At 43.8% G+C, this 57,671-nt stretch carries 56 protein-coding genes and 1 other annotated feature (1 of these 57 running past the window's edge); of the genes, 26 read left to right on the top strand and 30 right to left on the bottom strand.

Annotated features, from left to right (window positions below; genetic code table 11):
* From KYS23_RS08780 to KYS23_RS08770, 3 genes are all read left to right on the top strand, one after another.
* Positions 1-1,081: the 3' portion of a retropepsin-like aspartic protease family protein gene (locus tag KYS23_RS08780; protein WP_218418414.1), read on the top strand. The gene continues 119 nt to the left of window position 1, outside the view; the window shows 1,081 of its 1,200 coding nt (coding positions 120-1,200); its start codon lies beyond the left edge, outside the window; its stop codon occupies positions 1,079-1,081.
* A gap of 484 nt (positions 1,082-1,565) precedes the next feature.
* Positions 1,566-2,624 (top strand): flavin reductase family protein, encoded by a 1,059-nt coding sequence (locus tag KYS23_RS08775; protein ID WP_246604337.1) that lies wholly within the window; start codon positions 1,566-1,568, stop codon positions 2,622-2,624.
* A gap of 113 nt (positions 2,625-2,737) precedes the next feature.
* A complete protein-coding gene (locus tag KYS23_RS08770; RefSeq protein ID WP_420838753.1) occupies positions 2,738-3,769 on the top strand; it encodes a fatty acid desaturase family protein in 1,032 nt (343 codons plus the stop codon).
* 128 nt (positions 3,770-3,897) lie between these two features.
* Here the strand turns inward: KYS23_RS08770 and KYS23_RS08765 are convergent, their stop codons facing one another.
* The 4 genes from KYS23_RS08765 to KYS23_RS08750 all read right to left on the bottom strand — a co-directional run bounded on the left by KYS23_RS08765 (position 3,898) and on the right by KYS23_RS08750 (position 9,169).
* Complete coding sequence (locus tag KYS23_RS08765) at positions 3,898-4,767, bottom strand: DMT family transporter (protein ID WP_218418412.1); 870 nt, start codon at positions 4,765-4,767, stop codon at positions 3,898-3,900.
* A gap of 518 nt (positions 4,768-5,285) precedes the next feature.
* Positions 5,286-5,771, bottom strand: coding sequence for a hypothetical protein (locus KYS23_RS08760; protein WP_218418411.1), 486 nt, complete (start codon positions 5,769-5,771; stop codon positions 5,286-5,288).
* A gap of 399 nt (positions 5,772-6,170) precedes the next feature.
* Positions 6,171-8,213, bottom strand: a complete 2,043-nt coding sequence (locus KYS23_RS08755) for an NADPH-dependent 2,4-dienoyl-CoA reductase (protein ID WP_218418410.1) — start codon at positions 8,211-8,213, stop codon at positions 6,171-6,173.
* Positions 8,214-8,302: 89 nt separating this feature from the next.
* Positions 8,303-9,169 carry a crotonase/enoyl-CoA hydratase family protein gene (locus tag KYS23_RS08750; RefSeq protein WP_218418409.1) on the bottom strand — a complete coding sequence of 289 codons (867 nt, stop codon included), beginning with the start codon at positions 9,167-9,169 and terminating at the stop codon, positions 8,303-8,305.
* Positions 9,170-9,293: 124 nt separating this feature from the next.
* On the opposite strand from KYS23_RS08750, the gene KYS23_RS08745 reads away from it, so the two are divergent.
* Positions 9,294-9,902, top strand: a complete 609-nt coding sequence (locus tag KYS23_RS08745; protein WP_159531886.1) for a TetR/AcrR family transcriptional regulator — start codon at positions 9,294-9,296, stop codon at positions 9,900-9,902.
* A gap of 8 nt (positions 9,903-9,910) precedes the next feature.
* Here the strand turns inward: KYS23_RS08745 and KYS23_RS08740 are convergent, their stop codons facing one another.
* A complete protein-coding gene (locus KYS23_RS08740) occupies positions 9,911-11,557 on the bottom strand; it encodes a GMC family oxidoreductase (protein WP_159531888.1) in 1,647 nt (548 codons plus the stop codon).
* 293 nt (positions 11,558-11,850) lie between these two features.
* Between KYS23_RS08740 and KYS23_RS08735 the strand changes: the two genes are divergently transcribed.
* Entirely contained in the window at positions 11,851-12,564 is a 714-nt protein-coding gene (locus KYS23_RS08735) for a DUF1439 domain-containing protein (protein WP_159531890.1), read from the top strand.
* Here the strand turns inward: KYS23_RS08735 and KYS23_RS08730 are convergent.
* Genes KYS23_RS08730 through KYS23_RS08720 form a run of 3 tightly spaced genes read right to left on the bottom strand, consistent with a single transcriptional unit; the run spans position 12,561 to position 15,887 of the window.
* On the bottom strand, positions 12,561-14,000 hold the full coding sequence (locus tag KYS23_RS08730) for a wax ester/triacylglycerol synthase domain-containing protein (protein ID WP_159531892.1): 1,440 nt from the start codon (positions 13,998-14,000) through the stop codon (positions 12,561-12,563). The genes KYS23_RS08735 and KYS23_RS08730 overlap by 4 nt on opposite strands.
* A 3-nt stretch (positions 14,001-14,003) precedes the next feature.
* The gene (locus tag KYS23_RS08725) at positions 14,004-14,678 is read right to left on the bottom strand and encodes a TetR/AcrR family transcriptional regulator (RefSeq protein WP_159531894.1); all 675 of its coding nucleotides are present in this window, start codon (positions 14,676-14,678) and stop codon (positions 14,004-14,006) included.
* Positions 14,679-15,887 (bottom strand): DUF445 domain-containing protein, encoded by a 1,209-nt coding sequence (locus KYS23_RS08720; RefSeq protein ID WP_218418408.1) that lies wholly within the window; start codon positions 15,885-15,887, stop codon positions 14,679-14,681.
* Between the two features lie 214 nt (positions 15,888-16,101).
* Between KYS23_RS08720 and KYS23_RS08715 the strand changes: the two genes are divergently transcribed.
* Both KYS23_RS08715 and KYS23_RS08710 read left to right on the top strand, forming a co-directional pair.
* Positions 16,102-17,559 carry a DUF3336 domain-containing protein gene (locus KYS23_RS08715; RefSeq protein ID WP_159531898.1) on the top strand — a complete coding sequence of 486 codons (1,458 nt, stop codon included), beginning with the start codon at positions 16,102-16,104 and terminating at the stop codon, positions 17,557-17,559.
* Between the two features lie 60 nt (positions 17,560-17,619).
* Positions 17,620-19,053 carry a hypothetical protein gene (locus KYS23_RS08710; RefSeq protein ID WP_218418407.1) on the top strand — a complete coding sequence of 478 codons (1,434 nt, stop codon included), beginning with the start codon at positions 17,620-17,622 and terminating at the stop codon, positions 19,051-19,053.
* Between the two features lie 226 nt (positions 19,054-19,279).
* Here KYS23_RS08710 and KYS23_RS08705 read toward each other — a convergent pair whose 3' ends face one another.
* From KYS23_RS08705 to fadR, 5 genes are all read right to left on the bottom strand, one after another.
* A complete protein-coding gene (locus KYS23_RS08705) occupies positions 19,280-19,972 on the bottom strand; it encodes a hypothetical protein (RefSeq protein WP_159531902.1) in 693 nt (230 codons plus the stop codon).
* 139 nt (positions 19,973-20,111) lie between these two features.
* Positions 20,112-20,471, bottom strand: a complete 360-nt coding sequence (locus KYS23_RS08700) for a phasin-related domain-containing protein (RefSeq protein ID WP_057790879.1) — start codon at positions 20,469-20,471, stop codon at positions 20,112-20,114.
* A 91-nt stretch (positions 20,472-20,562) separates the two neighbouring features.
* Positions 20,563-20,955, bottom strand: a complete 393-nt coding sequence (locus KYS23_RS08695; protein ID WP_159531904.1) for a VOC family protein — start codon at positions 20,953-20,955, stop codon at positions 20,563-20,565.
* Positions 20,956-21,070: 115 nt separating this feature from the next.
* The gene (locus KYS23_RS08690; protein WP_246604336.1) at positions 21,071-23,263 is read right to left on the bottom strand and encodes a S9 family peptidase; all 2,193 of its coding nucleotides are present in this window, start codon (positions 23,261-23,263) and stop codon (positions 21,071-21,073) included.
* A 231-nt stretch (positions 23,264-23,494) separates the two neighbouring features.
* On the bottom strand, positions 23,495-24,205 hold the full coding sequence (gene fadR / locus KYS23_RS08685) for a fatty acid metabolism transcriptional regulator FadR (RefSeq protein WP_159531906.1): 711 nt from the start codon (positions 24,203-24,205) through the stop codon (positions 23,495-23,497).
* 440 nt (positions 24,206-24,645) lie between these two features.
* Here fadR and nhaB point away from each other — a divergent pair, with 440 nt between their 5' ends.
* The 3 genes from nhaB to KYS23_RS08670 are packed head-to-tail and all read left to right on the top strand — an operon-like array spanning position 24,646 to position 27,311.
* Positions 24,646-26,229: a sodium/proton antiporter NhaB gene (gene nhaB / locus KYS23_RS08680; RefSeq protein ID WP_218418406.1), complete on the top strand. Its 1,584-nt coding sequence runs from the start codon at positions 24,646-24,648 to the stop codon at positions 26,227-26,229.
* A 9-nt stretch (positions 26,230-26,238) separates the two neighbouring features.
* Positions 26,239-26,766 (top strand): disulfide bond formation protein DsbB, encoded by a 528-nt coding sequence (gene dsbB, locus KYS23_RS08675; RefSeq protein WP_159531910.1) that lies wholly within the window; start codon positions 26,239-26,241, stop codon positions 26,764-26,766.
* Positions 26,763-27,311 carry a GNAT family N-acetyltransferase gene (locus KYS23_RS08670; RefSeq protein WP_159531912.1) on the top strand — a complete coding sequence of 183 codons (549 nt, stop codon included), beginning with the start codon at positions 26,763-26,765 and terminating at the stop codon, positions 27,309-27,311. The genes dsbB and KYS23_RS08670 overlap by 4 nt, the downstream gene beginning before the upstream one ends.
* On the opposite strand, the gene KYS23_RS08665 is transcribed toward KYS23_RS08670, so the two are convergent.
* From KYS23_RS08665 to KYS23_RS08605, 13 genes are all read right to left on the bottom strand, one after another.
* The gene (locus tag KYS23_RS08665) at positions 27,308-27,802 is read right to left on the bottom strand and encodes a YcgN family cysteine cluster protein (RefSeq protein WP_159531914.1); all 495 of its coding nucleotides are present in this window, start codon (positions 27,800-27,802) and stop codon (positions 27,308-27,310) included. The genes KYS23_RS08670 and KYS23_RS08665 overlap by 4 nt on opposite strands.
* A complete protein-coding gene (locus KYS23_RS08660) occupies positions 27,802-28,464 on the bottom strand; it encodes a fumarylacetoacetate hydrolase family protein (RefSeq protein ID WP_218418405.1) in 663 nt (220 codons plus the stop codon). The genes KYS23_RS08665 and KYS23_RS08660 overlap by 1 nt, the downstream gene beginning before the upstream one ends.
* Position 28,465: 1 nt before the next feature.
* On the bottom strand, positions 28,466-29,455 hold the full coding sequence (locus tag KYS23_RS08655; RefSeq protein WP_159531917.1) for a lytic murein transglycosylase: 990 nt from the start codon (positions 29,453-29,455) through the stop codon (positions 28,466-28,468).
* 2 nt (positions 29,456-29,457) lie between these two features.
* Entirely contained in the window at positions 29,458-29,754 is a 297-nt protein-coding gene (locus KYS23_RS08650) for a YcgL domain-containing protein (protein WP_159534603.1), read from the bottom strand.
* Between the two features lie 21 nt (positions 29,755-29,775).
* Positions 29,776-30,933, bottom strand: coding sequence for a ribonuclease D (gene rnd, locus KYS23_RS08645; RefSeq protein ID WP_218418404.1), 1,158 nt, complete (start codon positions 30,931-30,933; stop codon positions 29,776-29,778).
* 56 nt (positions 30,934-30,989) lie between these two features.
* Positions 30,990-32,642, bottom strand: coding sequence for a long-chain-fatty-acid--CoA ligase FadD (gene fadD, locus KYS23_RS08640; protein ID WP_159531921.1), 1,653 nt, complete (start codon positions 32,640-32,642; stop codon positions 30,990-30,992).
* 119 nt (positions 32,643-32,761) lie between these two features.
* Positions 32,762-33,601: an alpha/beta fold hydrolase gene (locus KYS23_RS08635; RefSeq protein WP_218418403.1), complete on the bottom strand. Its 840-nt coding sequence runs from the start codon at positions 33,599-33,601 to the stop codon at positions 32,762-32,764.
* 157 nt (positions 33,602-33,758) lie between these two features.
* Positions 33,759-34,409, bottom strand: coding sequence for a Slp family lipoprotein (locus KYS23_RS08630; RefSeq protein WP_232370645.1), 651 nt, complete (start codon positions 34,407-34,409; stop codon positions 33,759-33,761).
* 360 nt (positions 34,410-34,769) lie between these two features.
* Positions 34,770-35,072: a hypothetical protein gene (locus tag KYS23_RS08625; RefSeq protein WP_159531925.1), complete on the bottom strand. Its 303-nt coding sequence runs from the start codon at positions 35,070-35,072 to the stop codon at positions 34,770-34,772.
* A gap of 284 nt (positions 35,073-35,356) precedes the next feature.
* Positions 35,357-36,070, bottom strand: a complete 714-nt coding sequence (gene tsaB, locus KYS23_RS08620) for a tRNA (adenosine(37)-N6)-threonylcarbamoyltransferase complex dimerization subunit type 1 TsaB (RefSeq protein ID WP_218418402.1) — start codon at positions 36,068-36,070, stop codon at positions 35,357-35,359.
* 3 nt (positions 36,071-36,073) lie between these two features.
* Positions 36,074-37,993 (bottom strand): DNA repair helicase YoaA, encoded by a 1,920-nt coding sequence (locus tag KYS23_RS08615; RefSeq protein ID WP_159531929.1) that lies wholly within the window; start codon positions 37,991-37,993, stop codon positions 36,074-36,076.
* Between the two features lie 196 nt (positions 37,994-38,189).
* On the bottom strand, positions 38,190-39,530 hold the full coding sequence (locus KYS23_RS08610) for an alpha-amylase family glycosyl hydrolase (protein WP_218418401.1): 1,341 nt from the start codon (positions 39,528-39,530) through the stop codon (positions 38,190-38,192).
* Positions 39,531-39,575: 45 nt separating this feature from the next.
* On the bottom strand, positions 39,576-40,484 hold the full coding sequence (locus KYS23_RS08605) for a sulfite exporter TauE/SafE family protein (protein WP_218418400.1): 909 nt from the start codon (positions 40,482-40,484) through the stop codon (positions 39,576-39,578).
* Between the two features lie 135 nt (positions 40,485-40,619).
* On the opposite strand from KYS23_RS08605, the gene KYS23_RS08600 reads away from it, so the two are divergent.
* The 4 genes from KYS23_RS08600 to KYS23_RS08585 all read left to right on the top strand — a co-directional run bounded on the left by KYS23_RS08600 (position 40,620) and on the right by KYS23_RS08585 (position 43,195).
* Positions 40,620-41,105, top strand: a complete 486-nt coding sequence (locus tag KYS23_RS08600) for a DUF2244 domain-containing protein (protein ID WP_159531935.1) — start codon at positions 40,620-40,622, stop codon at positions 41,103-41,105.
* Positions 41,106-41,229: 124 nt separating this feature from the next.
* Positions 41,230-41,481, top strand: coding sequence for a DUF6482 family protein (locus KYS23_RS08595; protein WP_159531937.1), 252 nt, complete (start codon positions 41,230-41,232; stop codon positions 41,479-41,481).
* A gap of 96 nt (positions 41,482-41,577) precedes the next feature.
* Complete coding sequence (locus KYS23_RS08590; protein WP_232370646.1) at positions 41,578-42,462, top strand: TraB/GumN family protein; 885 nt, start codon at positions 41,578-41,580, stop codon at positions 42,460-42,462.
* A 160-nt stretch (positions 42,463-42,622) separates the two neighbouring features.
* Positions 42,623-43,195, top strand: a complete 573-nt coding sequence (locus tag KYS23_RS08585; RefSeq protein ID WP_159531939.1) for a lipid-binding SYLF domain-containing protein — start codon at positions 42,623-42,625, stop codon at positions 43,193-43,195.
* 116 nt (positions 43,196-43,311) lie between these two features.
* Here the strand turns inward: KYS23_RS08585 and KYS23_RS08580 are convergent, their stop codons facing one another.
* Both KYS23_RS08580 and KYS23_RS08575 read right to left on the bottom strand, forming a co-directional pair.
* Positions 43,312-44,556: an MBL fold metallo-hydrolase gene (locus KYS23_RS08580; protein ID WP_218418399.1), complete on the bottom strand. Its 1,245-nt coding sequence runs from the start codon at positions 44,554-44,556 to the stop codon at positions 43,312-43,314.
* Positions 44,529-46,433, bottom strand: a complete 1,905-nt coding sequence (locus KYS23_RS08575; RefSeq protein ID WP_218418398.1) for a TonB-dependent receptor domain-containing protein — start codon at positions 46,431-46,433, stop codon at positions 44,529-44,531. Before KYS23_RS08575 ends, KYS23_RS08580 begins: the two co-directional genes overlap by 28 nt.
* Positions 46,434-46,791: 358 nt before the next feature.
* On the opposite strand from KYS23_RS08575, the gene KYS23_RS08570 reads away from it, so the two are divergent.
* From KYS23_RS08570 to KYS23_RS20820, 3 genes are all read left to right on the top strand, one after another.
* On the top strand, positions 46,792-47,124 hold the full coding sequence (locus tag KYS23_RS08570; RefSeq protein WP_218396587.1) for a hypothetical protein: 333 nt from the start codon (positions 46,792-46,794) through the stop codon (positions 47,122-47,124).
* Between the two features lie 53 nt (positions 47,125-47,177).
* Positions 47,178-47,387 carry a hypothetical protein gene (locus KYS23_RS08565; RefSeq protein WP_218418397.1) on the top strand — a complete coding sequence of 70 codons (210 nt, stop codon included), beginning with the start codon at positions 47,178-47,180 and terminating at the stop codon, positions 47,385-47,387.
* Positions 47,388-47,515: 128 nt separating this feature from the next.
* Positions 47,516-47,647, top strand: a complete 132-nt coding sequence (locus tag KYS23_RS20820) for a hypothetical protein (protein ID WP_274608541.1) — start codon at positions 47,516-47,518, stop codon at positions 47,645-47,647.
* Positions 47,648-47,740: 93 nt separating this feature from the next.
* Here the strand turns inward: KYS23_RS20820 and KYS23_RS08560 are convergent, their stop codons facing one another.
* Complete coding sequence (locus KYS23_RS08560; RefSeq protein ID WP_218418396.1) at positions 47,741-48,097, bottom strand: hypothetical protein; 357 nt, start codon at positions 48,095-48,097, stop codon at positions 47,741-47,743.
* 231 nt (positions 48,098-48,328) lie between these two features.
* Positions 48,329-48,447, top strand: a sequence feature (His leader region).
* 59 nt (positions 48,448-48,506) lie between these two features.
* Here KYS23_RS08560 and hisG point away from each other — a divergent pair.
* The 9 genes from hisG (at position 48,507) to KYS23_RS08515 (ending at position 56,326) form a co-directional block, all read left to right on the top strand.
* Positions 48,507-49,409 (top strand): ATP phosphoribosyltransferase, encoded by a 903-nt coding sequence (hisG, locus tag KYS23_RS08555; RefSeq protein WP_159531949.1) that lies wholly within the window; start codon positions 48,507-48,509, stop codon positions 49,407-49,409.
* Positions 49,410-49,422: 13 nt separating this feature from the next.
* Positions 49,423-50,733 carry a histidinol dehydrogenase gene (gene hisD / locus KYS23_RS08550; protein ID WP_159531951.1) on the top strand — a complete coding sequence of 437 codons (1,311 nt, stop codon included), beginning with the start codon at positions 49,423-49,425 and terminating at the stop codon, positions 50,731-50,733.
* Positions 50,733-51,821, top strand: a complete 1,089-nt coding sequence (gene hisC, locus KYS23_RS08545) for a histidinol-phosphate transaminase (protein WP_218418395.1) — start codon at positions 50,733-50,735, stop codon at positions 51,819-51,821. Before hisD ends, hisC begins: the two co-directional genes overlap by 1 nt.
* Positions 51,818-52,888 carry a bifunctional histidinol-phosphatase/imidazoleglycerol-phosphate dehydratase HisB gene (hisB, locus tag KYS23_RS08540; RefSeq protein WP_218418394.1) on the top strand — a complete coding sequence of 357 codons (1,071 nt, stop codon included), beginning with the start codon at positions 51,818-51,820 and terminating at the stop codon, positions 52,886-52,888. The genes hisC and hisB overlap by 4 nt, the downstream gene beginning before the upstream one ends.
* Positions 52,888-53,532 carry an imidazole glycerol phosphate synthase subunit HisH gene (gene hisH / locus KYS23_RS08535; protein WP_129739330.1) on the top strand — a complete coding sequence of 215 codons (645 nt, stop codon included), beginning with the start codon at positions 52,888-52,890 and terminating at the stop codon, positions 53,530-53,532. The genes hisB and hisH overlap by 1 nt, the downstream gene beginning before the upstream one ends.
* A complete protein-coding gene (hisA, locus tag KYS23_RS08530) occupies positions 53,532-54,269 on the top strand; it encodes a 1-(5-phosphoribosyl)-5-[(5-phosphoribosylamino)methylideneamino]imidazole-4-carboxamide isomerase (RefSeq protein ID WP_129739332.1) in 738 nt (245 codons plus the stop codon). The genes hisH and hisA overlap by 1 nt, the downstream gene beginning before the upstream one ends.
* On the top strand, positions 54,251-55,060 hold the full coding sequence (gene hisF, locus KYS23_RS08525) for an imidazole glycerol phosphate synthase subunit HisF (RefSeq protein ID WP_013783420.1): 810 nt from the start codon (positions 54,251-54,253) through the stop codon (positions 55,058-55,060). Before hisA ends, hisF begins: the two co-directional genes overlap by 19 nt.
* Entirely contained in the window at positions 55,057-55,674 is a 618-nt protein-coding gene (hisIE, locus tag KYS23_RS08520; protein WP_013783419.1) for a bifunctional phosphoribosyl-AMP cyclohydrolase/phosphoribosyl-ATP diphosphatase HisIE, read from the top strand. Before hisF ends, hisIE begins: the two co-directional genes overlap by 4 nt.
* Before the next feature lie 202 nt (positions 55,675-55,876).
* Positions 55,877-56,326, top strand: coding sequence for a GNAT family N-acetyltransferase (locus KYS23_RS08515; RefSeq protein WP_159531959.1), 450 nt, complete (start codon positions 55,877-55,879; stop codon positions 56,324-56,326).
* 785 nt (positions 56,327-57,111) lie between these two features.
* Here the strand turns inward: KYS23_RS08515 and KYS23_RS08510 are convergent.
* A complete protein-coding gene (locus KYS23_RS08510; protein ID WP_218396578.1) occupies positions 57,112-57,507 on the bottom strand; it encodes a hypothetical protein in 396 nt (131 codons plus the stop codon).
* Between the last annotated feature and the right edge of the window lie 164 nt (positions 57,508-57,671).

The following is a 57,671-nucleotide window of genomic DNA, read 5'->3' as shown; positions in this document are numbered from 1 at the left end:
TGATTATGAAAACGCTGCATACAAAGAAAACGCTGCGAATGAAAAAGGTACTGGGCACTCAACGTCAACTAACGGCCAAGATCCTAGCGAGGGGTTTATCTCGTCAACCAATAATGCGAGAGCATACCGTGAGGCAGGTATATCTGAAACGAACATTGATGCATTGCATCAACTGTTAAGTAGCGGTAACTACGCACTCCTTAATCAACAACTGAACTATGAATTACAGCGCTTCCCTAACAATGAAGATCTTTTACTGTTAGAAGCCGAGTTGGTATTAAGAACTCAGCCATTATCCGAAGCGCTTATTTATTTTCACGATTTAGCTGAACTACCATTATCACCTAACATGCAAGATAACGTTGAAAGCCGGATTACTAGCCTATACGACAACGCGCAAGAAGAGCTTAAAGCAAATAGGCAGTGGGATTTAGTGGCAAGCTTGAACGAACCTTTGTTCCAGCGAGTGCCTGATAACAGACGATATACGCTTCAACTTGCCGAAGCTTATGCTAGACAGCAAAAAATAACCCTCATGGAAGATGTTCTTGCAAGCTTGGCTTACAATGATAACGCCGCCAATACCATACGAAATATCGCGTATAAAGAAAGAGACTATGACAATGAAATTGTTACTGACGGGACGGTGCCAATAAGTGAACTTTTAGGCGAGGACGTTACTCGCGTGGCACTCCTTCGAGAAGGCGATCAGTACCGAGTAAATATTGAAGCACTCAATCAAACCGCCGACATGGTGTTAGATACTGGAGCAAGTACTACTGCTATCACCACGGACTTATTCAACCGATTAGGCGGTTTGGGACGCCTTACTTTTATTGGTAACTTTGACGTAAATACCGCGTCGGGCACCATTAATGCCCCTTTGGTACATATACCTAGTTTCCTTTTTGCTGGCTATCGATTTAACGACGTTTCTGCGTTAGTGCTACCAACAAACGCTTTACCCAACGCAGATGGGTTATTAGGAATGAATATATTAGGAAAATTCGACTTTTCCATTAGCCCCCAAGACAGCGAGCTTACGTTAAAAGTACGAGAAGAAAATAACGCTTTAGACTAGGCCGAGTACATCCTAACTTCTACTCATTCATATCTAGCTCAATACAGCGTCTTAACCAGCTCGACATCTACTTAAGCATTAAAAAGACGGTTTTCTTAGAAGGAAGGCCGGTTTTCTTCGCGAAATTATCTGCCAACACCGCAATTGCTGCGCTTCCCATGTGGCTATGCTCAGGGCTACGGCTCAAAGAGCGCTAGCTTTATGAACTCGTAGCGCTTCAAACAAAACTCGGGTTTAATCGAAATGCCAATTATTTCCTCGAATTCATAACGTTCCTGCAGCACCAGTCAACTACACATTACAAACCTTACAAAAACCTACCTGCCAACAATCAACCTGCGTGAGTACGTATTTTTAACTATTCACTTGACGAGAATAAATTTAAGCTTACACTTGTGCGCTGATTGAGCATACAAGTGTACGCTTAAATTATTTACTCTCTATTAAAGTCTGTTTCAAAAAATTAATAGGTGTGATCTCAACGTTGAAACTATTACTCGATAATCTAGCCCATCGCTTGCTCCATCACAATTCATGGAGAGGATATTGGGAAGTGCTTATACAGCAGTTTAAACCTGCGTGGCGAGATGGCTATTACAGAGCGCAAGTTGAAGCTGTCAGAAATCTTAGTTCTGACATGCTGGAAGTTATTTTAACGCCCGAAAAAGCTTGGCCTAGTCATATTGCAGGGCAACATATCGCGCTAACCATTGAAGTGAATGGAAGGCTTACTACCCGTGTATTTACCGTCGCTTGTGGTGCAAGCTTTCATCGCGAAACGAAAAATATTCGGCTTATCACTAAGGTCAATAACGAAGGTGCACTTACCCCGGCTCTTTCCTCGATAACACCCAATACATGGGTGAATATATCGGCGCCTAAGGGGAATTTCACCTTACCTAATACCGATAAACCCGTACTTATGGTTGCGGGCGGTTCTGGCATAACGCCGTTTATCGCTATGCTTGAAGACGCCATTGAAAATAACCTAATACACCGCGCGCCTGTCCATCTGCTTTACTTTGCAAAACCCAACGAGCACGTGTTGCAAAGCGAATTACTAGCACTTCAAAAACGCGCCAACAACTTTACTTTTGCCGTGTTGACTCGACATAAAGATGGCGATGTAAAGGATTACCTATCACACTTTGCTGATGCCCACTGGTTGATGTGTGGCCCTAATGCAATGTACGAACAGGTTCACGAAGTAGCAAAATTGGCGGGGGCAACGTTAGACAGTGAACATTTTGCCGCATTGCCCACTGTGAACATTGGAAGTTTGAGCGAAAAAGAAACGTTTTCTTTGGTGCACAACGGCCAGCATTTATCGGTGAATAATCAGAAATCTCTGCTTTTGCAGCTTCAAGAAGCGAAGCAGCCTGTAACGTATGGCTGCGGTATGGGTATTTGCCATCAATGCCAATGTGTGAAAAAGCGGGGCGTAGTGCGCGATACCCGCACCGGCGAACTGTCCGATAGCGCCGAGCAACTTATTCAGCTGTGTGTATCGCAAGCCGTAACCGATTTGGAGATTCAACTATGAACACTCGCGTCTTAATTAATACCGAGGAACGACAAGAAGCGCCTAGTCAAACTGACGCGCGATTACAACAAGCAACTACCCCACCGCAGAGCGTAAGCAAACCTGATTACGCTATGTTGGAAGCTCAGTTTGATGCAATAAAGTCGGAAGTAAAAGATAAAATCGGCGCTGAAGATGCAGCCTATATTCGACGTATTATACTTATCCAGCGTATTTGTGAATGGAGTGGCCGCATATTATTAATGCTTGGTTTCTTACAGCCTCTACTTTGGGTAGCTGGCGTACTAAGTTTAGCAGCAGCGAAAATACTGGATAACATGGAAATTGGCCATAACGTGATGCACGGTCAGTATGACTGGATGAACGACAGCCATATAAATTCAAAGCGGTATGAGTGGGATATTGCCTGCGATGGAGCAAGTTGGAACCGGGTGCACAACTACGAACATCACACCTACACCAATATTATTGGCAAGGATAGAGACTTTGGCTATGGCCTACTTCGCTTATCGAACGACTTTAGATGGCGGGTAAAAAACCTCTGGCAGTTCGCTACCTATATTTTGCTTAGCATAATGTTTCAGTGGGGTGTGTCGTATCACGAGATGGCCGCAGAACGCGTATTTTTCGGTAAGAAGAAAGACAACCGCAAAAACCAAGTAACCCATAGCGAGCTTAAAAAACGCTTTTTCAGTAAAGGCGCACGTCAGTTGGTAAAAGATTATGTGCTCTTCCCTTTGCTGGCTGGCCCGCTGTTCTTATGGGTATTGTCAGGCAACCTTATTGCCAATTTGCTACGTAATTTATGGACATCTACCATCATCTTTTGCGGGCACTTTACCGGTGATGTGGAAACCTTTAAAGCAGAGGATTGCAAAAATGAGACGCGCGGCCAGTGGTACTATCGTCAGGGGTTAGGCTCATCAAATATCAAGGGCGGAAATTTATTTCACGTACTTACTGGGCATTTAAGTTTTCAGGTAGAACACCATTTATTTCCTGACATTCCCGCCAGACGCTACCGAGAAATGTCCCCTAAAGTACAAGCTGTATTTAAACAACACGGTATGTACTACAACACTGGCAGTTTTTGGAAGCAGTACGCTAGCGTACTAAAACGCATTGTTCGCTACTCTTTTCCTTAAGCCCTTGAGCGCAAAACCTACCAGCCGGCCATCGCGATTGCGCTGGTATTTTTGCGCGCAAAGGTATTTACAGAAAAAGGTGCTTGCAGGTAAAGGTACTGGCAGAAAAAGCTACTGGCAAAAAAGGTTTAATTCAATCTAAGCACGATAACGCCGACAAAAGCAGCGGTTAAGCCTAGCACTTCTTGACGGCTAAATGTTTCTTTCAAAACAATATGAGAATAAAGGAGAATAAGTAAAATATTCATTCCTGAAATTGCGGAAACTAACCCAGTATTACCAATAGAAAAAGCGGATATTATTGCAACCATTCCACTTACATTTGCGACCCCTACTATCAGTCCGCAAGAGAAGGTTTTTATTTCTGACCAATGAGTTTTCTCTGAATATTGAGACCCTATAAATTTCTTACGCTTTGCTAACCATCTCATGGCAAAAAGGAAACTTCCAAAGCCGAACATAGACGTTAACGTCGCAAAAACATCTGCCTCTAAAAGTGTGGACTGTTTACCCATTAAATCAGTAAACGTAAAGCACAGTGCAGCCAGTAGCCCCCATTGCGCCCCTTTTAAATTATTAATAGAGATATCTGAAGAATATCTAATAATACAAAGACCACAAAAAATAATTACAAATCCAATTAATTGAATGGATGTTAACGTCTCATTCCAAAGTAAAAAGGCAAAGATGAGAACAAACAAAGGCGTCAACCCTGCTAGAACGCTGATGAGTGATGCTTTTCCTACTGAAAACCCTTTGTGTAAAACAGCATTAGCGGCAAAAGAGCCAAAGCCTAGCCCCATACCAACAGCGACATCTGCCCAGCCGTACCATCGTTGATTTAACAACAGAACCCCTACTACGCTGATGATAAAACCTATACAGAAAACACCAAATAGTAGTAGATCTCGATTTAAGTTTTTCTGCGATGTCCATTGATACAAGATCCCTCGCAAACCAAAGAAAAATGTTGCGAGCAACGCATAAACTATCCACATAATAAATGAATCTCATGTTCGTAATGATTTAATAGCTTAAAGTGAAAAACAGCGCTTATTAATAACCTGTTCTATTTCTTAATGTGTCGGGTTTTATTATTTATTCGATTATATGCTTTATTAATGATTATTTTATTTCAAATACATGAAAGCGTTAGCGCAGCTAAGGAACGCATTTACTAGACAGTTTTGTATGAATGGCAGATAGTTAGTAGAAGCCTACTTCATAGCCGCTTCACTACCCTTGTAGGTATTAAGCGACCGCTTCAGACAATGAGCAGACGATCACCCTACTAGGGAGCGAGTAATAGTTGGCTAAAATATGTAGCGAAGCGGTATCGAGTCAAGCGTTAGTAGTCCCGCTTTATTTGCTTATTAGGTGCAGCTTTAAAGGTGATGTTTTTGTTTTTCTTTTATGTCATTAATTAATTTAACTAAATGATCAGCAATCGCATCTTTTGGATTTAAGTAGCTATCAATAACTATGTACCCAAGAACTAGAACTAATGTACTAACTATTAAAATAAAGACCATGATACGACCTCATCCTCTAAAGAATAAATAAGATATATTTGTACCGAAACTACACCAATAATCCACGACCCTAATCTGTAGCTCCAATGAATGTTAACTGAAGAATCATTGTTTCCTGAGTTAATGTACGCCCCTACACAGACTAATAGAAAAATGGCAACTAAGTACGCAATGAAATAGTCAAGTTCTATACCTTTCAGGCTAAGTCCAGATCCTAGAGCAATGAGACTTGTTAGTGCTATTATAGACAACTGGAAACCGTGACTTTTAAAACTAAAATTTGAACCCTTTTCATCTGCTTCTAAACAAATAGGCATTGCCCACAGAGCTGCATTTGTAAACAAGAATAACATTACAGAATTTATATTAGAGAACTGTACTTTCCCTGAATAATGGCCAAACCACCAGACACCACAAAATAAGGCTAGCACTAGAATTGTTGCTAATATAGGCTTAAAACTTTTTGTCATTATAACCTCCGTTGTTTGACTTATTGAGTGCACCTAACAATTTAGTATAGTGAAAGTTTCTCCATTTACTGAATCATGGATAAAATGATTGAGACTGTATATTTAAACATATTATTTTTGCTAGAAAGTAATGAGTTATTAGTCCGATAACACTACTAATTGCTGTCATTATTTTCTAATGATGCCAGTGTCTGCATCACGTACAAAGCTGCCGCATACCCAAAGAGCCCCGAAAGGCTCTTACTGGCGCTTAGCTACCTGTAAAATACCGCAACAAATAAAAAGGCCTATTCCCGCAGGAATAGGCCTTTTAGAAAATTATCAATGCTGGAATCTATATTAGGGTTAGTAAATATTAACGTATCTTCCTAACCCTGCTGCAAAATCTCAAATATCAACTTAAACCGCAGCACACACTCGCGTACCTTGGTCGATAGCACGTTTTGCATCTAGCTCAAGCGCTTCATCAGCACCACCAATTAGGTGATAAGACATATTAAGCCCTTCAACGATGTCGCGCATTGGCTCTTGGCCAGCACAAATAATCACGTTATCGACAGGAAGCAACTGACTTTCACCGCCTACGGTAATGTGTAAGCCTTCATCGTCAATTTTGTCGTAGGTTACGCCTGGAATCATTTTAACCCCTTTCGCTAACAACCCTACGCGGTGAGCCCAGCCCGTGGTTTTACCTAAGCCAGCTCCTACTTTGTTGGTTTTACGTTGTAGCAAGAATATCTCACGACTAGACGGCTCAGGCTGTGGCTTAACCCCTTCAATCCCTGAACGCGCCGTAAAGGTCATATCAATACCCCACTCTTTCATAAACGCAGGAATATCCTGGCTTGGGGTCGATTTACCGTGTGATAAGAACTCGGCCGTATCGAAGCCGATACCACCGGCCCCAATAATGGCTACGCGCTGCCCTACTGGCTTTTTCGCTTTAAGCACGTCTAAGTAGCTCATCACTTTTTCATGCTCAACGCCTTCAATGGCAGGCGTGCGCGGTTTAATACCGGTGGCCACCATCACTTCATCAAAGCCTTCGTCGTTAAGCATGGCTGCATCAACTCTGGTGTTTAGCTTTAACGTAATATTTTTGTGCAGCTCAATTTGACGAGCAAAATAACGCAAGGTTTCATAGAACTCTTCTTTACCCGGAATTTGTTTCGCTACATTGAATTGACCACCAATTTCGTTAGCACTATCGTAAATTACTACGTCGTGACCACGCTGGGCAGACGTTACGGCTGACGCTAAACCTGCTGGCCCTGCCCCAACTACCGCAATGCGTTTTTTGGTGTCGGCCGGCACAATGTTAAGCTCTAACTCGTGACACGCACGAGGGTTAACTAAACAGCTGGTTAACTTGCCATTAAATACATGGTCAAGGCAGGCTTGGTTACAGCCAATACAGGTGTTTATTTCGTCTGCGCGATTTTGCTGCGCTTTACGTACAAAATCCGAATCGGCCAAGAAAGGGCGTGCCATCGACACCATGTCGGCATCGCCGCGCGCCAACACTTCTTCCGCCACTTCCGGTGTATTAATTCTGTTTGACGTTATCACCGGAATGCTCAAGGCTTCACGGAACTTCGCTGTTACCCAGGTAAAAGCGGCTCTGGGCACTTTTGTCGCAATAGTAGGAATTCGGGCTTCATGCCAACCAATACCGGTATTGATGATAGTTGCACCGGCTTTTTCAATCTCTTTACCTAGCTGAACCACTTCTTCGTAGTTTGAGCCACCTTCAACAAGGTCTAGCATTGATAAACGGTAAATAATAATGAAGTGTTTACCCACTGCTTCGCGAACACGACGAACCACTTCAATAGGTAGGCGGATACGGTTTTCATATTCGCCGCCCCAGTCATCATCTCTATGGTTGGTGCGCTTAGCAATAAATTGGTTTAAGAAGTAACCTTCAGAGCCCATAATTTCAACGCCATCGTAACCAGCACGCTGTGCTTGAGTGGCTGAAAATACAAAATCTTTAATTTGCTGTTCTATTTCGTCGTCTTCTAATGCCTTTGGCTTGAACGGATTAATGGGCGCTTGTACTGCAGAAGGCGCCACCAATTTATCGCTATAAGCATAACGGCCGGTATGCAAAATTTGCATACAAATTTTACCACCCGCAATATGCACGGCATCGGTCACTTCTTTATGGTGATTGATAGCTTCGTCTGTATCTAGTCGGCGAGTTGAAGGGTGGGTTGAGCCTTCTTCATTCGGGCCAATTCCACCGGTAACAATAAGGGCGACACCGCCTCTGGCACGCTCTGCATAAAACGCCGCCATATGCTTATGGCCCTTTGGCATTTCTTCTAAGCCAGTATGCATAGAGCCCATTAGCACACGGTTTTTAAGCTGGGTAAAACCTAAATCTAACGGGCGAAATAAACTTGGGTATACAGGATGATCGGTAACGGTCGTATTCATCATAAATCCTTAACTAGTGCCTGTTTCTTAATGCTTTTATATTCTGTTTTTACAGCGTGTTACTCGTAGACTATTCGGTTGCCTGCACGCTAGTCTTTCATCTTATTTACTGCGCCATGAAGTGGCTCAAAATCAGGAAGCGATTGGGTTTTCTGTGCTTCCATGGCTTTCATCACATCTTCCATTTGGAACATACCGGCTTGCCACGTAGCCATGTAAGTCAAACTCTCAGCAATAGTGTGCTCGGTCGCGAAATTAATCATGGTTTTAGTGCCTGCTACCGCAACCGGAGAATTCATCGCGATAGACTGCGCAACTTTAGTCACTTCGCTTAGCATGATGTCTTGGTCATCAAATACCTTGTTCACGAAGCCTAACTGCTGAGCTTCTTTGGCGCCAAAATTACGGCCGGTATACGCCAACTCTTTTACTACACCAATAGGAATAAGCTTAGGTAAACGTTGTAATGTGCCTACATCGGCGGTCATGCCTAATTGCGTTTCTTTTATGGTAAAGAAGGCATCGCTTGTGCAATAACGTATGTCACAGGCGCTAAGTAAGTCTACTGCGCCGCCAATGGCACCTCCCTGTACTGCTCCAATTACCGGCATGCGGGCTTGCTCTATCGCCGTAAAGCTATCTTGTAATAGCATCACCATACGGCGCATGCGTTCAGCGCGACGTGATGGGTCGCCTTTAAAGTCTTTCGCCATATTCAAAAATACCGACAAGTCCATGCCAGCTGAAAAATGCTTTCCGGTAGAAGAAATGATAATAACGCGGGCGGTGCCCTCGTCGTCTATCGCGCGAATGGCAGCGGGGAATTCTGTCCAAAAGGCAGGATTCATGCTGTTCATGGCTTCTGGCCTGTTTAACACGACCTTTGCAATATACCCTTCTTGTATCACTTCAAGGGTAGAATACGGGTTTTCTTGTGACATTGACTCTGCTTCCATTTCACTCTCCTGTTAACATTTTTGCAAACTAGACGGCGTCAAGATAAAATGCAATGTTGACACTGTCAAGATAAAACGTTATCTATTCGTCTCAACCATAAAATAGGGTTTGGTTTACACCAGTATGACAAATGCAGCACAAACTTATCATCATGGCGATTTACGCACGGCGTTATTAGAGGCGGCAACCAAACGGGTGGCAGAATTCGGCATAGACAGCTTGTCACTTAGAAAGCTTGCGGAAGATGCTGGTGTGTCGCGAACCGCACCCTATCATCATTTTAAAGACAAAAGCGCCTTGTTAAGTGCTATTGCGGCAAAAGGTTTTAGCCAGTGGCATACCACCGCCAAGCGAATATTCGATCAGCATGATGTGGCACCCCAGTTGCGATTTCGTCAGTTTATTCATGAATATATAGGGTACGCGGCGGATAACCCGCAAATGTATGAGCTTATGTTCGGTCGTACTATTTGGCACGACAATGGCGCAACACAGGGGCTCAAAGAAGTGGCTTACCCTTGCTTTCAGTTTCAAGTTGATATGACGAAATACTGGCAGCAAACAGGCCTACTACCGGCAGGGCAAGATGCGCTTCGCATGGCGCAAGTGACGTGGGGTACTTTGCATGGCATTGCACGGCTATTGATTGATGGGATTTATGCTGATCGCAGTCACATTGATGAAATGTGTGACTGCGCCGCCGATTTGTTTATGCAAGTGTCGAAAAACTAACGCATTAGCTAAATGGGCGCAACACGCCCTTCATGCTCGGCTTTAATAAAATCGACCGCTCGCTCCGCAATCATGATTGTGGGCGCGTTAGTATTTCCGCCAATAAGGCTTGGCATCACAGATGCATCTACCACACGCAGGCCTTTTACGCCGCGCACTTTAAGCTGATTGTCGACCACGGCCATAGGGTCGCCTTCACTCCCCATTTTACAAGTACCGATAGGATGATAAATGGTTTCAGCCCGCTCCCTTAGAAACTCAAGAAGCGCTTCATCAGACTCAGCATCAGTGCCTGGATGCAGTTCACTGCCTTCAAATTTATCAAACGTAGGTGCAGCTAACAGCTTTCTTGCCATTCGTATGCCTTCAATCATTACTTGTCTATCTTCAGGTTCCGTGAGGTAACCTGGGTCGATAAGCGGGTGATCGGCAGGATGGCTGCTTTGCAGTGTAATACTGCCCCTGCTTTTAGGGTACAAACAACACACATGCACGCCGTATCCATAACCAAAGGCAAACTTTCGCCCGTGATCATCTAATATAGCGGGCAAGAAATGAAATTGAATGTCTGGCCCTCGGGTAGCAAGGCTTGAACTTACAAAACCGCCCGCTTCAGCCACATTAGAAGAATAAATTCCCTTACGGTGAAAAAGATAATCGTACGAGGCCTTTAGGTACGAGGGTAATGCACCAGCAGCAATCGCATAACCTTCTCGTGCTTTACAGGTAAATTGAACAATAGCGTCTAGGTGGTCTTGTAAATTTTGCCCCACCCCTGGCAGGTCATTCATGACATAAATGCCTTGGTCTTCCAATTCGTTTCTTGGCCCGATACCGGAAAGCATAAGTAGTTGGGGAGAGTTGATAGCGCCGCCGCAGAGTATTACTTCGCTATTAGCCGCTTCACGGTTAATAGAATACCGCGCAATTTTGCCTTTTTCTCGTACTTGCACGCCAATGGCTCTGTTGTCGTCAAATAGTACTTTTTCCGCGGCCACACCGGTAAGTACAGTAAGATTATTGCGGTGAAGTGCTTGGCTTAAATAGCCTTTTGCGGTTGAGCAACGCTGTCCGTTGACTTGGGTAACATGATAATAGCCAATGCCTTCACGTATATCGCGGTTGAAATCATCTACAACATTAAAATCTGCGTGGCTTGCGGCTTCAACGAAAGCATCGGAAAGCACACTGGTGTGCTTAAGTTGAGAAACATGCAGCGGCCCACCTTCTCCATGAAATTCGTCTTCACCTTTGAAGAAGTTTTCAGAGCGTTTGAAGTAAGGCAGCACGTCCTCAAAACCCCAGCCAGCTGCGCCCTGCTCTACCCAATAATCGTAGTCTTCTTTTTGACCACGAATGTAACACATAGCATTAACGGAACTGCTGCCGCCTAGTGTTTTTCCTCGAGGCCAAAATAGCTCACGATCGTATAGTTCTTTTTGTGGTGCGGTATGATACCCCCACCCTATGCCTTCAAATCGGCTTAATAGCGATAAACCAAAAGGAATATGAATAAGCGGGTTAGTGTCTTTCGTACCGGCTTCTAGCATAAGAATTTTCAGAGCTGGGTTTTCAGATAATCGTGCCGCTAATACCGCACCTGCAGACCCACCGCCTACGATGATATAGTCATACTTACCCTGAATCTCATTCATGCATTGCTCCAAAACACGTTTACGCGGTGAAATACTCAGTTAATGCCTGTATTACTATGCAATTACGAATTGTAGGCGCATGACTGAGCTGTGCCGACTCTTATTATTAGATGCTTAGTATTAGTCACTTATTATCAAAAATAAAATGATATGCAGCATTGTGGTAAGACCAGACTATCAAAATAAACAGCCCATCTAAAAGTGATATGTTATATATTTTAAAAACTGTTTTATGTATAACGAGTTAAGACCATCATAGCCCGCCCGAGTAATTAAATGCATAGCATGAAAAAATGAAACTAGGTTTGCGCGACAGAGGTATGCTTCTTATTTCCCAGCTTTTAATCAAGCTAGGAAAGCTTCGCTACGACCAATTTTCAGCCGATGAACTCAATATGTTACTGTCTGAAAACCTGCCTCAATCGTTCCCCTTAGCCATACCGGCAGGCCAAGCTCATGTCGTGGTAAACAGTGGCAAATTAACCTTTAATGCCCCAAGCAACCGCCTATGCATTCAATTATTAGCGTCAATCACCATTAACGTTGCTGAAACGACCATTTATCGTGCCCACCTTATCATTACGCTAAGTGCATCACCGGACTACAACAAACATGAATCTACCCTTTATTTTACCGAGAAGCAGGTAGATAACATTACGATGGTGAATGACGACTACGCCTTATTAAAAGACACGCAATTTTTACTTTCTCGCTTTGTGCCCGGAAATTTAGATGCATTATTGGGCCGCTCGCTTAAAAGTATATTATCACTGGTAACCGTGGGTACTTCCGACCAAGCGGCAGAATATTTGAAGCTATTTTTAAGCGGCTCGAAACAAGCCGTACTTGATTTCCATAAGCCTCAAATTGAAAAAGCCATATTGGACAAAATGGCTACACTCCCTCTTCACCATATAATGCGCGAAGATCAATGGCGGGAAGTGCTTTTTGCACGCTATGGAAAAACGGTTAGAGTCGAACAAGCCTCGCTACGGTTCTATTTTTAATGTTCGCTTACAATCGACACAGGCACCGATTCTTCATGTTCCCCTATATCAGTAATACGCAGTCGTGGATTATCTATACAAGCCTCTAACATCTCGAAAGCTTCTTGCACATAACCGGCTAACGGCTGCAATGTACTGATATTTTTGTTGCAGCAAACAATACCTACATTGGCCACCCCTGCATAAGTCATCAACGTGATATTTACCCCGCCGCCTGGGGTCATGGTGGAAATGGGATAACAGGCTAGTAGCTTACTGTCTTTTAAATATCGCGTATCTCGTGGGCCAGGTATGTTCGATACCAAAATATTAGCGATAGGTTTAACCACATTGGAAATATTAAGCCATTCAAATACCAATGCTAAGGATTGGATCACGATGGTGTAACCACTGAAAGAAGCCGGTCGGGCTCGCATAGCGGCATGTTTAACTATTCTATGGTTAATAATAATCTGGCGTAGACGCAGGTAAGGGTCTTGATCGCCATGGGCCAACTGTACCGGCACAATAGCAATTTTATTGCCTGTGGTTTTCTCTCCTGGCTTTCTGAGGTTGATGGGCATATTGGTAAACAATGCTTTTTTAAAAACCTGACCATGATCTTTTAGTAACCGGTGCACGCCAATATCAAAGGCACACAAAAGTATCTCGTTGGCAGAGGCTCGGGTGCGTCGGGCTAGCGCTTTCACCCGTTTAAAATCGATATCTGTTGTAGTGACTACCCTTCCCGCTTCAACCTGCCCAGTTAACACAGTTTTAGTGCCTGAAAAAGGCACGGGCATATAATGGGGATTCACTCTCAACAACTTCAAAAAAATGCGTATTAAGATGACCAGCAAATCGAAACCGGTTTTTATAGCGCTTCCCACACTCAGTAAGCGTTTGTAGAAACTGGGGGAGTCATTGCGTTTATGTCGTAGTCGTTTCACCGCCCAAATAGGCGTGAATTCAGAATTATTAGAAGCAGAAACATAGCAAGACTGAAACCACCTTACTAAGGTCGCGCCATCGCCATACATATGATGTACCTTGGCGTAAATGGCATAGGTACTACTATTAGTATCGAAGATGAAATGGTATTGCCACAGAGGTTTATCGGGATCTAATCGTGCAGCGTGCAGTTGCGCGACAAATTCATCTAGATTCTGTCGGTTACTCACATCGTCAACGTGATGCAATTGAACATGATAATCCATGTTCAAATGTTTCACTGGAGAAAGTCCTACCGGATAGCCTAGCACGGTTTTTACAACGCAATTAAACGGTGAAGTCCCTTTTGCAAAACCTTTAATTTCATTATAAATAGCGGGCACATATTCAGGGCTTTTCGCCCCTTCTGGCATCTCAAGTAATTGAAGACATCCAACATGTTTTGGGTTGTCGTCGGATTCCGTAATCCAAAAGGATTTATCAAGAAAACTAAGTGTTTTACTCATCGACTATTCCTTTGTATTAAACATATCCTGTGGCACATGCTCAGTGACATTCGCTAATGCATGTGAACGCAACGCATCTAAAATACTGTTTTGTTGTGTTTCACTGAGTACTAATCGTGGCAGTAAGCTAACCATCATGAGCGACAGCGCATGATAACGCTGAGATGTTTCATCCATATGGCTGTTAGTTTCATCAAATTGACAAGACTGGGTAATAATGAGACTAAGTAAATCAACCAGCAATGTGAGATCTGAATGCGATGCGACCAATACCTTCTTATTGCTCAACGTAGTCAGTAATTGAGAAAGCTGCTTGCGTAAACTTGAAAGAATATTTTTACGGGGCTTTTCAATTAACGGATATTTTTCAACAATATCCGCTGGGCTTCGATAAAAAAACCGAAATACGTGCAAGCTGTCTACCAACAGATACAAGTAATACATGACATCTTCTGCGGTAAGTGAATCTAAAGCGTTGGGTACCAGCATACGCTGCATCTGCTTTTCATGCATACGCATAAGCGCACTCACCATGCTTTCTTTGCCCTTGAAGTGGTAATACAAATTGCCAGGGCTAATATCCAACTCCATGGCAATATCCACACTGGTAACACCATTCTCCCCGTGCCGATTAAACAAGGTGAGTGCCGTGAGTAAAATTCGCTGTGATGTTTTCATTTATAAAAACACCAAATACAACTGAGCGAAGCCAGCCAGTAGCCCCAATATGGCACCTGTGACAATAAGCTTCCACTCGTCTTGTTGATAAGCGGGGCGTAACACCCCTTCAAACTCTTGTGCGCTTAAGGCTTGCATTCGTTCGCTTAAATCTTGGCCTACGTGCAACGCGTCGTTAGCGTAATCATAGGCATACAACAGATATTTATCTGAATTATCGAATATCTGCTTCACCGCCAAGGCTTTCATTTTATGATAATTTTCTGAGCCCACACCCAGGGCAAAATAAGGCTGAGTGATAGCGACATAGCGCTCAATAGCGTCGTTAACGTGAAGCTCTATAAGCTCCAAAAGTTGAGCTGATCCAGAGCCATGCAATATAACGTGGGTAATATTTTTAGGCGTGATCAACTTCTGCTCAATAATCTCAGCGTACACCTCAGACACTTCTTTTTGCCGTTTAAGAAACATCCCTTGTATGGTGATTGGGCCAAACTTAAAGGGTCGTTTAGGCTCAAATATAATTTTTATCGCAATCCAATTTGTTGCATAGCCCACTAGAAGTCCTCCAAGAGGTAGAATCCACCAGTTTTGAAAGAAATACCATAAAACCATGGTGGGTAGCCCGAAAAGGAAACCAAAATAGAAACCTGAGCGCACGATAAAGGGAAACTCTTTACTACCTGCGGTAAGAAAAATTTCATTAATTAACGAAGGTGAATTTACCAGTTGCTCAACAACAAGTTCTTTTATGTCTAGAATTTCGGCTACATTGTGCTGAAAGTCATCCACCATCTTGTGAACCACATTGGGAATATCATTTTCGATACGCTGATATACAAGGTTTTTTCCTTGCACGGGAAGCGCTGCCCACAATTGAGGGGCAGACTCGGACATAACGTCGTTAACGACTTTACGGGTAACCTGGCCAAGCCGTCGTTCTATTGCTTTGGTAAGATCGCTAGGGTCGATGCGCTTCGCGAGCTCTTCAACACTTAGCAACTTGCCTAAAACAAGCTCAACCTCAATTTCCGCCATTTGTCTGCGTTTAGCTGGAATTAACCCCTGCCAGCCAAATATAGGCTTTATCCCGACAAACTCGACGGGATAAAACATCATCTTTACCGCGAGGTAATTTGTTAACCAGCCAACCAGTGCGCTTATCAGCGGAATTGACAGCAAACTCAGTGTTTCTAAATTCCATTCCATATGGCGAACAACTTGCTCGAATTATATTTATTCTCTTTCAGGCTACTGAGTGCTTACGAATTGGTCAATGTTTTATCTCTAAATGCACGAAGGTTTCCAAAATTTATTAAAATACATCAAATAAACCCTCTTAATTTTGGTTGATTCTTGTTAGGTAGCGCATTCTAAATTTCCTTTGTACACTTTTTGTATGCTCACTCGTGACAATGAAAATATGGCTTTATTTGACTTACGTTTAAAAAAATTAGACCAAGACATTGCCCATGCATCAAGTTATCAAGCGTACCAAGAAGCTTGCTTAGCGCATGACGAAATTTCCGGTGCAGAAGCGTGGAAAGCCGATGATGCATCAGATGATTACGATTACATACTTATCCAAAAACGGGTTCAGCGCTTAAAAATTGCAAGAGGCAATGGCGACATGCATGCGCTTATGTCAATTATTCATGAAGGCTTGCATGGGAATCTGGGCAATATTGCAAACCCAGCTATGCGCCGCAAATGCAAGTTGGGCACTAAGTATCTCATTGTGCAATTCATTGAAGAGGTCAAGCTAGCTCTTGATCAAATTTACCAAGCCAATGAAGACGATGTTGACTTTTATGAGAAGCTGTCATTTTTTGAAGAAACCGCCCATGCATTCGGACGCAGCTGTCTTATGCTATCTGGCGGGGCTGGATTGGGGTTCTTTCATTGCGGGGTGGTAAAGTCGTTAAATGAAAAAGAGCTGTTACCTTCTGTTGTGTCAGGCGCAAGTGCTGGTTCCATTATTGCCGCCTTGGTCGGCACACGCACTCATGATGAACTACTCGAGGCGTTAAGTGCTGAAAATATCTACGAAACTTTCAAAAAATGGCGAAGTTGGGCGGGGTTTGGCAGAAATAGTTTGTTTGATAGCACTGCCTTAGAGAATGCATTAATCAACCTTTTCGATTTAACCACCTTTGAGGAAGCTTATAAAAAGACCCGTCGCCATGTAACCGTAACGGTATCGCCTGCAGATTTACACCAGCATTCTAGGCTACTAAATGCCAAAACGTCGCCTAACGCCATTATCACCCAAGCGGTAAGAGCGTCTTGTGCCGTGCCGGTAGTATTCAGCCCTGTTCAACTTCGCGCTAAAACACCTGCAGGTAATATTGTCCCTTATATTCCTAACCGACGTTTCGCTGACGGCTCGCTAATGGCCGATTTGCCCTTTGACAGGCTTGCAAGATTGTACGGTGTTAATCACAGCATTGTAAGCCAAACCAATCCGCTCGCCGTGCCATTCATTCAATCTACGCGCATCAACCCTCAATCATTGTGGGGGCTATCAACGCGTCACGTGGGGCAACTTTTAAAAAGTAACAGTATTTTTGCCATCGATATAATTGAAAATATGACTGACAATAAGGGCGCTAAACTTGCTATTCATAAAGTGAAGTCTATTATCGATCAGCAATATGTTGGGAACATAAACATTCTTCCCAAGCGACAAATCCGCAATTTGACACAGGTTATCGCGAATCCCAGCTTAGAAAGTATAAACGCGCTTATCGTGAGTGGAGAAAAAGCAACTTGGCCGCAGCTAGATGTTATTGAAAAAAATACCAAAATTAGTGAAAGTTTGCGGTATTATCTTGGTAAATTGAAACAAAGAGAAGCGGTTGAATTAGGTCACAGTGCCTAAATACCCACCCCACGCAAGAATTTGGCTAGCTTTGGGGTTAAACAAACACGAAGGATATCGGTGAGCGCACAAACTCAAAGCCCAGACAGCATCTACACGCAGCAAGTTAAACAATTAATAAACATGGTATACCCGCAAGAGGTTGGCTATGGTTCAGTCTTTGAAGATGCAAAACATTTTTTTTCTTTAACCCCTGAGCTGGAAGCGCACGTTGAAGAATTAAAGGCGCAGTTAAAAAAAGCGGAAGCTTCAGCAAAGAAAGAAGTACTGATAGATCAACTCAAAAAGCAAATTAAAAACTCTAGCCAAAAGCTCGAAGAGGAACGCCTTGCGCGGCTTGCTCGCATTGATGAAGTGAGCAATAAGCTTATTAAGCTATGCGAGGGAGATAGCTGGCAAGAAACCCAGCAGCTAAGTGCAAAATTTCTTGGCACCTTAATGTTACTCACTCAAGGCCCTGAGGGTAAGTTTGCCCGCATTCACCAGCGCTTTAAGCCTCTTTATAAAGCTGTATTGGTACTAAGGCTTACCGATAAATTACTTAAACACGATACCATTGCGCACAAGTACCTTTCAAAATATCGTGACGCAATTTCTCGGATGCGGGGTAACCGCTATTGGCGTGAAAAGTGGCGTGTAGAATTAGGCCGTCCACTAATTACTGCCTCTTTGTTACAAGATGTAGGTTTACAAAGCCCAGGTGCATTAACGATATTACGTGGCGCAAACAACAATCTAGATGAATTCCGATTACTTGAAGAGTCTCAGCGAAAAGACTTGTTGAAGCTAAACTATCAATTCACCATGAAATACCTGGTTGAAGGTTTAGGCATTCCTGCCTATGTGGGGAACGTGAAAGAAGAACGTGACCGATTTGTGCAAACCCACAATGAAGCCAATGATTTTGTTAGCCAGTTGGTAAAAGATGCCTTTGTTTGTAAAACTGGCTTAGGTGAGCTGATTAAAATACCGCAAATTTATGCGTCTGTTATTTTTTCAACAAAAGCTGATTACAGCCGAAAAAATTTACCTAAAGGCTATTTACTTATTGAGCAGCTATCAAAAAAAGGGGCCTTAAATAAAAAGCTAGCAGAGGACTTTGTTGATTTGGTCGGTTACTTCCCGCAAGGCTTCGGTGTTACTTTCATTCCCGTAAATGAAAACGGCCAAGAAAAAGACCAATATGAATGTGCGGTGGTGGTGGGATTAAATCCAACTAAACCCGCTGAGCCAATCTGCAAAGTGACCACGCGCAATCAAAAGCATATTAGCAGTGGTCATATCGAAGTTATTGAGAAAAGCAGAAACCTCTACTTCCCCGCTAGCAGAAAAAAATTAATGAATGTGGATCAAGCCCGCTTGAAAGAAATCATGAGCCAGCTTTCCAGTAATTTCACCCCAGACGCGGTAGATGATTTGCTTCCCAGCTTTTGGGAGCCTTACGACTACTTCAGTTTTAAGAAGCACCAAAGTCTGTGGAGCAAAACGAGTTAGCCTTATGGCTAAACGTTAAAATCAACCATCCGCTGCTGCTAAAAGCGTGAACAAGCTACAAGAAGAGAGTGTCTACCCTCTTCTTTCTTGTTGCGCTTAGGGTGTAACTTTCTACCGATACCGCATTGGCAAAAGTCATTACCTACCCTACCAAACACTGCCTTCGCTATCCGCTTTTTGAGCTCTATCTTTACAGTACCATATCGGCATTGTCTTAACTTCAGGTTTAAGAGTCGCTATCGGTCTTGCTGTCGCCAGAAGCTTTGGTCGCCGTTGATGTACTGCTCGATGTTGCAGGCTTGGTTACTGTGGGTTTAGCTTCTGAAGTCTTAGCCGCTGTAGTTTTTGCCGCTGCTGGCTTCGAAGCTGTAGCAGCAGTAGTGGTTGATTTAACCGTGGTAGGTGCTTTTTTAGCTGTAGTAGCTTTATTGGTCGTCCCACTCGCTTTAGTTGCCGCAGCTGTTGTTTTGATGGCAGGTTTTGAGGCGGTTTTAGGTGTCGCTTTTGGAGCGGCCTTGACGGTCGACTTTGGTGCCGCTTTCGCAGGAGCTTTGGCTTTCTCAGCTGCACGCTTCGCGGCAAGTAACGCCACTTGCTCTACCAATAAATCAACTTTAGCAGAGAGTAGCTCTATCTGATACTCTCTTTCAACTCGTGCTTTTCCACCTGAAAGTAAGCTAAAAAGTGGCGTCGACATCACTAACTGTTGTGCGCTATCAACTAATGATACTGGATTGAATCGACGCTTCAACTCACCTTCAACTTCAGCGCCCTTGCGCTGCATAGCCTCAATTGAAGAGTGAGTATCGTCAATTTTTTTACTGACTGTAGTCGCCGTACTTTCAAGTTGCGCTGATATTAAATCAGAACCTGCTGTAAGCCATCCAAATAAGGGTGATGATTTGTGATTCTTAGGCATGTAACCTCCCGCTTCGAAAACGAATAGGGCAAGGTAGTTTACACTAGCATTGGCACTAGCATTTGCGCTAATCCCTTTGTAAGTACTAGTACTATAAGCAACTACCTTGCTGAAAAATAGCAACAATGCATCTGATGTGCTATTTATTCGCCGCTAGCTTTGCTACGGCTTCCGTTAACGCGTCAATTTTTGCTGAAAGCTCTTCAATACGATGATCTGCAGGGTCGGTATCTAGGCCCAATTTTTTTCGTACATCTGCTACACGGTTTTCAACATCATTGGTGGTCGACTTAAACTTACTACGCGCATCGTCTTCCAGCGTTTCACCCTTGGTCACTAAGTCATCAAACATTTTGTTCGCGTCTTCACTTAGCTTTTCGTAACGACCTTGCGCTTCTTCTACGCTTTTTCCGTACGCGCCAAGCCCTGCTAGCCAAATTTTGCGAGCCATGTCTTCTGCTTCGTTAATTTTACCTTTAATGGTATCAGTGGTTGTCATCGTCAGCTCCTGTGAATGTTCGATTACAGAGTCACTATACAAAGTACAATTAGAAACCGCATACTAATAAAAAAACAAAACCATAATAAGTTTACACTTGGGAATGGAACCCAATCATATTCCCTTCTGTATCAGTGGCTAACGCAATAAACCCATATTCACCAATCGCCATTTTTTCTTTTTCAAGAACGCCTCCTGCGCCAACTACCCTACCCGCTTCATCAGCACAGTTCTCACATGCAAAGTACACTAAGGTGCTGTTTTTACCTACTGGGGCGCCCTCCATATGAACTAATGCACCACTGGCGCCATAGTTTTCCATATCAGAGGGGAACGTCATCATACTGAATGCGCCTTGGGATTTATCTGCTGAGGGATCTTCCAGTGCTTCTAAGGAAACCTTCAGCACGCTTTCGTAGAAAGCCTGCGCGCGAGGCATGTCTTCAACATAAATTTCAAACCAACCAACGGGATTACTGTTCATAGCATGTTTCCTTTTAGTATTAACAAATGCTAAATGTAAAAACAGGCAAATGCTAAAGCACTTGCCTGTTCGTTATGTCAGTAAAACATAGTGATGCTAGCTTAATTCTCGACCGCTAGATTTCTATACCTGCCAGGTAAAACACGAATGCATATTCTAGCGCTGTTGACTCAAAACGTTTGAACCGACCAGATGCACCACCATGACCTGCTTCCATATCTGTTTGAAACAACAACAAATGATCATTCGTTTTGTAGTCTCGTAGTTTCGCAACCCATTTCATCGGCTCAAAGTATTGCACTTGTGAGTCGTGAAGCCCTGTTGTCACTAACATGTGAGGGTAATCTTGGGCACTCACTTGATCGTACGGTGAATAAGATAAAATATAGTCGAATTCATCTTTATTCGCAGGGTTACCCCACTCTGTATATTCCCCGGTGGTTAAAGGAATGGTGTCGTCACTCATGGTAGTAACAACATCCACGAACGGAACATGCGCAGAAATCCCTAAATAAAGTTCAGGTGCCATATTCGCAATCGCGCCCATTAACAAACCACCCGCACTGCCGCCCATCGCGAACACACGATTAGGATCGGCATATTGCTTTTCAATCAAGCCTTTTGATACGTCGATAAAGTCGGTAAATGTATTAATTTTGCTGTGCATCTTACCGTCTTCATACCACTGTCGGCCTAACATTTGGCCGCCCCGAATATGGGCAATCGCCACCACAAAGCCTCTATCTACTAGCGATAACCAACTACTTCTAAATGTGGGCTCAATCGTGGCACCGTAAGAACCATACGCATACTGATACAGTGGATTAGTGCCATCTTTGTTAAACATATCGTTACGATAAACCAACGAAACGGGAATACTTGCCCCATCTTGCGCTTTAATCATGACACGTTCAGAGGTATAAGCCGCTGAAGAAAATGTGTCAGAGACCTTAGTTTGTTTAAGAACCGCTTTATCAAAGGTGTTTAAATCGATATCTACAATGCTTGCGGGCGTAGTTAACGAACTATAATAAATACGTAAGGTATTGGTATCTTGCTGAGTGTTGCCGGTAAAGTAAGCGCCGTAAATAGGGTCATCAGTAGGTATTACTGTGGCTTTATCAGTGTTTAAATTGTGCGCAACCAGGCGTAAAACACCATCTTGCTTTTCTTTTACAACCAAAAAGTCACCCAGCACTTCAATATCTTGAATGAATACGTCAGGGTTATGGCTAATCACCTCTTCCCATTTGGACATGTCATCGGTTGCAGAAGCTGGCGCTTTCATGACTCGAAAGTTAGTTGCTGCATTGTTAGTCAGAACAAAGTAACTATCACCCGACTTTTCAATGCTGTATTCCTCATCTTCTCTAATGGGCAAAAATGGGACTGGCGCCTTAGTGGGCTGATTCGCATCAATTAAGGTCACCGCACTTTTGTCTGTGTGGCTATGATGAATGTAAATCATGTCATCATCTTTGCTTTTACTAATGTAGGTATAAAACGTAGGGTCAGTTTCTTCAAACACTAGCGTGTCGTCTTCTTGGGGTGTGCCAAGCACATGACGATAAACCTGAAAGCCTAGTAAGGTTTGCAGATCTTTTTTCACATAGAAAAGGTTTTTATTGTCGTTAGCCCACTCTACTGCACCAGAGGTACCTGTCAGTTGGTCAGACAGCAACTCACCCGTGGCTAAATTTTTCACAAAAATGGTATAAACTCGGCGGCTCAATGTATCTTCAGAGTACGCGAGTAAGTTATTATCGGTGCTTACTGAGTAGTCGCCAATATTATAGTAATCATGACCTTCGGCCATCACATTCATATTCAGTAATACCTGTTCCTCTGCATCCATCGATGGTTTACGCAGATAAATAGGGTATTCATTTTCCCCAGAGTATTCGGTGAAGTACCAATAATCATTCTTTAAATAAGGAACCGTTGTGTCATCTTTCTCTATTCGGGCAATCAGTTCTTCATAGAGTGTTTCTCTGTTAGCTTTTAATGGCGCCATAACAGATTCTAAATACGCATTTTCTTTTTCTAAGTGTGCCAACACTTTTTCATCTTCTCGACTATCATCTCGCATCCAGTAATAGTCATCATTGCGAACGACACCGTGAGCCGTTAACTCATGAGGAATTTTCTGTGCAACCGGTGCTGGAATATCAGTAATCAATTTAACGCCTTGCTGTTTTTCTAATTTTGTTTGTGAGGATTGTTCCACGCTAGTGCTGTTATCGCTGCACGCCCCTAGCGAGAGACTCGCCGTCAACGTCATAAACGATGCTATCCATAAAAATTTCATGATAGTTCCTTTTCCGGGAGATGATATGTGACAAAACTTAACCCCAAAGTATAGGTAATTTCTAACGTTAATATAGGGTTAAAAAGCACTAATGCGACCAAACTTAGTTCTAAATAGTTACAAGCTGTGTCTTAAAACAAAAAAACGCCCTGAATAGGACGTTTTTAATAATACGCTAATAACTACGGTTTTAGCTTGAGGGTGAATTCGCTTCCCCCTACTGCCATTGTGCTAATCCACGATATCTTTAGGCATGCTGTCTCGTACTTGCTGCCAAACTTTGCCACTTTCGATACCATAATCTCTTACCACTACAGGTACCTTGTCGTGTCTTTCGTTTTCTGCCGCATCGAGCAATTTCGCGTAATAAGCTTTAGCCACGTCTCGCGCTTGTTGATGATCGAAGTAGAACCCACCAATACGCGAGTACATACCTCTAAAACCATTCATCATTAACACGAACACATTATTGTTTGATGCCAATGCTAAATCATGGGTCATTTGGTAATCGAATTGCGCAAAAGCAGCACCGTCTTCTTCCACGTTTTTATAACGCGCAATAATCTCGGCTGACGCTTTGGGATTGTGACGAATTGCACCTCGGATAAACACAGCACTTAAATTAGTACGCGCGGCTAAAAGGTTGTCCACTAATTCAGGAATACCTTCTTGATCAAGACGAGCCAAGGTTTCTAGAATGTTCAAGCCACAGCTTTCCCAAAAGTTATTCACTTTTGTAGGTTTACCATGTTGAATGGTTAACCAACCGTCACGCGCCAAACGTTGTAAAACTTCACGCAAGGTTGTGCGTGTTACACCAATAAGTTCTGAAAGCTCTCTTTCGGCAGGCAAAATTGTACCCGGCGGGAAGCGTCCACTCCAAATCGATTCAACAATATATTCTTCGGCAAATCCAGCGGGACTCTGCGCCTTATAAATCATAACTATTCGCCTGCACGTTATTGTTATTCTGCGACTGATTGTACCAGATGCGCTTTTATTATCACAATGAAAAATCCCATGCCAACAACATTTGTTAACAATTCATTAAAATAACCCTAAAACCTTTGCGTTAATGGTTTTTTATCACGCAAAAGCAGACTTCCTCAACGCAATAAACTACATTGTTAGGTTGATTATCAACCTAACTTGAGTATTTCCGCTAACTTTCCTTTTATGGGGTCTGTGAATTGCTTTCTCAAGGTTGTAATATCATGTACGCTTAATTTCGGACTATTATAATGAAAGCAGCAAAACTGCCCGATTATCGATAACTTGCAATCACTTGCCCTCGATGAAAGTCAGTTTATGTTTGCAATAACCAGAAATTCAAAACGTAAAGACGCACGTTAGCGCCTTTGTTGTAAAAGGAATAGGAACTCATGCAAACCTCAATGATCTCGGCGGTCTATAGTAACTTTCTGGGACACGCACCAAATTGGTATAAGCAAACCATAATCGCCTTTCTCATTATAAACCCAGTATTGTTTATGGTTGACCCCTACTTGGCGGGTTGGACATTAGTGATCCAATTTATTTTTACGCTCGCAATGGCGCTCAAATGCTATCCATTGCAGCCAGGTGGTTTACTATTGATTGAGGCCATGTTCATTGGGATGACAACCCCCGGACACATGATGCACGAAATCGAGGTTAACCTTGAAGTGTTGTTGCTTCTGGTCTTCATGGTTGCCGGTATCTACTTTATGAAAGACCTGCTTATGTTTTTATTCACCAAGTTAGTGATTGGGGTTAAAAACAAAATGGTCTTGTCACTATCGTTTATCTTTGCATCAGCCTTTTTATCGGCGTTTCTTGATGCGCTAACCGTGGTTGCTGTAATCATCAGTGTGGGTTTAGGTTTCTATTCTATTTACCATAAAGTGGCTTCAGGCAAGGAATTCCACTCAGATCATGACCATACAAGTGACGACGGAGTAGATTCGCTAGGCAGCAATGACCTAGAAAATTTCCGTGCCTTCCTTCGTAATCTAATGATGCACTCTGCGGTAGGTACCGCACTGGGCGGCGTGATGACTATGGTAGGTGAACCGCAAAACCTTATTATTGCTGATAAGGCCGGCTGGGATTTCGTCGAATTCTTTATCCGTATGGCCCCTGTTAGCTTACCTGTTTTCGTATTCGGCTTATTAACCACCATGGTTTTAGAGAAAACAGGTTGGTTTACGTATGGTGCAAAACTACCCAATTCAGTGAGAAAAATCCTTACCGATTACAGCGAACATATGGATAAAAGCCGCAGTAAACGTGAAACGGCTAAGCTAGTGGTTCAAGCCTTGATTGGCGTATGGTTAGTAGTAGGCTTGGCTACACACATGGCGTCAGTAGGGTTAATCGGTCTTTCTGTTATTGTGTTAGCAACCTCAATGAGCGGTATTATTGAAGAACATGCCTTAGGTAAAGCGTTTGAAGAAGCCCTTCCGTTTACCGCATTGCTTTGCATATTCTTTGGCGTGGTAGCAGTGATTATAGACCAAGGCTTATTCCAACCGGTTATTCATTGGGTACTAAGCTTTGAAGGTGAAACTCAGATGGTGATGTTTTACCTCGCCAATGGTGTGCTATCTATGGTGAGTGACAACGTATTTGTAGGCTCCGTGTATATCACAGAAGTTACTGCAGCCCTGCAAGCTGGCCAAATTACCCGTGACCAGTACGATATGCTAGCCGTTGCGATTAACACAGGAACTAACTTGCCAAGTGTTGCTACGCCTAACGGTCAAGCTGCATTCTTATTCATGCTAACCTCGGCTATTGCGCCTTTACTACGTTTGTCTTACGGCCGCATGGTGATGATGGCGTTACCATACACCATTGTGCTAACCATTGTGGGCTTGGTGGCTACCTATGTAGGCTTAGCCGATGCAACTCAATGGTTGTATGACATGCACTTAATCGAACATCATACCGCAACAGAAGCTGTTAGCGGTGTTGTTTCACACTAGGAATTAGACATGCGTTCAGTAGTACATCGCATTAGTCACTGGGCAGAGCACAAGTCTTCATGGCTTGTGCTTTTCGCCACATCTCTGGGGCTAGAACTAGCCGCACTTTATTTTCAATATGGTATGGGCCTTAAGCCCTGCATCATGTGCATTTACCAACGTACTGCTATGTACGGCATTGTACTGTCAGCACTTTTTGTATTGATTAAAAATAACGGCCTTACTCGTATGGTCGGTTTTGCCGGTTGGGCAGTATCTGCTGGCTGGGGCTTTTTAGTCGCCAAAGAACATATTGGTATTTTAAATGCACCAAACCCTTTTTTCGCCAGCTGCGAAATAGTGCCTAACTTTCCATCATGGCTGCAATTGCATGAGTGGATACCTGCCATTTTTGCCGCCGAGGGTGATTGCTTGGAGGACAGTTGGCAGTTTCTTTCAATGGGAATGGCTGAATGGATGCAGATTATCTTTGCCGCTTACTTTGCGGTTTTTGCTATTGTGTTTGCATGCCGATTGCTGGATAAGAAGCCCTTTTGATAGACCTTTCTATCTTGCCGTCTAGGCTCCCTCCAATCCACACAGAACAGGGGCCGGTGACAATACAGCGCATAGCCCCTAAACATATTGAAGCCTTGTGTGAGGCTTCACAGCAATCTATTCACCATGTAAAACCCTGGCTTGGTGCTGCACTGTGCCCAGTTACTCCCGCCTTGGCGAAACAATGTATTCAATCGATGGAAGCCGCACGCGAGTCAGGCTATGGCTTAACCTACTTGCTTATGCACGATGAGCGCTGTTTGGGCATGGGAATTATCAACTATATCCACCACACCCATTTAACCGCGAATTTGGGTTATTGGCTTCGTTCAGACTCATGTGGAAAAGGCCTAGCAACGGCCATTTGTGAGGCGTTAAAGAAATTAGCCTTTAATCAAATGAATTTACACCGACTGGAATGCCTAATTGAACCTAACAACAAAGCCAGTTTGCGCGTAGCCGAGAGAATTGGTGCTGAAAAAGAAGGACTTTGCCGCAAACGCATTTTTGGACGAGATGCGCTACTTTACAGTATTATCGCTTAATCTAAATCTTCCAATGGCCAAATGGCAATATAATCTTCGAAGGTGTCTAAATCTACATCGGTTTCAAACACCGTTTTGTTTCGAACAGACATGCCATTTTTGTGCATCACATGTTTCTTGCCCTTATTTAATAGTGGATGCCAAGACGGCAAACCTCGCCCTTCATGCAGACGGCGATAAGCGCAGCTAGTTGGCATAAAGAAAATATCTTTTAGGTTCGCTTTAGTTAACTGAACGCAGTCTGGCACAAGTTCAGTTCGCTTCGCATATTGGGTACATTCACAACTTTTTGTATTTAGCAGCGAACAGACAATATTCGTGTAATGAATTTGCTCATTGGCATTGATGTAATCCGTCGGCGCTTGCGCTTCCTCGTTTTCATCATCAATAAACTTGTGTAAGCAACACTTTGCACAGCCATCGCATAATGACTCCCATTCCTTCTGGGTCATTTCTTCAAGGGTTTTGGTTTCCCAAAAAGGGGCAGTCATTAGCGTACAACCTTTGTATTAACAGTAATTTTATCGTGTAAGGTGGCTTCGATAGTGTCACCCGCAAGCAATGGCCCTACCCCGCTCGGGGTGCCGGTTAGCACCACATCACCCGCATCAAGGGTAAAAGTGTGCGACATGTGGGCAATTAACGGCACTATTTTGTGCAGCATCATTGCAGTATGCCCTGATTGACGCACTTCACCGTTTATACTTAACGTGAAATGTAAATCTTGTAAGTCAGTGATGGTATCGATTGGAACAAAGCCTGACACTGGGCAACTTAAATCGAAGGACTTTGCGCGTTCCCAGGGTTGGCCTTGCGCCTTAAGCTCGCGCTGAACATCACGCAAGGTTAAATCTAAACCAAGACCAATACCCCAAATGGCCGCTAACACTTCATCTTCTGTTGCTTTAGACACCGTGTGCTTTAGCAGCACAGCAACTTCTAGTTCGTTATGGCATTCACCTTGGTCGGTAGGAATACTGAGCGGTTTGCCCATGTCGCACAACGCCGCTTTGGGTTTTAAAAACAACAGGGGTGAGGCTGAAACTACAGATTTCATTTCTTCAATATGATCAAGATAGTTGCGACCAATACACGCCACTTTACCTGTGGGCAATGCAATGGGATTGCCCTGAAGTTCTAAATGTTGATACATATTAATACCCTCGCTTTATACGTTCTGAAAGGTAACCTACCGACACACCAAAGTAACTAGAGCGGTTCCATTTCATCAAGGTATGAAAATTATTATAAACAAGATAAACACGCCCTTCGCTGCCATCAGGCATAATAAGAGAAGCCGGAATATCAGCGTTTGGCAAATCGCTACCGTCGAAACGTCTAACGCCAGCTTGTTGCCAATCGGCTAAAGGCTTATAAAGACTTTTTGAAAGGCCGAACTCTTTTATAGGCTGAGTTAAAGATACCTGCCTACCCCACGTGCCGTTATTATCCCACCCTTCTGATGATAGGTAGTTTGCAATAGAAGCAAAAACATCGGCTTCCGTTTGCCATATATCTTTTCTGCCATCACCATCGTAATCTACCGCATAGTTTAAAAAGGAGATTGGCATAAATTGGCTTTGCCCCATGGCACCAGCCCAAGAACCTTTCAACGCATCAACGCTGGTATGCCCTTCGTCAAGGATAGTCAGCGCGGCAAAAAGGTTGTCTTTAAACAGTTTTTCTCGGCGGCCTTCGTACGCGAGTGACGCCAAGGCAGACAGCACACTGTAATTACCCTGAATACGTCCAAAATTCGATTCATTACCCCACAGCGCAACAATAAAGCGAGGTTGAACCTGAAACTTCTGCCCTATCTCTTCAAGCAGTGACTTGTGCTTGTTGTACATTTCAACCGCTTGTTGCACTTTCCAGTCAGGCACACGACTGGCTAAGTAACTATCAAGGGTAATTTTCTTTTCAGGTTGATTTTTATCAGACTTGATAACCGTTGGGCGGAAACTAATATCATTAAAAGCGTCGTTAAGTAATGATTCATCAAAGCCCTTTTGCTGGGCTTCGGCTTTTAACGCTGTTACGTACTCGGCAAACCCTTGTGCTGTTTTGTCTTCGGCTTGGGCAAAAGCAATGCTTGCCACAACCCCCGCTACTGCAAGTAGCGATGCAGTTAACCATTTAGCCATGCTTAAAACTTTTTATCTGGTGTAGCTTGCAAACCCAAAGACGTGCGATGGGCCATCAATAAGTCGTCTTCTTTAGGTGGCATTTGAAGGTAAAAACCTTTCTCTTCAAGCTCATTTACAAGCTTTTGCTTATCCACCCCGGCTAGTTTCTCGTGCTTATCTAACGATAACACCGTAACTAACTCTGGCTTGCCAAACTTCTCTTTTAGTATTTCAGGTACATCATCAAATTGGTCTTTATTAGGCACATATAAATACATGCCTAGGTGTTTTCGTGATTTATAAATCGCGCACAACATCATTTCGTAAACTCTTCAACGTTAGAGACTAGGATTTTTACCTAGTAACTTTTCTAAATGGGGTTCAAATAGCGGCGCTCTCCAACCAGATAATACATCTGGCTTAAGGCCTAGCACTCGGGTTTCGTCACTGTCGAACCAGTACCATTTTAACACCTGGTTCAATTGTTTTTTAGACGCTATAACTTCAGGCAACACATTATTTTCGCTGGCAATTTTATCGCTCACGGCTTTTAGTGATGCTAATGTTTGCTTGTAGCTTGCAACGTCAATTAAGCGACTTACTTTAGGTAACCTCTGTGGCTCAGAAGTAGCGGCATATTTATCTCGAGCTTCGCTTATTAGCGTAATTATAGTCTCACCGTAGCGCCTAATCGATTGTGGGTTCACACCGTGAAGTTGAGACAGACCCGATTTGCTTGAAGGCATTAGACGCGCAGCTTCATAAAGATGTATTTCCTTAAATACAAAATTCAATGCCATGTCTTTTTTACGGGCAGTGGCGAGTCGCCATGCGGCAAGTGCTTGTAGTACGGTAAGCTGCTCTTTTGATAAACGCCAGTTGTTTTTAATCTGCATATACGCAAATTCTTCCGGCATTTGACTGCGCTTTTTATCTGCTAACTGGGCTATTTCTTGATATACCCAATCTAACTTTCCGGCTTCATTTATTTTTTCTACTAAATGTTCGTAGCAAGGTAATAAATACAGTACATCGTTGGCCGCATAGCTAAGCTGTGCTTCCCTTAAAGGGCGTGCTATCCAGTCGGTACGAGATTCGCCTTTATCTAGGCTAACATCGCACAACAACTCCACCAGCTTTGCATATCCTAGGGATGCTCCCAAGCCTAAAATACTCGCCGCAAATTGACTATCGAATACGGGTGTTGGTACGGAGTTAAAAGCGGTCAGGAAAGTCTCAAGATCTTCTGAGCACGAGTGTAGAACTTTTACCACACTGGTATTTTCCATTAAGGCAACAAAGGGCGAGAGATCATCAATCGCAAGCGGATCGATAAGTACTAACTGATGCCCATCATATAACTGGATTAAACCAAGATGAGGTGACAGCGTTCTAGTGCGAACAAATTCAGTGTCTAGCGCTACCGCTTTTTGTTGCTGGGCAAGGTTGCACACACTATCGAGTCTTTCAAAGGTGGTTACTAATTCATATTGCATAATAATAAAAAGCCGGCTTACGCCGGCTCTACAGTTTTCCTAATTCACTTACCGAATTAATCTCGTAGTTCCCGACGCAGAATTTTACCTACATTGGTTTTAGGTAGATCTTCTTTGAAGACTACCTGCTTAGGCACTTTATAGCCTGTTAAGTGTTCTCTACAGTGCGCAATAACCGCTTCAGCAGTGAGCGAATCGTTGTTGCGAACAACAAACAACTTCACCACTTCACCACTGGCTTCATTTGGCACACCAACCGCTGCTGACTCAACAATGTTGTCATGCATAGCAGCCACTTCTTCAATTTCGTTTGGAAACACATTGAATCCAGAGACGAGGATCATATCCTTTTTACGGTCAACAATATAGAAATAACCTTCATCGTCTACCGTGGCGATGTCTCCGGTGGCAAGCCAGCCATCTTTAAGAATTTCGTCGGTGGCTTCTGGGCGGTTTAAATACCCTTTCATCACCTGCGGGCCTTTCACCCAAAGCTCACCTGGTTCGCCTTTTTCTACCTCGTTACCATCATCATCAAGAAGTTTAATGTCGGTAGAAGGTACTGGCATACCAATGGCGCCTTTGTAAGCGTCAATTTGTGGTGGGTTTACCGTTACAACAGGTGAACATTCCGTAAGGCCATAGCCTTCAAGAAGTACGGTACCGGTAACCTTTTCCCACTTTTCAGCAACAGGGCGCTGAACGGCCATGCCGCCGCCTAAACCAAACTTGAAGTTCTTAAAATCAAGTTCGCTAAACCCTGGTGTGTTTAACAAACCGTTAAACAAGGTATTTACACCCGGAAGAATAGTGAATGGGTATTTGCTCAGTTCGTTTACAAACCCAGGCATATCTCGTGGGTTAGTAATCAGTAAGTTTTGGCAACCGTATTTAAGGAACATCAGGCAGTTCGCAAGCAATGCGAATATATGATAAAGCGGCAACGCAGTTACCACAAAGTCTTCGCCTTCTTCTATTACCGTTTCTAAAATGCCAGAAACCTGCTCAAGATTCGCAATCATATTGCGATGCGTCAACATGGCGCCTTTAGACACACCAGTTGTTCCACCTGTATACTGCAAGAAGGCCAGTTCATCGTTGGTTAAATTGGGGCGTGTGTAGGTTAAAGATTGCCCTTTCTTTATCGCGCTGGTGAATGACGTGGTAGCAGGCAAATTAAAAGCCGGTACCATTTTTTTCACGTACTTCACTACCGCATTCACTACCCAACGTTTAGGTATAGGCAACATATCGCCTAGCGAAGTAAGAAACACTTCTTGAATATTTGTTTCACTAATCACTTCTTCAAGAGTGCACGCAAAGTTTTCAACAATAACAATTGCCTTTGCATTCGCATCGTTTAATTGATGCTTCAACTCTCTTGCGGTATACAGCGGGTTTACATTAACCACAACCATACCAGCACGAAGTACACCAAACATAGCTACAGGATACTGTAGTAAGTTCGGCATCATGATTGCCACGGCATCACCACGCTTCAACCCACTATTTTGTAAGTAAGCAGCATACTGTGCAGATAATTTGTCTAGTTCGCCAAAGGTCATCGACTGACCCATGTTGATAAACGCAACTTTGTCTTTAAACTTTTTTACTGATTGTTCGAATATATCGACAACGGATGCGTAACGATCTGCATCAATTTCTGCAGATACACGAGGATCGTAAAACTTGAGCCAGGTTTTTTCCACCAAAACCTCCTTCACTTATTTTTAACACAAAGGCGCGTGTTGTCTCACGCGCGTTTGAGCAACTGGTCTAATAACTTGCGAATAGTATAGGAAGTGTAAAAAAAAATAAACTATACAGTTTACATTTGCTCAACAAACTGACGGATTAGCACGCCAACTTCATCAGTTTTTTCCATGTGAATATGATGACCGCCTTTTAATTGCTCAAACCGAGCATTTTTAAACCAAGACTGCCTTTTGTCATAAACACTGTCCAAGATTTTAAAGCTACTTGACGCACCAACGAAAAGTATAGGACAAACTATCGCACTCATGATGTTTTCTGCCTGTTCTTCGGTTAAACGAAGCACAGATTTAGTGCGAAGACGCGGATCGCTCGACCAAAAACAATGGCCACCGGCATCTTGCGTAAGATTCCTTTCTAGAATTGCGCGCGCATGCTCAGCTGGAATATCAGAGACTTTGCAGCGGGCTTTCACTGCATCTTCTAAATTAACCAAGGTTAACTTATTGCGCTGTTTTTTCTTGCGGCTAAGAATGGCGTCCCGCATTTGCTGTTGGCTAGTATTCGCCGCTAACGTTAAGGGGCCACACGCATCAAGGCTTATCACACCTTTCACTTTTTCAGGAAATAGCCCCGCATATAATGTTGCCAAAATGCCGCCCATAGAGTGCCCCAACAGTATAACCTGTTCCCACCCTTGATCTTCTATCAATGCATGCAAGTCTTGTAAATAATCAGCTTGATTATAGTGCATGCCTATCGGTCGGTGCGATGAACGGCCATGCCCAGCAAGATCAAGCGCAATAAAGCGTTGAGATTGCAAATACGGAGCAAGTAATCGTAGGCTTTCTGCGTTATCTAAATACCCATGCAGCCCTATTACTACGGTTCCAGCACCTTGGTTTTCTAGCGCGGCTAAGTGTAAATTTCCTGCTGTAAACTCAGTTTCTATCATGTTGCTCCCTTACACAATATGGCGGCAATATATTGCCGACACAGAACAAAATACTGCCAGATAAAAAAATAGGGAGGCAAAATCCTGCCTCCCTAGTAAATACATATTTTTATTTAAATACGATTATCTTTACGAAAATTTTCATCTGGTAGTCTACCTATTTCGATTTATCCTTGCGCATTTTGTCATGCGGGCCTGAAATAGTGTTAACGTTAGATTGCGTCTTTATAGGTTTAGGACTAGACGGAGAATTATCGTAGCGAGTTACCCGAACTCTTCTATAACTTGGATAACCCCAGGGTCTGTGTCGCATAAACGGTGAATACCAACCAGTACCATAATCAAAATAATACATGTTCACGTCGTAAACCTCTTGTTTACGCCACATGTGGTAGTCATCAGCCAATATTGTAGGATATATGTACGGTTGTTCACCTACCATGCCTGATGTGGGCGGTACCAATTTACCAACAAACGTGGCCGAACGACCTTCTTCAAAAACAATGGGATCAACAAAACCGTCTATTTGCACTTTAAAGCGCCCAACCGTTTCGCCACTACTGTTAGGCTTGCCATAGTTGTTTAGTGGAAAATGAACAAGTTCGATGAATGTTTTGTTTGGCTTATTTTCGACCCCAACAATAACACCGCCCCACCGCGCCATTTTACCTTGTGCGTTGGCGCCAGAGGTAACGGCTTTGGAATAAGAAACTAGCTCAGTACCTTCAGGCACCTCTACGCTTTCTGGCACAATCGCACACCCTGCGAAAAGTACCACACTTACTATCACTAACATTCTAACCAGCATGAAGCCTCCTTTTGGCCGCCTAAGCACTTTTAACCTGGAGCTGAAACTAAGCGCCGAGAAAATATATAGTACTACAAATAGTAACGAATCGAACCACATTGCGCTGAGTAACGGTGTAAGGCTGTTAACCCGCACATTCACTCGAGACAATCATTAAAAAATACCATTACCGATGGAATACATTGACTTAAAAGTTAGCATTGATACATAACAAATGCCATAAAGAACATTGATTTAAAAGATTATCAATCTTTAGACGGGATTTTTGACAAAAAGTTTAGTTAGGTTTTATAACGCTTAGTGGGAAGACGTTAAATGAAGGCAATACTGCGCAAGAAATGCACTGATTTAATGTGAATACTAGGCATAAATATCTACCCCAAACATGCTTTGTACAGACTCACGTTCTTGCTGCTTTTCAAAGCTGGTATACGACGCGATGGCTTGTTGAGAATAGCCCGCACTATCTTCACGTACAAAACGTTGATAAGCCTGTGCATTGTCGGTGCCTTGCGCATCTGGGGCCACCACAATATGGTTGTTCTGCTGCTTCCCCTCACTATTGCTCTGCTGCTGCGCATCTTTATTAACTTTAGCGACGCGCCCTTGCGAAGGCTCTGATTGATGTGATGAAGGTATCGAAAAATTGTTAGTTATATGCATACCAAAACGTGTCAGTCTTTTAAATTAAACCAATTAATATATGTAGTGAGACGACTACATCGAATTTCAATGTCGCAACAGCCATCTTCTGAGCGATACAAGGTTCAATGTTGTTCGCTACGTTGCAATCTATGCTTCAAGAAGCCTATGTTGCAAGAAGCGACTGCAAAAATCGCGCCCAGTTACTGCACGCTTCCTTATTTAATCGTGAGCCATGCAGGATAAGACATAGTTAACGGCAGAGAATGTGGTTTAAACGTATATCAGCCTGAGGGCTTCCCCCCTTATTCGCGGCCCGGTAACTTTTTCCATGTTACTTTGTCTCGTAGATAAACAGGTTTTACCTCACTGGCCACTTGTACATCGCCTTTGTTCGCGAGTTGTTCAGCAAGTGGAAGCATGTAAACCGCATCAGGAAATTCAATAGACACTTCATGGTCTTCAGACAGCAATGCTTTAAGTGCCGGATAGGCCTGCCAGCCTGTACCAACAGGCTCAAACTCACCAATAGCCTCACATTGATTGGCTGCTATGGCTTCATTGATAAGCTCTACAGCAGCTTCAGGGGGGCACACCTGCTCTGCAATCACCTCACTCAATAATCCGTTGCCGGACTTATACATGGCAAAATACACTTCGCCCATGCGGGCATCGGTAGCACACACTACCCAAGTAGCCTGTTTACTTATTACCGCTTGCTGTGCCATCGCCGCAAGGGTGCTTACGCCGGCCACTTTTAATCCACTACCTAGTGATAAACCTTGAATCATGCCGGTAGCAATGCGCACGCCGGTAAAGCTGCCTGGGCCTCGCCCAAACGCTAGTAGATCTAAATCGGCCAGAACAAGCCCTGCATCTTTTAACACTTCATCCAACATAGGCAGTAAACGCTGGCTATGTTGCTGTGGGCAAATTTCGAAACGTGAAACAACAGCGTCACCGGTATTTAGTGCTACTGAACAGGCTTCTGTTGCCGTGTCTATGGCTAAAATTTTCATTCTTTACTCTTCATCAATTCTTGCAAGGAAAGACTCTACTTCGTCTAAACTTCGGGTTCTGCGCATATTCGGCAAGCTACCTATAAAAGTTTTCGCATAGGGTTTAGTCACTAATCGGTTATCGCAAATAACCAGTACGCCTTTATCGGTAGGGTCGCGAATTAATCGCCCTGCACCTTGCTTTAAGGCAATCACAGCTTGGGGTATTTGAATAACACCAAACGGGTTTGCGCCGCGCTTTTTAACATCGTCCATTCGGGCTTGTAACAGTGGGTCATCTGGTGATGCGAATGGCAGTTTATCTATCATGACGCACACCAAATCATTCCCTCGTACATCTACCCCTTCCCAAAAAGCGCCCGTGCCCATTAACACGGCTTTTTCGTCAGCCAAGTACGCATCTAATAACGCCTGCTTAGTTGTTGTGCCTTGTACTAATAGCGGGTTATCAATTTCATCTTCTAGCTTACCAGCTATTTCACGCAACATGGCATGACTGGTAAATAACAAAAAGCACCGGCCTTTACTGGCTTTAATCAACCTTTTTGCCGTATTCAACAACGTTTCTCGCATAGAAAAACTGTTCGGCTCGGGTAAATACCGAGGTACACACAACATGGCTTGTTCAGGGTAGTTAAAGGGGCTATCTAAGCCTAGCGTTCTTGAGTCTTCTAACCCCATTCTGCGCTGAAAATGTTCAAAGCCGCCGTTAACCATTAAGGTCGCCGAGGTAAATACCCACCCGCGAGGCGGCGATGCCACAAAACGGCGGAACTTAGCTGCAATAGACAACGGCGTTAAATGCATAATTAAATGGCGCGTCGTGGTTTCATACCACAAGCTCACATTTTCTTGTTTCTCATCGCTTAACGAGTCAAGTTGTTCCCTAACGGACACTATTCTTTCATAAAGATTGTCTAAATCTTTGTCGCGACCAATATGCAGCTTACACACTTCATGTAATACCCCTAGCGCTTCTGCTAGTTTACCCACTTCTAAGCGCACATCGTCACGCATCAAGGCTTCGGCCCAGTTTCCTCGCTGAGTTGTATCAGGGAAAAGCAGGCGTAAATCTGCAGCAATCATGCGGCATTTGTCGGCAGCTTTGTCTAACTGTGCCGCGTCTTTCAATACGGTTCTAAAAATAAGGGTAATATCTTTGGCTAAATCTTGAATTTGGCGCGTGGAAAGCGATTCACCAAAGTAGTCTGCGGCAATATCGGGTATTTGATGGGCTTCATCAAATATAATGGCGTCAGCTTCTGGAATAAGCTCACCGAACCCCGTATCTTTTAATGCCATGTCAGCGAAAAATAAGTGATGATTCACCACAATAATGTCGGCATCTAACGCCTTACGCCGTGCCTTAACCAAATAACACTCTTCATAATCGGGGCAGTCCCGACCAAGGCAATTGTCAACGGTAGACGTCACTAATGGCAACACCCGAGCATCTTCAGGTAAGCTTTTCAGCTCGCCCATATCGCCAGTTTTAGTAGTGGTAGACCATAGTTTCACTTCAGATAGCTGCCCTAACACCTCTTTTTCCACTAACGTGGAGTTACCGCCATGTTGTTCTAGTCGGTGCAGGCAAAGGTAATTAGCACGGCCTTTTAACAACGCCGTTTTGCGCCTGTTGCCAAGGGCTTTTTTCACTAAAGGCAAATCGCGATGAAATAACTGTTCTTGCAGGTTTTTCGTTCCCGTCGACACTATCGCTTTGCCTTCAGCCAACAGTGCTGGTGCAAGATAAGCGAAGGTCTTCCCCGTACCGGTCCCGGCTTCAACCACTAGGGAGCCAGTTTCATCAATGGCTTCTTTTACCGCCTGCGCCATTTCTGTTTGCGCTTCACGGGGAACAAAGCCATTGATGGTCTTAGCAAGTAAACCCGTGGAAGAAAAGATGTCATCGATAGTTGGCATAGTGTACTTAACGTAAAAGTGAAGATTTGGCCGCTAGGCCACAAAGCGGTGCATTATGCCAAAGTTTTTCGAAAAATGGTTAGTAATCACAAAAATTCCATACCGAATGACAGATTTCATTTAACACTGACCTTTACTCATAGCGGCTTGCTGTTCTATATAAGCTCAGTCATATAAGCTCAGCCATACTTGCCAATTAATAAGAGCTAATCCATACCTGATAGCCCCACGGGTCAATTTGAACGGCCTTATCAATATGCAAGTGTTCGGTTTCGCTTTTACTCTCGTGGTGGGAAGAACTTGAATCGAGCGTGCAATTATAATAATGACCATTAAGAATAGGGTCATTAAACGTGACGTTGCCTAAAGTGTCTGAAAAATTGATGATCACTAACACTTTATTGTGTTCATCCATTCTCACAAAGCTGAATACCTGTGACATAGCGTTACTTGGCACCTGAATCATACGTGAACCAAATTCACCATTGCCCAAGGCAGGAATAGATTTTTTTATCTTAATGAGCGCTTTATACAAATCACCAATGCTATGAGGTTGCCATTCAATGGGATCACGTTCGAAAAACGCTAACCGCTTTGTTTCCCCGGCTTCTTGGCCATTATGAATGAGCGGCATACCTTCGCCTAACACCGACAATACAATGGCGCCTTTTAACGCATCGCCAAATTGCTCTGCCTGAGTACCATCCCACGCATTTTTATCGTGGTTACTCACAAACGTCATTCGATAAGCACTGTGCGGCCACGCCCGTTCATTCCATGAATAATATTTTCTCAGTCTATCAAGAGAACATCGCCCATGAGCGAGCTCATGCATGGTTTCATTCCAGCTCCATGCATAAGTCATGTTAAAAGCGGTTTCGTGTAAATCGCGATTTTCCCACTCTGCCAACATAAATACGGGTTTTATGGCATCTAAGGCAACACGCGCTTGATGCCAAAAATCGTTCGGCACATACCCCGCTACATCACATCGAAAACCATCAATATCAAAGCGTTCTACCCAATAGCGCATGGCATTAATCATATAATCACGTAGCGCAGGTTCGTCGTAATCAAACTCGATAATATCTGACCAATCCCACCAAGGAGACGGGCGAAACTCACCGTGGTGATCTCTGGCATACCAGTGAGGATGAGTATCCACTAGAGGATTGTCCCAAGCGCTATGATTAGGCACCCAGTCTAGGATAACTTTTAAATTCCGGTTGTGCGCTTCTTGCACCAACTCTTGAAAGTCGTCTGCATTGCCAAACTCAGGGTTAATACCCAAATAGTCTTTAACCGCGTACGGGCTACCAAGTTCACCTTTTCGATTTTTTTCACCTATAGGGTGAATAGGCATAAGCCAAAGAATATCAGCACCTAAATCACAAATATGATTTAAGCGTTTCGTCACCTCTTTGAATGTACCAGATACAGAAAACTGGCGAGTGTTCACCTGATAGATAACGGCATGTTTCGACCATTCGGGCTGCGTTACACGATAAATTTTCTTGGGAGTTGTCTGAATTGTCATCCATGCATCCTTTTTTGCCAAACTATTCCTCTACAAAATATGCACTCAGAAAATAGGTAAACCAGATACGCCGAGCAAAAGAACCCAAGTGCCAAAGAAAAGTTTAAGTTTTTGGGGTGAAAAAGCCAACACAACATACTTTGCTAGCATGCCACCAATAATTGCTCCCGCACCTGCAAATATCACTACGTCCCAAACTACGGCTTGGGTTACTAAAACGTGGTAAATTACAGCGCCCCAAACGGTAAATGCTGACAAGATGACTGCAACAGCAATCGCCATAGTCACGTTGAACCCTCTGATGATAAGATAGACAGCCACCAGCTCGCCTACCCCCACCGAAAGCCAAGCAGTAACAATCCCCCCGAAAAAAGAAACAAATGGCAATGCAACAATATCGAATTGCTCAGCATCGTGTTTTAAGGCAACCCGTTTTAAAAAAGGAATAGAGGCAAAGATAGCCACGGCAAGCAATATAGAAAATGCGCCAAACCCTAAGTGAATCTGTTCTATTCCTCCTTTGATGGGTGAAAGCACACTAAACGTCTCTGGGCCAAACTGAGCGAACCACACACCACACAGTGAGGCAGGTACGCTTAACATTAAGCTTGAAGGTAACGCGCGCCATTGACTGTCGGTTTGATGATGACAACGTTTATAACGCCACCACGTAATAGCGCCAGCAGTCATGCCGCAGCATTGAATAGCGAAACTGGTGGCCACCACACTCTGAGATGAAAACTGTAAATGGTTAAAGAAAGGAACAAATACCACGCCCCCACCCGCGCCGGTCGCGTTTGCGAAAATAGCGCCAATAATGCCAAGCAAACTAAAAAGGCTATTTTCGGCAATAAGCACTAGCGGCGCGGATTGAGCAAAAATCACCACTACCCACAGTACAACCAAAAGAATTTTTAATGGGCTTTGTATTACCCATTGAAATAAACGATTCAACACATTCTCCTAAACGGCGCATGGAGATGGAACTCTCGTGTACGGCGAGTGTTTTTATTTAAACAAATCACGACGGCAAAATACCCAATGCCTACTAATATTACTAGGTAGTTCCCGTTTTATCCTTTGAACTTTATGTTAGAAACAATCTCACTCCAAGGTAAGAAAAGGTTGCGGCTCACGCCTAACCGTTCAGCAAGCTGGCAAGATACTAAATGGCTGATGTTAATTTTTGCCGTTGCTGTATTCACTATTGCTATTGGCTGGGCGGTGGTGGGGGTTTGGGTAATATTACCCTTTGCCGGCATAGAAGTCGTATTGCTTATTTTTATCATGTACCAAGTGTCTCGCAGTACATACCGGTGGGAAACCATTGATATTGCCCCCCACACTATTCACTTTTGCACCCGACACCGCACCATCTCTTTTGCTCGCCCATCCGCGCACGTTGAATTTACCGAAGATGAAAACGATTGGCGCCTTCCCATCGTTACCTTAGTGGATGGCGAACAACGCATTGTCTTGGGCGAATTTCTTAATCTTGAGGATCGCGCATTACTAAAAGAAACACTAGGTAATGAAGGCATTATGGTATGCCGTAATCATTGGTGGAAAACCTAGTTTTGCAAAATGCGCCTGTCGCGTTAGCTTTATTGAAGCGAAGTTTAAATTAAATTTAATATCCATTTTTCCACCTATGAACTACAAATAGTAATGTCTATTCGTGTTATCTCGGAGAACAATTATGAATCTATACATAGAGTCAATTGAAGGCGGAAGTTATTTAGCAGCGACAGGGCGAGGTGCATCTCGCACGCTAGTCAGAGATAAGACCTCTCGACCCAAAACATTTCATTGTCTAAATGAAATTAAAGATCACTTTAATTCCGAGGAGTTTGAACATGTATGGCTGCGGCAATCCACTCCTTACGAGGAAATGGTAGGTCAGTCAGAGATTCCAGATGCGTTGGAGCTCGAAATTGATTGGCACCGCTAACACGCCTATTGTCAGCGGTAATGAGTTACACAACATGCTGGTTGAATATAGGAAACTTACTCGGTAAAGTGGCTGATTCTCATCTAATAGGACAATATGATGAAGTTCAGCCCACGTGCTTTTAGCTTAGCGCTTTTACTTACAAGTTGTGTAGTAGGGCTAACCACGCCAGCCTTTTCTGCTTCTGTTTTCAAAGTTAGTAACGGCGAAAACACCCTTTACATTGGCGGTACGCTCCACTTACTCAGCGAGAGCGACTACCCCCTTCCTGACGCCTACGACTCTGCTTATCAACAATCAGAAACGTTAGTGTTTGAAACAGACCTAGATGCCTTAGAAACACAAGCATTTGCGCAGTCTATGATGAAGAAGCTGACTTACACCCAAGGTAGCAGCCTTGCCAATGATCTTTCAGAAAAAACCTTAGCGAATCTATCAGCACACATGGAAGCCCGTGGTTTATCACTTTCTAACTTTATGATGTACAAGCCTGCTTTTTTAAGCATTACCTTGAGTATGATTGAACTTCAAATCATGGGGCTAACCAGTGAAGGCGTAGATAAGCATTTTTTTAATCGTAGCAAAAACGACGATAAAACCATTCTTTGGCTAGAAAGCCCCGAGCAACAACTTTCATTTATTCAGCAAATGGGCAATGGCGATGAAGATGCATTTATTCAATACACCCTTGAAGACGTTAAAACCCTCCCTCAGGTTTTACCTAAGTTAAAAGCGAGTTGGAAAGCAGGCGACCTCGACACAATGTACGAAGAAAGCATGGCCGATTTTAAATCCGAATACCCAGATATATTCGATACGCTTCTATCATCTAGAAACAAAGCGTGGATGCAATTTTTAGTGAAAGCATTGGCAACAAAGCCCACTGAATTTGTGCTGGTAGGCGCATTGCATTTGCCCGGTGAATTGGGTGTATTAAACATGCTAGAACAGCATGGTTTCAAGGTTGAGAAGGTGCAATAGCGGTAACATTTACATTTAAAATTAACCTTTGAGCACATTTTTTGCGTACTACGATTGTAGTGACATGCAATAAACGATTAAACCGACCCGTTTAGGTTTCTTCAATACCTAAACCCAAAGTTTAGACTGTACGCTTTAAAATTGAATCAAAGGAAAAAATATGAATTTCAAAAACTTAGCTTCACTTTCGTTGGTAGGTTTCGTTTTACTCGCAGTAACGGGCTGCGCCTCCATGGGTGACGGCAGTGTTGCTGAAAAGCGACAAGCTATATTAGATATGCAGCAAAATGCATTAGCTAGGCTATACACAGAAAAGCCTGATACTCGTTCTCAAGTTCGTGATGCGGCTGGCTACGCGGTATTCACGAATGCAAATATTAACGTCATTTTCTTTGCTGCTGGTACGGGTTATGGCGTAGTGAACAACCAAGTCACTGGCACAAAAACATATATGAATATGGCTGAAGGCGGTGTTGGCCTTGGACTAGGTGCGAAAGATTACCGCGTAGTGATGGTTTTCCATACGCAAAAAGCCATGAACTACTTTATCGAGAATGGTTGGACAGTAGGCGGTAATGCTGATGCTGCAGCTAAAGCCGGTAACAAAGGTATGTCAGCGGAAGGCGAAGGCTATTTAGGCAATGTTACGGTTTATACCATGACCGAAAGCGGCCTAGCCTTGCAAGCCACAGTGAAAGGTACCAAGTTCTGGGTAGATAAAGAACTTAACTAATTGAAAATCCGCTTTATAACTTCGTTCGGTTTGCTTAGGAATTAGGTAAACCGAGCTATCCACTACTACACAATTCGTATGCGCATTTATAATTAAGTCCACTCTACTGAGTGTTCCTACTTAGTTTCCTCTGCCAAAGCTTCAATTTTCATCCACTGCGCTTTGGTACAGTTCTCAAGCATTTCAAAACCTGCGGCGGTTATGTCACTTCCCACCACGAATGGATGAGTCTGATTAGGCTCGCGATGATGTAGGGCTTTCATTTTACCCAAAGTGCCATCTCGCTTGGGGTGATTAGATAGAAAGACATCAATCTGTTGATCCTTCACTACCTGCTGCATTTTAATTGCCGATTGGGTATACGCTTTAATGCGGTTTGCATCAGGCCCATAGTTTAGCCCGGTGCCGCCCCATAATACGGCTTTGTGTGCAGCGCCATTATCCACTACTGAAAACACGACCGAGAGCGTGCCCGGCGTATGGCCTGGTGTATCAAAGAATTGAAACCGCATATGACCGACTTCTAAAATTTTTCCGTTGCTAACCGCGGTGCCCTCTTCAGGCGCCGCCCCCCAACTTGGACTAGAGAAGCCATCACCACCGTCTTGCAGCCACTTCCACTCACGGTCGCTCATTATCACTTCAACGTTATAGCGGGTAGATAACCACTTTTGACCACCATAGTGATCGCCATGTCCGTGGGTGATAATTAAATGTGAAATGGGTTTATCTGCTAGGCCAAGTGTTGCTAGCCCATCAACAATGTATTTGCTTGCCTGTGCTGCATTATTTAAGGCGTCAATTAGCACAATGCTATCACCCGTATCTATCGCCCAACTAGCCACGTTACCTGCACCCACATAATAAAGATTATCGAATACGCGCTGCGGTGCAATAGGTTGTCGTGCGCTACGTTTATGCTTTGCGGTATCTTGGTTTACTTGCCTTTTGCTATTGCGACTTGATTTATTTGATCTTGGCTCTCGCTTTATAGACATATTACGCAATGGTGAATCGATATCGCACAAATCAGCAAAACCGGGGTACATATGTGAGAAACTGAGCCCCGTGTCTGCAAACGTTCGAGCTTCAGTTAATTTTTCAGACGGTGCGATTTCGTCAGAAAAAACACCACGGCTATCGGGCTTTTCGCTCTTTAAGTTTGCTTGAAATGAGTTGCCTGAGACTGTCTCGCTTGTGCTTGTATAGGATGAGGCGGTATTGGCAAAAGCAATGTGCATTGGACTAACGACTAGTCCCATGCACATTAGTTTCAATAGCGTGGTAACGGAGGCAAGCGCGAGCGCTCTGCCTCCATCAATTTTCATCCGTTCTAAAATACCCAATTCACCCCAACCCATAATCTGCGTCCATCTTCCACATAACCATACTCACTGTATCGCATGGTTTTGTCTAACAGGTTATAAAGACCTGTTTGCAACTTAACATTGCGAGTCAACTTGGTGTTAAAACCAATATCAAATAACCCTAACCCAGGTGTCAGTACCGAGCGAGACGATACTGAGGTTAATGCTGTTTCTGCGCTGCGTACCGTCCATCTAGACCAGAGTTCTGAATCTTCGCTCAGTGTCCATGTGGTATTTAGCGTAAATAAATGTTTAGGTTGTTGTACCAATGGTAAGCCTGCATTGTCACCTGTTTTTTGCTCGGAGCGAGTAAAACTATACGCAGCATTGAAAGACCAATCTTCTAGTTTCAATCGTGAAGCCAATTCAAAACCGTAAGACTCTGCTTCATCGATATTAATATTGTAACGATCGGCGTCGTCTAAACAGGTATCCAGTTCACAACTCGTAATGGCAATTTTATCTTCAAAGTCGTTATGGAAAACGGTAACGCTCGTTTCAAAGCCTTGCGCGCCTATGTAATAAAGTGCAAGCTCTTTATTAAGAGTAGTTTCGGGCATCAGTTCGGGGTTACCATGAATGTCGCCACCACGACTTTCTTGAATCCACCCGGCTGCCATTTCACGCAATTCAGGCGTTCGGTATCCACTTGAAACACCACCTTTTAATACCCAATCGTCGCTCATATTCCATACCGCGTATAAACGCGGGCTAATTTCAGAATTGAACAATTCGTTATCGTCTAGGCGGATACCAGCAGTTAGCGCCACAGATTTAGAAATAGCCCACTCATCTTCGCCATAAACTGCCCACTGACTATTTTTAATTTCAGTTGCATCGCCACCGTTAGTATCGAAATCATCTAGGGTTTCTTCTAGATATTCAGCGCCCACGGTCATTCTATGACGCTCGGTGGCAGCAAATGACCACTGGGAATTAACCACAAGGTTATCGATAGTAATATCTCTTCCAACGTTTTCTACCGACTCTTGCTGTACATAAGTACGGCCCTTCACGCTGTCGTAGTTCGCTTCGTGGGTTAAAGCGACAGACTCTCGTTCACTTTCCGTTTCTGAAGCATTACTTGTTTCGGGTAGCGACTGTCCAGGGTTAGACGCCCGGGTTTGATCTTGTGTTACATATTCCAATGAAAAAACATCGGTTTTCGTCGGCGTTAAATGAAGCGCGCTTCTTACATTGCTCAGTGACTTTTCAGCGTAGCCGCGCTCAATATCATCCTCACTCCGCTTTTGATATAACCCACTTAAGCTCACGCTTAACAAATCAGCAATTAACGGTCCTGATACGGCAAGCTGAACTTGGCTATCTGAGCCCGAGTCTGAATGCTGTTGCAGTCGGGTTTCGGCTCGCAGGTTTCCCCCCCATTTACGGTAGTTTTTGCGGGTTATAATATTGATTACGCCGCCCATGGCATCTGAACCATATAGGGTAGACATGGGGCCACGCACTATTTCAATCCGTTCAATGCTGTCTAGTGGTGGTAACCAATCTTGCTCATAACCGCCGCTGCCATTAGGTTGTGATTCTCTTCCTGTTTGCTTTTTACCATCAACTAAAATACTGGTGTACTGGGCAGGTAAACCTCGAATACTAATATCTTGTCGATAGCCTCCCCCCGTTACTGTTACTCCAGGCACATCTCTCAATGCATCAGTCACATCTTTGTAAGCACGCTGAGCAAGCTGTTTACGATCAATAACACTTACTGACGCAGGCGCTTGAGACAAAAGTTGTTCAAAACCAGAAGCTGTCACCGTGATGCTTTCAACATCTTTTGTGACTGCCTGCTCTGCTGCCGTTGAAAAAGAGGCGATAACCGCCAAGCTAAGGAGTGATTGAGGATATTTCATTCTAGAGTTAATCGATTAAGTCAAACATAGCGAAGATGATAAGCATTCTCATTCGTATGTAAAGCGTTAAATTAACAATTTTTTGCGACCAATCGAAAATTAAGACTTAAGTCTATAAAAATCCTACCGACGAAGAATGTTTTAAAGCGCCTAACTCTAACTTTGTGTGCAGCTAACACCTTTAATGTATTGAGTTTACCCCTAGGTAAACGTACGGTTAATATAGATACCTTAACCGCCTTTAGATTCGAGTATTAGCGGCGTTGAAGATAAACACACAAAGGACAACCATGTAGGATGGTCTGCCATTGCGTTCAGTGCAGCCCTCAACTTAGTACAAGTGAGTGTTGGCCTTACTATGTTTACACCCTTTCGTGAAGCTGCAACACAAAATGAGAGCTTAATGCCGTTAGCCAGCGCAGTAGTAGCCTTGTCCTTCATGATTTATTACGCTGCCAAGCTCCTGCTAGGCTTTGCCGCGCTTATTTTTGGCATTGCAAAAATGAAAGATGGCGCTAAGCCCTTAGGTGGAGTGACTGCGCTAGTAGGTGTTGTTGCCATAGTCGCAAATGCAATTTTGATCGTATTTGGCCGTAACGCCTTCTTACCTTCCGCGGTGGCTGGAGGGTTTGGTGTGCTCGCAACCCTGCTTCTGGCTTTCTGTCTGATGCGTGTTGCCGGTAATGATTAGGAGGTATAACGCTACCTAACCCCGCCAGCGTTGGTTTACACGAAAAATTAGGTATGGATGATTGCTCACCGCGGGTCTTTGAAATGCGTCAACAAGTGGTTGATGAGCAAGTGTATGAGAATGACTTGTTTTTAGAAGCCAATGATCCCGACCGCTTTAAGGGTTCTAATGGGAAAGTTAACCTTGCACTAGATTTACTGCTTGGTGACGACATTGAATTACCGCCTCAACCGCCTCAGTTACCACCAATAACCTGTGATTAATCAATTAGTCTAAAAGCGCCTGATTTTTAAACTAAAGTTGGGTAGCCTCCCCCTATTTTATAGACACGAAAATGGTAATATTGGGTTGTAGTTTATTACATTCCTTCTCAACGCCTAGAGGTATTATTATGACAGCGCTACTTTCTTTAAATGCAGATGATTTGTTTATTGTGACTGGCATCGCGATTATGTTTATCAGCTATGCGTTTTTACTGCCTACTGAACTAAAGCGTGCGATCAAAGACAACGGCAGTAAATAATATAAGCTCGCTGAATGTGTCTTTCTACTTCAGTGATACTGAGCGGCAACATTTAAGAGATGACGGGAAGGAACCCTAAAACAACCTGCACGGTTAAATGGTAATATCCACATGTTTAATGCCCCGCGGTATTTTAGTACCCGTTGCATCTGCGGTATTTAATGCGCGGTTTTCATTTTCGCTCAATTGCCGCCCTATCGATTTGTCGCCTTGGCTGTCTTCTTGTTGGCGATTTTCTTGGTTGCTCGGGTGTTCTTTCTGTTCATTTTGCTCGTGCCGTTCCCGTTGCTCCATTTCATCAACGATATGCACTTCATCGTGCTGCTCTTTTTCGTCTTGGTTGAGCGCCTCTGACTTTTCGCTGCGCGACACTTTTTTTACCCGATTATCAGTTTCGATGGGCACTTTGGTATTTCGCGGTAAAATGGAAAAAATTAGATCATTACTCATGGCTACCCCAACCCGCTAAGGTTAATTCTGTGATATTTCATCCACTACATTACCTAATAGGGAAAACGATCACATTGGCTCAGATCAAAAAGTTTTACTATATACATATTAATTTAGACTGAAACTGCAAAAAGAGTTCACTTTCGCCTTGCAAAATCGGGGGCAAACCGCTAATGTTTCAGCCGTTCGGAAATAGGTATTAAGAAATTAAATGAATAACTGCGCTGTAAAACATCACCACCATCATAAAGCATAGCCTTTCAGGTTCGTGCTGGAAGGTCTATTATTCCTTCCAGTGGCGCAGATAGAAAAAATTCTCGACCCCCGGAAGGAAACTTCCGGGGGTTTTTCGTTTTAGGCGTAATCGTTAAGACAGTAAAAAGTAGTACAACGTGTAAGGAACGTTTCAATGAGTAACAGCAAAAGACTTCGAATTGCCATACAGAAATCAGGCCGTTTAAGTGATGACAGCATCGCTCTACTTAAGGCTATTGGCATAAAATTGAACATTCGTGATCGCCTGCTGATTGCGCATTCTACCAACGAGCCTATCGATTTATTACGTGTTCGCGATGACGACATTCCAGGATTAGTGATGGACGGTGTAGCCGACCTTGGCTTCATTGGCGAAAACGAACTTGAAGAAAAAATGTTAGAACGCAAAGCATCTAACAAGCCTTCTGATTATGAAGTATTACGTCGTTTAGACTACGGCGGTTGTCGCTTGTCTATCGCCGTGCCTACTGAAATGGACTACACCAACATTCAGTCTTTAGAAGGCAAGAAAGTGGCTACCACTTACCCATTCCTATTAGAGCGTTATTTTGCAGAGCAAAAAATTAATGCTAAAGCAGTAATGCTTACAGGTTCGGTTGAAGTTGCACCACGCGCTGGCGTTGCCGACGCTATCTGTGACTTGGTATCAACGGGCGCTACCCTTGAAGCGAACGGTCTGGTTGAAGAAGATGTCATCTTCCGCTCAAAAGCAGTATTAATTCAACGTGCCGACGGCAACATGAGTGATGAAAAGCAAACGCTTGTTAATCGCCTTTTGCCACGTGTTGATGGTGTATTGCTGGCAAAAGAAAGCAAGTACATCATGCTTCACGCACCAAAAGCTTACCTGGAACAAGTGAAAAGCTTGTTACCGGGCGCTGAAAACCCAACCGTATTGCCTTTGTCTGGCAATGAAGAGCATGTGGCTATTCATGTTGTTTCTACTGAAACCCTGTTTTGGGAAACCATGGAAAAACTAAAAGCCCTAGGCTGCTCTTCAATATTAGTTATGCCTATCGAAAAAATGATGGGTTAAAAGGCAAAAGATTATGATTATCTGGTCATCTCTATCAAAGCTTGAGAAAAAAACAGCGCTTTCGCGCCCGGCTATGGCCAATAGCCAACAGTTAAAACAAACCGTGGGCGACATTATCGCTAACGTTGAAAGTAAAGGCGATGCCGCTGTTATCGACTTCACTCGTCAGTTTGATTGCCCTGATTTGCAATCGTTAGTGTTATCGCAAGAAAGCATCGACACGTTAGCAAGTTCGGTTACCGCTGAAGTAGCAGGTGCGATTGATATTGCATTTAACAATATTAAAGCGTTTCACGATGCTCAGTTGCCAAGTGATATTGCGCTAACCACTACGCCTGGTGTGAACTGCGAATTGCGCTTCACCCCACTAGACGCAGTAGGTTTGTATATTCCAGGTGGCAGTGCACCTTTGCCTTCAACGGTGCTAATGCTAGGTGTACCAGCGCTGGTAGCGGGTTGTGAAAACAAACTGCTTTGTACGCCACCAAACAAGCAAGGCTTAATTGCCCCTGAAATTGCCTATGCCGCAAGAAAATGTGGCATTGAAGCCATATACCTTTGTGGCGGCGCGCAAGCCATTGCAGCAATGGCATTAGGGACAGAGACTATCCCGCAGGTTGATAAAATATTCGGCCCGGGCAATAGTTTTGTGACTGAAGCCAAACAGCAAGTAAGTTTGCGTGCTGATGGTGCGGCTATTGATATGCCAGCAGGCCCGTCTGAAGTATTGGTGTTAGCTGATGAATTTGCCGATGCTGAATTTGTTGCCTCAGACTTACTTTCTCAAGCAGAGCATGGCCCAGATTCTCAAGCCATTTTAGTGTCTAACAGCGAAGCACTGATTGAAAGTGCGAAGGCAGCGGTTGAACGCCAGTTGTCGACCCTTTCACGTGCCGACATTGCTCGCCCTGCAATGGAAAATGCCCGCTATATTTTGGCCGATTCAGTAGATGACGCTATTTTAGTGAGCAATGCCTATGCGCCTGAACACTTGATAGTGCAAATTGAAGATGCCCGTAGTTTACTGCCGAAAATCAAATACGCAGGTTCAATATTTTTAGGCCCTTGGTCGCCAGAATCTGCCGGTGATTATGCCTCGGGTACTAACCACGTATTACCTACGTACGGTTATGCGAAGAACTATTCTAGTTTAGGTTTACTCGACTTTATGCGTCGTTACACCATTCAAGAGTTATCTGCAGACGGCATGCGCAATTTAGGCCCAGCTATTATGGCATTGGCTAGCGCTGAGGGGCTTGATGCTCACGAACAAGCAGTAGCGCTTCGTATGCAAAAGCTTGCTAACGATAAGGGAGATGCCTAATGTCTGCGCTTGTAGATACCCTTATTGATAACCTAATTAACGACAATTTAGTGCCGCTTAAGCCTTATGAGTCGGCCAGGCGTTTGTATTCAGGCGGTCAAGATTGGCTAAATGCCAATGAATCGCCCTATGCAAATGAATATGCGATAGATGCAAGTAACTTTAATCGTTACCCGTCGTGTCAGCCTTCATCGGTGGTAGAAAGCTATGCGGCTTATGCAGGTATTGATACCTCTCAGTTGATGGTTACCCGTGGTGCAGACGAAGGCATTGAATTACTTATTCGTACCTTTTGTACTCCAGGTAAAGACAGCATAGTAATTTGCCCGCCCACCTATGGCATGTACGCCATTAGTGCAGAAACTTGTGATGTGGGTATTACTACTGTGCCACTAAAAGGCGATTTTAGTTTAGACGTTGAAGGTGTGTGCGCAATTGATAACGCCAATGTTATCTTTATTTGTGCGCCAAATAACCCAACGGGTACACAGGTTGCCAGAGACGATATACGAGCGGTACTCAACCACTTTGCCGATAGCGCTTTAGTGGTAGTGGATGAAGCCTATATTGAGTTTGATTCCGATAATACCTGGGCAAATGAAATAGCGAATTACCCCAACCTAGTAGTACTACGCACGCTTTCAAAAGCCTTTGCGTTAGCGGGTTTACGCTGTGGGTTTACTCTAGCCCAAGCGCCGGTTATTCAAGCGTTGCTAAAAGTCATTGCCCCCTACCCTATTGCAGAGCCTGTGGCACAAATTGCTTCACATGCGTTATCTACTGACTCACTGACATTAATTCAGTTGCAGGTAGATACCATCAATAGAGAAAAAGACCTACTGGCAACCGCGCTTGCCGATATTGACGGCTTTGAATTGGTTGGCGATAGAAAAGCAAACTTTGTGCTATTTCGCTACGAGCGTGCTAGCGAACTCATGCAATATTTGGTGAGCAAAGGGTTATTAATACGCGACCAATCTAAACAGCTTAACCTTACAAATTGCTTGCGAGTAAGCATTGGTACTGAAGAACAAAACCAGCGTTTATTGCAACTGATCAACGAATTTAAAAAGGAGCTAGCGGCATGAGTCAGCAAGCCATTTTATTTATCGACCGCGACGGTACACTTGTAGAAGAACCACCGGTAGATAAACAGCTAGACAGTTTAGAAAAGCTGGTTTTCGAGCCAAACGTTATTCCTGTGCTATTAAAACTGAAAGCAGCAGGCTTTAAGTTTGTCATGGTCACTAACCAAGATGGCCTTGGAACCGATAGCTTTCCACAAGCTGATTTTGACGCGCCTCATAATGCCATGATGGCCATTTTCAAAAGCCAAGGCATTACGTTTGACGACGTGCTTATTTGCCCGCACTTTGAAGAAGACAACTGCACGTGCCGTAAGCCTAAACTGGGGTTAGTGAAAGACTACCTTCAGCAAGGAAAGGTGGATTTCACCCGTTCATACGTGATTGGCGATCGCATGACCGACATGCAACTTGCCGAGAACATGGGTATTAAAGGTTTGCAATATAACCCTGAAACCTTGAACTGGGACCATATTCAAAAAAACTTGTTGTCGTCTTCACGTATTGCCGAAGTTATCCGCACTACCTCAGAAACCGACATTAAGGTGCGCGTAGATTTAGACTCTACCGAGAAGTCGCACATTCACACTGGCTTGGGTTTCTTCGACCACATGCTCGATCAAATTGCGACCCACGGTGGGTTTGAGTTAAACGTGACCGTAGATGGCGATTTGCACATAGATGATCACCACAGTGTGGAAGACACCGCATTGGCATTAGGTGAAGCCCTTAAGAAAGCCCTAGGTGATAAACGTGGTATTGGCCGGTTTGGTTTTGCCTTGCCTATGGATGAGTGCCGCGCAGAATGCATTATGGATATTTCAAACCGCCCTCACCTTAAGTTTGAAGCTGATTTCAGCCGCGACCAAGTGGGCGAAATGGCCACTGAAATGGTGCCGCACTTTTTCTATTCTTTGGCGCAAAGCATGGGGCTGTCGCTTCACCTTTCCACCAGCGAAGGAAATGCTCACCACCAGGTAGAAAGTTTATTCAAAGTATTTGGCCGTGCGTTACGTCAAGCCATTACGCGACAAGGCGATGCACTGCCTAGCAGTAAAGGAGCGCTTTAATGCCTGAAATACAAAAATCACAACGACAAAAAATAGTCATTGTGAACACAGGCTGCGCAAATATTTCATCGGTTCGCTTTGCGCTAGAGCGTTTAGGCGTAACCGTTGAAGTATCTGACGACAAAGATGTGATTACTCGCGCCGACAAAGTCTTTTTACCCGGTGTTGGTACTGCAGCTGCTGCCATGGCAAGCATTACGCAAAAAGACTTATCAAGCACATTGCAAAGCCTAACCCAGCCTGTACTAGGCGTGTGTTTAGGTATGCAGTTAATGGTAGAAAGCAGCGCTGAAGGTAGCTTAGAGAACCGCTTAGGAGACACGCAGGATGATATTCCTTGCTTGTCGCTAATGCCTGGTCGTGTTGCCCGAATGGAAGCGAATGGCTTGCGTTTGCCGCACATGGGTTGGAACACGGTTTCTCATAACGACGACACCTTGTTTAAAGGCATCCCACAAGATACCTATTTCTACTTTGTGCACAGTTTTGCCGTACCAGAGTACGCCCATACCCTAGCCAGCTGTAACTACGGGAACCCGTTTTCAGCGGCCATTAATAAAGACAACTTCTTTGGCGTGCAATTTCACCCTGAACGTTCCAGCGATGCTGGTGCGCAACTACTGACTAACTTTGTGAACCTATAATGATTATTCCAGCAATTGATCTTATCGATGGCAGCGTAGTGCGTTTGTATCAGGGCGACTACGAGCAAAAAACAAAATACGAATTTGACCCGGTAGACGTGGTAAATGACTATGCCGACCAAGGCGCTACTTGGCTGCACATTGTTGATTTAACTGGCGCGAAAGACACCAGCAAGCGCCAGCTTACCTTAATTAAATCAATGGTAGACACCAAGCGCATGCAGTTTCAAGCAGGCGGTGGTATTCGTAGCGAAGAAGAAGTAGCCCAGTTACTCGATATCGGCGTAAGCCGCGTGGTGATTGGATCACTCGCGGTTAAACAACCTGAACTGGTGAAATCGTGGGTAACCAAATACGGTGCTGAACATATCGTATTAGCCTTAGATATTAACATTAGTGAAGACGGCGAAAAGCTGATTGCCACTCACGGATGGCAGGAGAATTCAGGGGTAGCCCTGGAAGACTTGCTAAACGACTTTGCATCAGTTGGTGCTACACATGTGCTTTGCACCGACATTAGCCGTGACGGTACACTACAAGGCGCTAATGTAGAGCTTTACGAAGAGATGAGTGCACGCTTTCCTAATGTTAGCTGGCAAGCATCTGGCGGCATAGGTAGCTTAAACGACATTTCGGCGTTGAAACCAACCAACGTTGGCGGCGTTATTTTAGGCCGTGCCTTACTTGAAGGTAAATTCACCGTGAAGGAGGCTATCGCATGTTGGCAAAACGCATAATTCCTTGCTTAGATGTTCGTGACGGCAAAGTCGTTAAAGGCGTTCAATTTAGAAACCACGAAATTATTGGCGACATCGTACCCTTAGCAGAGCAATACGCAAAAGCGGGGGCTGACGAACTGGTGTTTTACGATATTACTGCAAGCTCAGATGAGCGCGTGGTAGATAAAAGCTGGGTAAGCCGTATTGCACAGGTTATCGACATTCCATTTTGTGTAGCCGGCGGTATTAAAAGCATTGAAGATGCTGGGCGCATTTTAGAAATGGGCGCAGATAAAATTTCAATTAACTCCCCAGCCCTAAACAACCCTGCATTAATTAATGCCATGCATGACGTGTACGGCCAGCAGTGTGTAGTCATTGGGGTAGACAGCTTTTACAACGACGCCACCGGGCAATACGAAGTGTATAAGTTTACTGGCGATGAGAACCGCACTCAAAAGAGCCAATGGCAAACCCTAGACTGGATAAAAGAAGTGCAGTCACGCGGTGCCGGTGAAATTGTGCTTAACTGCATGAACCAAGACGGTGTACGCAAAGGTTATGATATAGCCCAGCTTAGCGCAGTACGTGAAGTGTGCGAAGTACCCCTTATTGCTTCTGGCGGCGCGGGTGAAATTTCACATTTTAACGATGTATTTCAACAAGCCGATGTTGATGGCGCACTAGCCGCTTCCGTATTCCATAAAGGCATTATTAACATTGATGACCTAAAGGCCGATTTAACCGCTAATGGCGTACCTATGCGTAAGCGTCACGCCCTACCAAACGCACAAGGAATAAAGCCGTGATTGTCACTTCCGAAAACAGCAATACCCTAGCATGGGAAAAAATGGACAACCTGCTTCCAGCCATTGTACAAGATGCCCTTTCAGGCAAAGTACTAATGCAGGGTTACATGAACCAAGATGCACTAGCCACTACACTAGATAGCGGTAAAGTCACTTTTTTTAGTCGCTCAAAACTGCGTTTGTGGCAAAAAGGCGAAACCTCAGGCAATACGTTAGATTTAGTCAGCGTAGCCGCCGATTGCGATTTCGACTCGCTATTAGTGTTAGCCAACCCTAACGGCCCTACGTGCCATACAGGTGTTGAAAGCTGCTGGTTTGAAGGCAACACGCCTAGCTTTACCTTTCTCGCTGATTTAGAGCGCTTATTGGCTGCCCGTAAAGGCGCAGATCCGAAAAGCAGCTACACCGCTAGCTTGTACAATAAAGGCATTAAGCGTATTGCACAAAAAGTGGGGGAAGAAGGCGTAGAAACGGCGCTTGCTGCTACGGTACACGACAAAGAAGAGCTTAAAAACGAAGCCGCTGACTTGCTGTACCACCTAACCGTTTTACTACAAGCGAGCGACATGTCGCTTGATGATGCCTTGTCAGTATTGCGGGAACGTCAAAAATAAGTGTTCATCGCCCAATTTCATTGAGCGAAATTGCAACACGTAAAATATAAGGAGCAAGTTACTAGCGTAACTTGCTCCTTTTTTATTTTCATGAACCGCTCATCTTATTGCCTCACTGATTATCTATTTCTCCTTGTAGCATTGTTTTTTTATCACTATGCCTAAATATTTTTATCTCTTTTGGGAAGCATTGAGGATTTATATGGATATTAGTTTACGGGAAGTCACCAAAGACAATTGGCTAGATATTATTCATCTAGAAATTACAAAAGAGCAAGAAAACTATGTGGCGTTAAATTCGGAATCTATCGCCGAATCAAGCTTCTACCCTTATTATGTTAACAGAGCTATTTATCAAGGTGATGAAGCTGTAGGGTTTATTCAATATTATCAAGAGTTAGAAGAAAACCTACCCAACGAGTTTTATATTGCGCAATTTATGGTTGACGTCAAACATCAGGGGCAAGGCATTGGAAAAATTGCGACCGAACAAGTTATTAAAGAAATGAGCGCAATCCCTGCCTGTAAAAAGATAACAATACTCTATATGCCAGGGCACCATGCAATGCGAAAGTTCTATTCACAGTTCGGCTTTGTTGTAACCGAGGAAGATGACGAAGACGGTGTTGTGATGGAGCTTGAAGTTAAATAGTGCAATCTGCCTTAGGGCAGTTTTTCGCTAAGGTCTAGCTTAGCAAGGCATTGTGTAAGCTGATGTTCGTCCTATGATGTGTTCTTTATGAGCTAAGCGGTATTATGTAAAGTCTCGGTCTTGCTGACAGTCGGAAATAGACAAGTAGCGGACGGTCAATAACTTCCGTTTAAGGGGTACAAACGCATGGGATATAATGCGAAGCAGCCCATGTGTTTGTGTCCCAGTGCGCGTTAGCGCACGACTTAAAACGTTTGTTATACCTGTGTTTGGACAACCTTGGAACCGCTTTTTGAAAATGAACTCAAAGCTCGGTCGATACATGAATTTGAAAAAACACTGAAATCATATGGTGCTCTTGCAACTTCATAGTAATTTAGAATCTCTCTACTTTTAACGAATAGTAATAAGGTAACCCCGTCGTTGGCCCATACCGACGACAATGATTCTAAAGGCCACTGAAACCCAAGTAATTCGCTAGCAGCAGCGTTGTCTGAATAAGGACCAAGAACGCAAACCTTTTCCCAGTTTCCGTCAACGTGTTCAATGAGTTTGATTGGTTCTTCTGCGTAATCAAAATTTAAGCGAGGGGCTTCGACCTCTCCGTATGAACAGGCAAACAAACAGAAAATTAAAACCAATAAATACAAGCATTTCATAAGAAGGTATAACTTTTAAATAAGGGGCGATAACGCGTAGGGCACAATAGCGAAGCGGCCCTGCGTGTTAGCGTCCCAAGAGAGTTCCCCCATAAAAGTGGACACTCGTTTCAATTGTTAGGTTTCCTACACATCATTTTTCAATACATCCTCTAATTCTTCTTGGGCGAACTTTCGAGTTTCCGTTTTGAGTTTACTTTCAAAAAACTGCTTACATACTGAAGCGGTCGAAAAATTGATGATTATCGCAGTAAGCCCATCAATAAAGTTGCGGTCTCCTTTTTCCCAATCCCAATGTGACATAGCCCATTTTGAAACCTTATGTTCTATCGCAGCACTAAAACGTCCTTCGGGGTTGTATTCCAATGCGCTTATTCCATCGTTAATAGTTTCTTGAATCATATATATCGGAGGACGCGCTTTTGTCTCGGCAATATTCATAATGACGCTAAGTTGTTCCTCAACCTCTTCGTAGGTTAGGACAGAGGGCAACTTGTCGAAATCAGGGAGCATAACTGTCATCGGAAACCTAACATCCAAATAAGGGGCGGAAACACGTGGGCTAAAATCCCGAGCGAAGCGAGTCAGCCCACGTGTTTGCGTCCCAACGAGATAATTGGACTCCCCAACCTAATAGGTTGGTCTAACATTTACGTTGTCACACACAAAGGTTAGGTAGGAGCCCA

This window comes from Alteromonas lipotrueae, assembly GCF_019249255.1.
Taxonomy (GTDB): Bacteria; Pseudomonadota; Gammaproteobacteria; order Enterobacterales; family Alteromonadaceae; genus Alteromonas; species Alteromonas lipotrueae.
Note: the sequence above shows the minus strand (reverse complement) of the source record. Positions and strands in the feature narration are given on the sequence as shown.

What these genes read in the sequence shown, in the direction of transcription:
- KYS23_RS08715 (WP_159531898.1), top strand. Translation starts at nt 16,102, where the DNA reads ATGGCTTTATTTGACTTACGTTTAAAAAAATTAGACCAAGACATTGCC.
- KYS23_RS08730 (WP_159531892.1), bottom strand. Translation starts at nt 14,000, where the DNA reads ATGAGTAAAACACTTAGTTTTCTTGATAAATCCTTTTGGATTACGGAA.
- KYS23_RS08705 (WP_159531902.1), bottom strand. Translation starts at nt 19,972, where the DNA reads ATGCCTAAGAATCACAAATCATCACCCTTATTTGGATGGCTTACAGCA.
- KYS23_RS08510 (WP_218396578.1), bottom strand. Translation starts at nt 57,507, where the DNA reads ATGACAGTTATGCTCCCTGATTTCGACAAGTTGCCCTCTGTCCTAACC.
- KYS23_RS08700 (WP_057790879.1), bottom strand. Translation starts at nt 20,471, where the DNA reads ATGACAACCACTGATACCATTAAAGGTAAAATTAACGAAGCAGAAGAC.
- KYS23_RS08755 (WP_218418410.1), bottom strand. Translation starts at nt 8,213, where the DNA reads ATGAATACGACCGTTACCGATCATCCTGTATACCCAAGTTTATTTCGC.
- KYS23_RS08690 (WP_246604336.1), bottom strand. Translation starts at nt 23,263, where the DNA reads ATGAAATTTTTATGGATAGCATCGTTTATGACGTTGACGGCGAGTCTC.
- KYS23_RS08515 (WP_159531959.1), top strand. Translation starts at nt 55,877, where the DNA reads ATGGATATTAGTTTACGGGAAGTCACCAAAGACAATTGGCTAGATATT.
- hisG (WP_159531949.1), top strand. Translation starts at nt 48,507, where the DNA reads ATGAGTAACAGCAAAAGACTTCGAATTGCCATACAGAAATCAGGCCGT.
- nhaB (WP_218418406.1), top strand. Translation starts at nt 24,646, where the DNA reads ATGCAAACCTCAATGATCTCGGCGGTCTATAGTAACTTTCTGGGACAC.
- dsbB (WP_159531910.1), top strand. Translation starts at nt 26,239, where the DNA reads ATGCGTTCAGTAGTACATCGCATTAGTCACTGGGCAGAGCACAAGTCT.
- rnd (WP_218418404.1), bottom strand. Translation starts at nt 30,933, where the DNA reads ATGCAATATGAATTAGTAACCACCTTTGAAAGACTCGATAGTGTGTGC.
- hisC (WP_218418395.1), top strand. Translation starts at nt 50,733, where the DNA reads ATGTCTGCGCTTGTAGATACCCTTATTGATAACCTAATTAACGACAAT.
- hisA (WP_129739332.1), top strand. Translation starts at nt 53,532, where the DNA reads ATGATTATTCCAGCAATTGATCTTATCGATGGCAGCGTAGTGCGTTTG.
- KYS23_RS08580 (WP_218418399.1), bottom strand. Translation starts at nt 44,556, where the DNA reads ATGGGTTGGGGTGAATTGGGTATTTTAGAACGGATGAAAATTGATGGA.
- KYS23_RS08615 (WP_159531929.1), bottom strand. Translation starts at nt 37,993, where the DNA reads ATGCCAACTATCGATGACATCTTTTCTTCCACGGGTTTACTTGCTAAG.
- KYS23_RS08735 (WP_159531890.1), top strand. Translation starts at nt 11,851, where the DNA reads ATGAAACTAGGTTTGCGCGACAGAGGTATGCTTCTTATTTCCCAGCTT.
- hisF (WP_013783420.1), top strand. Translation starts at nt 54,251, where the DNA reads ATGTTGGCAAAACGCATAATTCCTTGCTTAGATGTTCGTGACGGCAAA.
- KYS23_RS08610 (WP_218418401.1), bottom strand. Translation starts at nt 39,530, where the DNA reads ATGACAATTCAGACAACTCCCAAGAAAATTTATCGTGTAACGCAGCCC.
- KYS23_RS08595 (WP_159531937.1), top strand. Translation starts at nt 41,230, where the DNA reads ATGAATCTATACATAGAGTCAATTGAAGGCGGAAGTTATTTAGCAGCG.
- hisB (WP_218418394.1), top strand. Translation starts at nt 51,818, where the DNA reads ATGAGTCAGCAAGCCATTTTATTTATCGACCGCGACGGTACACTTGTA.
- hisH (WP_129739330.1), top strand. Translation starts at nt 52,888, where the DNA reads ATGCCTGAAATACAAAAATCACAACGACAAAAAATAGTCATTGTGAAC.
- tsaB (WP_218418402.1), bottom strand. Translation starts at nt 36,070, where the DNA reads ATGAAAATTTTAGCCATAGACACGGCAACAGAAGCCTGTTCAGTAGCA.
- KYS23_RS08770 (WP_420838753.1), top strand. Translation starts at nt 2,738, where the DNA reads ATGTTGGAAGCTCAGTTTGATGCAATAAAGTCGGAAGTAAAAGATAAA.
- KYS23_RS08635 (WP_218418403.1), bottom strand. Translation starts at nt 33,601, where the DNA reads ATGATAGAAACTGAGTTTACAGCAGGAAATTTACACTTAGCCGCGCTA.
- KYS23_RS08660 (WP_218418405.1), bottom strand. Translation starts at nt 28,464, where the DNA reads ATGTATCAACATTTAGAACTTCAGGGCAATCCCATTGCATTGCCCACA.
- KYS23_RS08745 (WP_159531886.1), top strand. Translation starts at nt 9,294, where the DNA reads ATGACAAATGCAGCACAAACTTATCATCATGGCGATTTACGCACGGCG.
- KYS23_RS08650 (WP_159534603.1), bottom strand. Translation starts at nt 29,754, where the DNA reads ATGTTGTGCGCGATTTATAAATCACGAAAACACCTAGGCATGTATTTA.
- KYS23_RS08695 (WP_159531904.1), bottom strand. Translation starts at nt 20,955, where the DNA reads ATGAACAGTAATCCCGTTGGTTGGTTTGAAATTTATGTTGAAGACATG.
- KYS23_RS08655 (WP_159531917.1), bottom strand. Translation starts at nt 29,455, where the DNA reads ATGGCTAAATGGTTAACTGCATCGCTACTTGCAGTAGCGGGGGTTGTG.
- KYS23_RS20820 (WP_274608541.1), top strand. Translation starts at nt 47,516, where the DNA reads ATGACAGCGCTACTTTCTTTAAATGCAGATGATTTGTTTATTGTGACT.
- KYS23_RS08600 (WP_159531935.1), top strand. Translation starts at nt 40,620, where the DNA reads ATGTTAGAAACAATCTCACTCCAAGGTAAGAAAAGGTTGCGGCTCACG.
- KYS23_RS08570 (WP_218396587.1), top strand. Translation starts at nt 46,792, where the DNA reads ATGTTTACACCCTTTCGTGAAGCTGCAACACAAAATGAGAGCTTAATG.
- KYS23_RS08575 (WP_218418398.1), bottom strand. Translation starts at nt 46,433, where the DNA reads ATGAAATATCCTCAATCACTCCTTAGCTTGGCGGTTATCGCCTCTTTT.
- KYS23_RS08560 (WP_218418396.1), bottom strand. Translation starts at nt 48,097, where the DNA reads ATGAGTAATGATCTAATTTTTTCCATTTTACCGCGAAATACCAAAGTG.
- KYS23_RS08765 (WP_218418412.1), bottom strand. Translation starts at nt 4,767, where the DNA reads ATGTGGATAGTTTATGCGTTGCTCGCAACATTTTTCTTTGGTTTGCGA.
- KYS23_RS08760 (WP_218418411.1), bottom strand. Translation starts at nt 5,771, where the DNA reads ATGACAAAAAGTTTTAAGCCTATATTAGCAACAATTCTAGTGCTAGCC.
- KYS23_RS08665 (WP_159531914.1), bottom strand. Translation starts at nt 27,802, where the DNA reads ATGACTGCCCCTTTTTGGGAAACCAAAACCCTTGAAGAAATGACCCAG.
- KYS23_RS08590 (WP_232370646.1), top strand. Translation starts at nt 41,578, where the DNA reads ATGATGAAGTTCAGCCCACGTGCTTTTAGCTTAGCGCTTTTACTTACA.
- KYS23_RS08740 (WP_159531888.1), bottom strand. Translation starts at nt 11,557, where the DNA reads ATGAATGAGATTCAGGGTAAGTATGACTATATCATCGTAGGCGGTGGG.
- KYS23_RS08585 (WP_159531939.1), top strand. Translation starts at nt 42,623, where the DNA reads ATGAATTTCAAAAACTTAGCTTCACTTTCGTTGGTAGGTTTCGTTTTA.
- KYS23_RS08625 (WP_159531925.1), bottom strand. Translation starts at nt 35,072, where the DNA reads ATGCATATAACTAACAATTTTTCGATACCTTCATCACATCAATCAGAG.
- KYS23_RS08750 (WP_218418409.1), bottom strand. Translation starts at nt 9,169, where the DNA reads ATGGAAGCAGAGTCAATGTCACAAGAAAACCCGTATTCTACCCTTGAA.
- KYS23_RS08720 (WP_218418408.1), bottom strand. Translation starts at nt 15,887, where the DNA reads ATGGAATGGAATTTAGAAACACTGAGTTTGCTGTCAATTCCGCTGATA.
- KYS23_RS08630 (WP_232370645.1), bottom strand. Translation starts at nt 34,409, where the DNA reads ATGCTGGTTAGAATGTTAGTGATAGTAAGTGTGGTACTTTTCGCAGGG.
- KYS23_RS08725 (WP_159531894.1), bottom strand. Translation starts at nt 14,678, where the DNA reads ATGAAAACATCACAGCGAATTTTACTCACGGCACTCACCTTGTTTAAT.
- fadR (WP_159531906.1), bottom strand. Translation starts at nt 24,205, where the DNA reads ATGATTTATAAGGCGCAGAGTCCCGCTGGATTTGCCGAAGAATATATT.
- hisD (WP_159531951.1), top strand. Translation starts at nt 49,423, where the DNA reads ATGATTATCTGGTCATCTCTATCAAAGCTTGAGAAAAAAACAGCGCTT.
- KYS23_RS08565 (WP_218418397.1), top strand. Translation starts at nt 47,178, where the DNA reads ATGGATGATTGCTCACCGCGGGTCTTTGAAATGCGTCAACAAGTGGTT.